The following is a 56,046-nucleotide window of genomic DNA, read 5'->3' on the forward strand; positions in this document are numbered from 1 at the left end:
GCCGCATCGAGGCGGCGTTGGCGCTCTGGGTGGTGAGCACCACCGGCTCGCCGGGAAGCGCCTCGGCGAGCCAGCCGAGCGCCGCCGCGCACGCCTCGGCGGCGTACCCGGCCCCCCAGGCGCGCGGCAGGAACAGGTAGCCGAGGTCGAGCTTCCCCGTGGCGGCCGGGCGGCGGTGCCCCGTCGCCCTCCTGAGCAGAACGTGGCCGATCATCGACCCGTCGAGCTCGACGACGAAGCTCCCGGGCCACGGCTCGGGCGTGCCGGGCAGCTCGCGCTCAAGCTCCTCCTCGGGCCGGGGCCCGCCGAGGTAGACGTGCACCTCCGGCGAGGCGAGCAACTCGACGAACGCCGCACGGTCCCGCGCCTCGGGCGCGCGGAGCACGAGCCGCTCGGTGCTGATGGGCGCGGGCGGCCAGGACACCGGTCCAAGATCTTCCATGCGAACACGCTAACAGGCCGTCAAATCACGCTGGAAACCGGTCTTCCCACGAACCGCCGAGCCCGGTGAGGCCCGGAGGAACCGGAGATATCAGGATTCGTGATCCTGCCCACCCGCCCAGCGGCGCCCGGTCCACCCGCCGGGCGCCGCCGCCGCGCCGGCGCCGTCACCAGGGGCAGCCCGTGATCAGGTCGATCTCGTCCCCGTCGGCGGTCCAAGCGGTCATCGTGCCCGACAGCGCGGGGCAGGCCGAGAGGTAGTCCGACCGCTGCTCGACCGAGCCGCTGCTACCGGGTGGCGACTTGAACCTGACCGTCAGGTATTCGCCGGCGGGCACCTCGTACTCGCTGCCCATCGGCTCGAAGACCACCGCCAACGGCTCGCCGCCGTCGGCCCCCACCACGACGAACTCCTCCACCAGCGCGGCCTCCCGCGCCTCCGCCCTGCGCCGACGCCGCTCGCGCACCCAACCGATCACGGGACCCATTGTGGGGCACGGACCCGTCGGCGAAAGGGGTCCTTGGACTGCCCCGCAGGAAGCCCCCGGTGAGGAGGGCGCGGACCGGTGCGGAGCAGGAAGTCGGGCCGGCCGACTTCCTGCGGACCATGCGGGCGCCCGTCAGCCGCAGGGCGCCGCCGGACGGCATCACCCCTCGGGCGGGACGGCGAACGGGTCGTACTCCTCAGGCATGAAGCAGCCGTAGTCCTGCAGTGGTTGTGGATCGTTCAGCACGATGCGCTTGAACTCGCCCGCCGGGGAAAGCCCGTCCGGGCGTCCCAGAATCCGTCGGCCGGGCAGCCCACCGGACTCCGGCGCGTCGGCGGCGAGGCGACCGAAGCGGTCCACCAGCGCCCACACGGCGTCGTACACATCACGGACGACCTCGGCCGCCTGCTCCTCGGTGGCATCAGGGCACTCCTCGCGGTACGCCGCCCGGGCCGAGGCAAGGAATCGCTCCGGATCGACGACCACCACGTCCTGCCGCGTCCGAACACTGATCGTCATACCCGCCACCGGCGTTGGCGCCTCGTCCATCACCCCACGCTACCGCGATGGACCACCCGTTCCGCCCTTTCCCGTAGTGGAAAGCCGATGCCCTTGCCTTCCAGGTGGACCAGCCTGAAGTATCGACCTCGACGACAGAACGAGGAGGAACAGTGGCTCTGCGCAAACTGTCCGGAGACTCGAACTGCAAGGTCGGCACGTGCCCGACGCTGTGGGGAACGGAGGACGAAACCGCCTTCCTCGTTCAGGGCTACGTGGTCACCGATCCCGAACAGCTCGCCCAGATCGGCCTCCCCGAAGGCGAGACCGTCGTCCGTGTGCCCGTGAACATCCTGGAGGACTACTTCCGTGCTCGACGGAACTGAATTCGGTCGGCTCTTCGAAAACTTCCAGCGCACCGCCTTCCGGCTGGAGACGCTGGACCTCTACGACGTGGAGGAGGAGCGGGAGGAGTTCGCGGCCTTCCTCGCCGGCGGACCCATGCCGCCCGAGTGGAGCGACAACCCGTGGGTCCGCTCCATGACGGATCTCGGCAAGACGGTGGCCCGCGTCCACGTCGTCACCTCACCGCTGACCGACTACCTGCGGTACGAGCTCTCCGCCTACCCCGGCAACATCACGGCGGGCGAGACCATCGGCATCATCGACCGGGCCGACCGGCAGGTGGCCGGACTGCCGGATCACGACTTCTGGCTGTTCGACGACACCGACGTCTACCGCATGCACTACACGACGGACGGCAAGTTCATCGGAGCCGACGAGCTTCCCGCAGAGGCCACCCCCCGGTACCGCCGCTACCAGGAGATCGCCGTGGCCCATGCGGTTCCCTTCGCTGAGTACTGGCAGCAGCTCCAGTCTTGAGCGCTGCTGCCGAAGCCATCGGGAAGGCCCTGCGAGCCCTGCGCAATGCCTCGGGACTGACCGGGGACACCGTGGCTCGTAGGGCCTCCATGTCTGCGGGCAAGCTCAGCAAGATCGAGCATGGCAAGGTGCTCCCGAGTGTCGTGGACGTCGACCTCATCCTCACGGCGCTCGGCGTCTCGGAAGGGGCGAAGGAGCAGTTCCTGGAACAGGCTCGTGTCGCCGCAACGGAGGAGACGGCCTGGCGGCTCATCCATCGCACAGGGTTCTGGAAACACCAGCAGGCGATCCAGGCCATCGAACATCGCACCAGTGAACTCCGCCTCTTCCAGGGCCAGTTGGTTCCAGGTCTGCTTCAGACGCCTGAGTACATCTCGGCTGTCTTCGATCTTTTGCCCGATCTGTCCGAGGAATCCCGGACCAAGGCCATCGCCGCCAGAGTGGCCCGGCAGCAGGCACTCCACGACCGCAGCCGCACTTTCCACTTTCTCATCTGCGAACACGTGCTCCGGTGGAGAATCTGCGAATCGACGGTCATGGCCGTGCAGTTGGACCGACTCGTCTCCCTTTCCAGGCTTCCCAACGTGGCTCTGGGTTTGCTTCCGCAGCGTGCCCGGATGCCCGACTTCCCGATGACCTGCTTCAGCCTGCACGACGATCGTCTGGTTATCGTGGAGACATTCCATTCGGAGATCAAAACCCGGGACCCGAAGGATCTCAGGATCTATCGGGAAACCTTTGATCGATTCGCCGCTGTCGCCGTTTACGGCGACGAGGTGCGAGCCGCCATCGAAGGCGCTCGGGACGACTACCTGCATGATCGGGACAGCGGGTGAGAGCGGGCTATGCCTGCTTCCGTCGTCGCGCCTGGCTCGGCGACTCCCGCCGGGCCGGGCGAGGGCTTCGGGGTGCTCCACTGCGCCGGCGGGGAGCTCTCCCATGCCCATCTCTCCCGATATCTTCGGAGTTCTGTTCGATATGTTCGCAGGACTGCGGTGCGCGAGAATAGTGGACGCTCGGAGCGATCCGCGAGGAGTTCTTGCGGCAACGAGAAACCGACTGACTCTCCCTCTGATCCGCCCCTACATTGAATCTCGCTCATCGGCTTGAGGTGAGCGGAAGGTGAGGGAAAATCATGTCCATCGCGACGTTGCCGGTGCTGGACGACCTGGGCGGGCCGGGGAGTCCGTTCGCGTTTCGGTTCCTGAGGCCGGTCACGGGGGCCGGAGGAATCTTGGCCTGCGACCTCGTGTACGACGAGGAGGCGCAGACCTGCAGCTACGCCGGTATGCCGCCCGGCGTCTACATGACCAGCAACCCGCCCAAGACGTACGGGCCGACGCAGCCGTCCGGGCAGATGGACGCGCCGGACGACCCGGGAAGCAGCAACGACTGAGATGCCTGACTCCGACTCCGGCTGCGGCACCGTTCTCGTGATCACGGGGACGTTCGATCCGACCGCCGATCTGGTGGTCGAGGAGCTCAACCGGCGTGCGGTGCCGGTGTTCCGGGCGGACACGGCGTGGTTCCCGTCGTCCGAGTTCCCGCCCGAACTGCCGTCGGAGGCAAGGGCGGTGGCGGCCGCCGAAGCCCGGGGCGGGTTCGGCGGCCTGCTGTCGGCACTGCCGCCCCGGTGGCTCCCGCCGCCGGGGCGGGCCGCGGAGGCCGAGTCCAAGCCCCTCCAGCTCCGGGTGGCGGCGGAGTGCGGGCTGCGGGTGCCGCGGACGCTGATCACCAACCGGCCCGAAGCCGCACGGGAGTTCGCCGCGAGGGCCGGTGGGCCCGTCGTCTACAAGCCGTTCACCCCGATCCGGGGGACGGCCGGCGGGCGGACGGTGGCGGTCTACGCGAGTGTGCTCGGGCCGGAGGACCTCGGGCACCCGGCCGTCGCCTCCACGGCCCACCTGTTCCAGGAGTGGGTGCCCAAGGCCTACGAGGTGCGGCTCACCGTGGTCGGGCGGCGGGTGTTCGCCGCCGAGATCCACGCGGAGTCGGAGGCGGCCCGGACGGACTGGCGCAGCGACTACGACAGCCTCCGCTACCGCGTCTGCGAGCCGCCGCCCGAGGTGGCCGCCGGGGTGCGCCGTGTGCTCGGTCAACTCGGCCTGCCGTACGGTGCGTTCGACTTCGTCGTGACGCCGTCCGGGGAGTGGGTGTTCCTGGAGGTGAACCCCAACGGGCAGTACGGGTTCGTGGAGCAGGCGACGGGGCTGCCCATCACCGCCGCCATCTGTGACTATCTGGAAGGGGCCATGGGATGACCGCCGATCTCGACGCGAGGATCCGGCTGGCGAGGGAGGTCGAGCGGGGGGCGTCGGTGCTGTCCTCGCGGGTGGTGGAGGCGTTCCTGAACGTGCCGAGGCATGCGTTCGTGCCGGCGTTCTTCCGGCGGGAGGGCAGGGTGTACCGGCCCGTGCGAAGCGAGGACGGCGGGTGGCTGCGGGCGGTGTACGCGGACGAGGTGCTGGTCACCGAGGTGGACGGGGTGCACGCGGAGGACGCGCCGGGCGCGGGGGTGGGCGGGGCGGCGACGTCCTCGTCCACGGCGCCCGGGCTGATGGCGGAGATGCTGGACGCGCTCGACGTCCGGCCCGGGGACCGGGTGTGGGAGGTGGGCACGGGGACCGGGTACAACGCCGCGCTGCTCTGTCACCTCGCGGGAGCGGGGAACGTCACCACGGTCGACCGCACCGGGCGCCTGGTGGACGCGGCGCGGGAGCGGCTGGGCGGGGCGGGGTTCGAGGCCGCGACCGTGCGCGTGGCGGACGGCGCGAACGGCTGCCCGGGCGGCGGGCCGTTCGACCGGATCATTGCGACCTGTTCGGTCCGCCGCGTCCCGCAGGCCTGGCTGGACCAGTGCGCGACCGGCGGGGTGATCGTCGCGCCGATCGGCAACGCCCTGGGCGGGGGCGCCGTCGCCTGCCTCACCAAGCTGCCCGACGGCGGCGCGGCGGGCCGGTTCCTGTACCGGCCGGCCGCGTTCATGCCCCTGCGGGCAGACGGGTGCACGGAGGCGGCCGGTGTCGTGCCGGGGGCGGGCGGGCGGCGGACGAGCGTCGTCGGCGCACGGGTGCTGGACGACCACGCCTTCTCGTTCTGGGCCGGCCTGCGGCTGCCCCCGGCCGTCGTCCGGGACGGCGGCGTGCTCCACGACCCGACGGACGGCTCGACGGTCCACGTCGAGGACCACCCCGGCCGGCCGTCCACCGTGACCGCCGGCGGGCCGCGTGACCTCTGGCGGCTGGTCGAGTCCGCCCACACCGACTGGCGCCGCCGCCACCGCCCCCGGCGCGAGTGGTGCAGCATCGCTGTCGGCGTCGACGGCCCGCAACTGGTCGGCTATACGGCGCCGGGCGGAGAGGCAATGTCCTGGGCGCTCTGAATGCCGGATTCGCGCGACCGGTGATCCGATATCCGGTATCCCGTATCCGATGTCCCGGATGTGCGGCGCGGGTGGGCTATTGAACAGGGGCGATGGGTGTTCGGGAGGTTCGCACGGAAAGATGACCGAATTCTTTCCGTGCGAGGACGGTCCGGGATCCGCCCGCGTTCCGACGCCACTGCACCGTGCCCGAAGGCTGCCGGGATTCCCGTGCGGGAGAGTCCCGGCAGCCTTCGGGTTCTGCGGTGGGCGGTTCTGCGGCGGGCGCCGGGCAACCGTCAGAGGTAGCGGATGCCGCCGTGGTGCAGCGAGGAGCCCACGCTGCTGCAGTACGCGTAGCTCCAGACGCCGTCGCCCGCCTGGCGCCAGACCCCGTACACGGTCTGGCCGTTGTTGCACTGGGCCCAGGCCTGGTAGTAGGTGGACGTCGTCGTCTGGGAACAGTAGACGCCGAACGTGTTGCTGTCGTTCCACGTGGTGCAGTCGTTGCCCGTCGTGGTCGCCGACGCCGGCGAGGCGCTGAACACGCCGAGCGTGAGCGAAGCGGCGGCGATGGCCGATGCCGCCAGGGTGCGCATCTTGAGCATGACGTCTCCTCATGGGTCTCGAAACAGGCCCGGTCGCGGGCCCGTACCGGCGGTCGGCAACGGCGCTTTCGGGCGATACCGACCGGAATCGCAGCCGCCCCCGCATTTCTCGCGCTTCGGGTGAAGGCCGCTGAATTCATGAATGAGGCTAGGACGGCTGCGAAGCGATCGGCAGAGTGAAAGCGGATGATCAGACGCCGTGCACAGATCCCGCGACGCAGTGCCGAATTACCCGGACAGCGAGCGGTGGCGGTGTTCGCGCGGGGTGAGCCCGTAGGCGGCCTTGAAGGCGCGGCCGAACTCGGAGGCGCGGGGGAGGCCGCAGCGTGCGGCGACGCTGTGGATCGGCAGGGCGCGCAGGGCCGGGTCGGCGAGGTCGCGGTGGGCCTTCCGGAGCCGCCGGCCGCGGATGAACGCGGCGACGGTCTCGCCGTGGGAGTACCGGGTGAACAGGCGGTGCAGGTGGCTGACGGAGATGTGGTGGGCGGCGGCGATCACGGGCGGGGTCAGGTCGGGGTCGTGGAGGTTGTGCCGGATGAACTCCCGGATGCCCTCCACCACGGCCAACTGCCGGGCCTCCTGCGACAGCGCCGTCCCCGTGGCGAGTTCCCGGGCGATCCAGACGGCGACCAGGTCGACCACGACCGTCCCGAGGGAGGACGCCTCGGCCGGCCCCAGGGCCGCCGCCTCGCGGTCCAGGGCGCGCAGGAACTCCGCCAGCAGCGCGCCCGTGCCCTCCCGCCCGGACAGCCGCCGCCCGAGCAGGCCGCGCAGCCGGTGCGGCGGCACCGGCAGCAGCGAGGCCGGCAGGTCGACGCCCAGGTCGGCGATCCGGAGCTCCTCCCGGGCGGGCCGGCCGACGCCGAAGCACCACAGGTCGAAGGCGTGCGGGCTGTCGACGAGGAGGTCCCCGGCGCCCGACGCCCCGCTCCGGCCGTCGGCGGTCAGCAGGGTCAGGTGGTACGACTGCTCGCCCGACTGCCGCGCCGCCGCCGCCTCGTACCGTGCACGCGGCGCCGGGGACGGCGGGGGTGGGGCGTCGGGCACCGGGGACGGCGGGGACGGCGGGTACGACGTTCCCGACAGCGCCACCGGGCCCAGCTCCAGCCGCCGTATGCGCGCCGGCAGACCGCCGACCCCGGCCGCGCACACCATCCTCACGGACATCTCCGCCCCCTCCTGGTCGCTTCCCTCGCCGAGCCGGCAAGCCGTCGCTCCAGCATCACCGCGTTCCCGGGTGGTTCGCCGACGGACCGCTTCGAAATGGCCACGCGCCACGCCCAACACCCAGCGCCCGGGGCCCAACTGGCCACCGCGGCACGGCCGTCTCCCCACCGGCCCTTCGGCCGCCAATCGGCGGACGGTCGGCGTGTGCCCGGGTGTCCTCCCGCTCCCGTCCGGGGCGCCCTGGTAGCTCTACCGCCATGTCCCATCACCTCAGCGGACCGAACCTCCGCTCACCGCGCGGCGACGCCCGGCTCGACCTCACCGACCTGTTCGCCTTCCCGGCCCCCGACGCCCTCGGCCGAACCGTCCTCCTCATGAACGTGAACCCGTACGCCCCCACCGGCGGCGCGGAGTTCCACCCGGACGCCGTCTACCGCATCAACATCGACAACGACGGCGACAACCGCGCCGACGTCGCGTACTCGTTCACCTTCTCGGCCCCGGTCGCCGGGGCCCAGACCGTCACCGTCCGCCGCGCCACCGGGGAGGCGGCGCAGCGGCACGAGGCCTCGGGCGACGTCGTCTTCGCCGACGCGCCGGTGTCCTTCGGTGACGCGCCGCACGTCGTCGCGTCCCCCTACGGCGGCTACCGGCTCTCGGTCGGGCTGCGCAGCGACCCCTTCTTCGCGGACCTCGAAGGGATCGTCGACAACTTCACCTGGACCGGCAAGGACGCGATGGCGCAGGCCAACATCTTCGGCATCGCCCTCGAAGTGCCGGACACCGACCTGGGCCCGGAGCCGGCGATCGGCGTGTGGGCGCGGGTCAGCCTCCACCAGGACGGGCAGCTCGTCTCCGTCGACCGCGGCGCCCACCCGTCCCTCACCGCGTACTTCAACGCGGAGGAGGTCAAGGACCTGTACAACACGGGGGAGCCGGCCGACGACTGGGACAAGTACCGCGAGCCGTGGACGGCCGTCCTGCAGCACACCGGCGACTACACCACCGACGCCGCCACCGAGACGCTGAAGCTCGTCCTCCCCGACGTCCTGCGCTACGACCGTTCCCGCCCCGCCACCTACCCCAACGGCCGCACCCTCACCGACGACGTGACCTCCGCGCGCCTCACCATGATCTCCGGCGGCAAGGTCACCACCGACCACATCCCCCCGCACACCGACCTGCTCCCCACCTTCCCCCACCTCGGCCACCCCCACCCGTACCCCCCGGCCGGGTAACCGCCGCACACGCGCGGGAGTGGGAAGTCGGCGGGAGCGACTTCCCACTCCCGGTCGGACTTCTCCGCGATCACTCGGGGATGAGGCACTGGTTCTGCGGGTCGTAGCAGTTGAGGCCCATCGAGGAGGCGAGCTGTGCGGCGTAGACGGCCGTCTCCATCACCATGCTCCAGCGGATCGGGAAGTAGATCAGGGGGCCGCTGGCCTCGGCGATCAGGGGGCAGGCCGACCACGGGGAGGTGTCGTGCTCGTCCTCGGTGAGGTCGGGCCAGCGTTCGAGGAGGGCGGCGACGTAGGCGGCGATGCGCTCGGTCGGGGGGATGTCGGGGCCGTCCGCGTCGACGTAGCGGTCGTACAGGTCGTTGAAGCACTGGCTGGCGGCGGCGTCGTCGGCGGGCCGCTCGCCCTCCCACACGGCAAGGTCGTAACTCATGGGCGCAGCTTGCCAGCCCGCACTGACAACCGGCGGAGGGCGGAGCGGCGGTGCGGACGGGACTACACGTGGGCCAGGGGGCGGCGCTCGCCGTAGCGGGCCTCGAACTCGGCGTCGCTGAGGGCGTTGAGCTCCCGGCCGGTGATGCGGCCGGTCATCATGTCGAGGAGGAAGGACGGCAGGGGGGTGGCGCGCATGGCGTCGGTCATCGGGCCGGGGACGGTGTGGACCTCGGTGTCGACGCGGCCGTCGGCGTGGAGGCGGTAGGTGCGGTAGCCGGGGCCCTCGAAGGCGCGGGCGGACATGTCGAGGCTCATGAAGCTGGACGGGGCGACGTAGACCGGTCGGCCCTCGAACTCGCCGGAGAGGTCGCCGTGCAGATGGCCGGCGCCGATCGCCCGGATCTTGGGGAAGTCGCGGACCAGCTGGGTGAGTTCGCGGTAGCGCTCGGTGTCCGGGGCGGTGTGGGGCAGCGGCGGCTGGTGGAGCCAGAGGAACACGTGCTCCGCCGCGGTGGCGGTCAGGATCGCGCGGGCGCGCTGCTCCTCGACCGGGGTGAGGCCGGGCTGGCCGGCCCGGTGGACCCGGTCGTCGAGGTCGCGGAAGGTGCCGTCGCCCGCGGCCTCGCGTCCGTGGGCGTTGGCGTCCACGAACAGCATCAGCCAGTTGCCGACCCGGACGGCGGGTTCGAGGTGCACGTTGGGGCGGGGGAGGCAGGCCTGCATCGGCTCCTGGCGGTCGTGGTTGCCGCCGAGGCAGTAGACGGGGGTGGGCAGCCGGTCCAGCATCCCGCCCAGGCGCTCGTAGGCGCCGGGCTCGCCGAGGTCCGCCAGGTCGCCGGTGGCGACCACCAGCGCGGCGTCCCCGATCGTGCCCGCCGCTTCGGCGAGCACCGCCGCGAGGCCGTCCTCGGGCTCGTGGGCGACGAACGAGCGCGCACCGGGGGCGGTGCGGAAGTGGGTGTCGGAGATCTGGACGATGCCGATGGTGTCGTCGTGGTTCATGCGCGGCCTCACTCTGGGGGGCCCGGCCCCGGGTCCGTGGTCGGGCCCCACCGACGCTAGAGAAGTGGCAGAACTGCCAAATGGCAGTTGTGTGAATTTCTGCGGATCACTTCCTTGCGGTACGGGGAGTTGCCGCCGGGTCAGCCGTTCGCCGCCGGCGTCTCCCACGGCACCTCGGCGTCGAAGCTCGTGCCGAGCAGTCGCACGAGGTTCCAGTAGTCGTCGTCCTCCGCCTCCAGTCCGTCGAGGAGCAGCCGGGCGGGCGGGAACGGGCGGCCGGGCCGCAGCCGCGACAGCTCGATCAGCCGGGCCCGGTCCGCCGCCGGATCCGTCCCGCCGTCGCGGACACCGTCGAGCCCGCCGTCGAGGCCGCCGTCGAGCCCGGCCAGCGCGGCGCGGAGGGTGGGCTGGAACGCGCCCTCCTCCTCCCACACGCCTTCGATCTCCTCCAACTCGATCGTCACGAAGGCGCCCGGCGCCTTCTCGACCGCGCGCCGCAGCAGGGCGGCGTGGGCGTCGAGCGGGCCCTCGGCGGCGAACAGCGCGTTCAGCGCCGGAAGCGCGGCGTCGAGCTGGGCGAGCGCGCGGTCCTTGGCCACCAGCGGCGCGGTGGCCTCCACCTCGCCGTCCTCGTCCTCGTCCTCGTCCAGGTCGTCCTCGTCGATCGCGAAGACGCCCGTCACGAGGTCGGCGGGGCGGAACAGGGCGAGCCAGAGCAGCGGAACGCCGGAGACGTCATGGGCGACGACCCCGCCCCGCGGGTCGAAGCCCGGCACCTGGCTGGAGGGGTAGAGGGAGGCCACGTCGGTGGCACACAGATAGGAAGAGTTCGCCATTCCCGGAGGCTAGCGGGCTCCACCGACGGCACCGCCGATGAAACGCAGCAGATGGTCGTTGACGACATCGGGGCGTTCCAGGTTGAGGCCGTGGCCGGCGTGTTCCACGATCTCGGCCCGGACGCCCGGGATCAGCGCGGTGACCCGGGCGAGGGCCGGGCCCGGGCGGAGGAGGGCGCTGCGCCGGCCGAGGAGGACGAGGGCGGGCAGGCGGATGGAGCGCAGTTCCTCGTCGGTGAAGGGGCGGGCCGGCGGGCGGGTGGTGGGCTTGTAGGTCCGCATCGCCAGCATCAGGGGGGCGATCATCTCGGGCGGCGAGCTGAGCGCGGGGTTGGCGAGCAGGCGGCCCAGGGCGGGGCGCCAGCGCCGGGGGGCGAGCATGCCGAACAGGCCGCCGATCATATGGGCGTAGAACCGTGCGGGGACCTTCCCGATGCCGCCGGGGTCCAGCGGGGCGACGGAGGCGAGGCGTCCGGGCGCGTGGACGGCCTGGTTGAGGGCCAGCCAGCCGCCGTAGGAGAGGCCGACCAGGTGGACGCGGTCCAGTCCGAGGCCGGCGAGGACCTCGTCGAGCCAGGCGGCGTTCTCCTCGGGGCCGGCCGCGACGGCGCGTTGGACGCTGCGGCCGGGGTCGTCGAGGGTGTCGACCGCGTAGACCGGGTGGTGCTCGCCCAGGGCGGCGACCTGCGGGTACCAGTTGGACGCGTGCCCGGCGTGGCCGTGCAGCAGGACGACCGGTTCGCCGGTCCGGAGGCCATGGCGGTGGACGTGGATGGTGCCGTAGGAGGTCTCGACGTCCAGTTCCTCGCGCGGGGCGGGCCACAGCTCCATCGCGCGGTCGTACGCGGCGAGGAACCGGGTGCGGGCCTCGTCGCTGGTGAAGTGTCCGATGGCTGTCCTGGTCATGGGTCCCCTCCCGGAACGCAGAGCAAGCAGGCGGCAAAGCAGCAGCTCTTGATGGTATGTTTGTACCATAAAAGAATCCGAGAGGAACCGGAACCCGATGCCCAAACTGGTGGACCACGAGGAACGGCGCGCCCACATCATCGACGCCCTGCTGCGGGTGGCGGCGAGCGACGGCCTGCACGCCGTCACCATGCGGTCCGTCGCGACCGGGGCGGGCGTCTCGGTGCGGCTGGTGCAGTACTACTTCGACACCAAGGAGCAGCTGCTGCTCGCCGCCCTCGGCCGCCTCGCCGTCCGCATGGGCGAGCGGGTGCGCGACCGCGTGCGGGCGGCCGGATCCTCGACGGCTCCGCGCGGCATCGTCGAGGCGGTGCTGCTCGAAGCCGTCCCGACGGACGACGAGAGCCGCACCTTCCACCTCGTCTACACCGAGTACGCGGTGCTCTCCGTCACCGATCCGGCGCTCGCGGGCCAGGCCTTCCTCGCCGCGCCCAACGAGATGGAGGGCTTCCTGGTGGCCCAGTTGACCGCCGCCCAGCGGGCCGGCGACACCGACCCGCAGCTGGACGCCCGTCAGGAGGCCGTCGTCCTGCTCGCGGTCTCCGCGGGCCTCGGCCTGAGTGTTCTGCTGGGCCAGCGCACCGCCGACGACGCGGCGGCCGTCCTGCGCTACCACCTCGGCAGGCTGTTCCCCGGAGGCGTCAAGTCCGCGTCCACCACGGTCCGTTGATCGGGTGAACGCCGTGGGAATGTCCGGCCGCCGGGTGACGGGGGTCGGGAAGCTGGGGGCATGACCGAGCCGACGAAGCCCTTCCGGCCGCCGCGCGGAGCCGCGATGACCACGATGGCCCTGTCCGTCCTCACCGCCGCGGCGACCGCGGCCTCCTCGGCCACCGCGGCGGCGGCCGACGTCCCGGAGCAGGGCCACCGGGTGTTCACCGAGGGCCGGTCGTGGGACCTCGGGGACGCGGTCACGTCGTTCACCGTGTACCTGTGGGGCGCCTGATCAGGCGGCGCGCAACGGCTTGGCCATCAGGATCTCGCGGCTCACGCCGTCGGGGAGGAGGTCGCCCGGCTCGCCGGTGTCGGTGAAGCCGGTGCGCGCGTAGAGGGCGAGGGCGTGGGCGTTGTGCGGCATCACGGCGAGGCGCAGGGCCGGGAAGCCCTGGCGGGCGGCCCACTGCTCGATCGCGCCGATCAGCCGGGCGCCGACGCCCCGGCCGCGGGCGTTCGGGCCGACCCACATCGAGATCAGCTCGGCGTGCCCGCCCTCCGGCACGCCGGTCGCCATCGCGGCCGGCTCGCCGTCCACGAAGGCGACCAGGTCGAGGGCGCCGGGGATCTCCAGCCGGGAGCGCCAGCGCTCCTCGCGGTCGCCCTCGCCCTGCCAGGCGGCGAGCGTGGAGCCGAAGGCGTACGGCGCCTCGGCCAGGGCGGCCAGGCGCAGCTCGCGCCAGAGCGGCCAGTCGCCGGAGGTCAGTTCGCGCAGTTCGATCACGGTGTTTTCGATCACGGTGTTGACGATGCCCCGCCATCGGCCCCGGTGACAAGCGGTTTACGCCCCCGGCGGGGCTCCGGGGGCGTGAACCGCTCACCCCGCGAGCGGCGGGTTGAGGCGGGCGAAGGCCTCCTGGCGGCGGTACGGGAAGTAGGGGTACGGCGCGGTGCGCAGGCTCGCGGCGTCCAGCCGGGCCACCTGGTCCGCCGTCAGCTCCCAGCCGACGGCGCCGAGGTTCTGGCGCAGCTGCTCCTCGTTGCGGGCGCCGATGATCACCGAGGAGACGGTGGGGCGGCGCAGCAGCCAGTTGATCGCGACCTGGGGGACGGTGCGGCCGGTCTCCTCGGCGATCGCGTCCAGCGCGTCCACCACGTCGTACAGCAGCTCGTCGTCGACCGGCGGGCCGTAGTCGGCGGTGTCGTGCAGGCGGCTGCCGGCCGGGACCGGGGCGCCGCGGCGGATCCTGCCGGTGAGCCGGCCCCAGCCGAGCGGGCTCCAGACCAGGGCGCCGACACCCTGGTTCTGGGCGAGCGGCATCAGCTCCCACTCGTAGTCGCGGCCGACGAGGGAGTAGTAGACCTGGTGGGCGGCGTAGCGGGGGCGGCCGTCGCGGTCGGCGGCGGCGAGGGACTTCATCAGCTGCCAGCCGGAGAAGTTGGAGACGCCGGTGTAGCGGACCTTCCCGGCGCGGACCAGGTCGTCGAGGGTGGCGAGCACCTCCTCGACGGGGGTGGCGGCGTCGAAGGCGTGCAGCTGGAAGAGGTCGAGGTGGTCGGTGCCGAGGCGGCGCAGGGCGGCATCGACGGCGGTGACGAGGCGGGCGCGGGAGGTGCCGGCGTCGTTGGGGCCGTCGCCGACGGGCAGGCCGGCCTTGGTGGAGATCAGCACCTGGTCGCGGCGGCCCTTGATCGCCTGGCCGAGGACCTCCTCGGAGGCGCCGTCGGAGTAGACGTCGGCGGTGTCGAAGAGGGTGAGGCCGGCGTCGATGGCGATGTCGAGCAGGCGTCGGGCGTCGGCGGCGTCGGTGTTGCCCCAGGCGCCGAAGAGCGGGCCGCGGCCGCCGAAGGTGCCGGTGCCGAGGGAGAGGGCGGGGACGGTGAGGCCGGACGCGCCGAGGCGGCGGTACTCCATGGGAGGTTCCCTTCGCTAACGGGACTGCTGTGCCGTTAAGATGGCTCCGACCCTAGCACCGTCGGCGACACTAATGGAACAGGAGTCCCGTTAATGACTTCATCGGGCACGCAGGGCGCCAGCGGCACGCAGGGCACGCAGGGCATGCAGGGCATGCAGCGGCCGGGCGGCCGGACGGCGCGTGTGCGGACCGCCGTGCTGAAGGCCGCCGAGGACGCCCTCGTCGAGGTCGGCTTCGCCGGACTCGACCTCGGCGACATCGCCCGGCGGGCGGAGGTCGGGCGCACCACCGTCTACCGGCGGTGGGGCTCGGTCGGCGCGCTGCTCGCCGACGTCCTCACCGACATGGCCGAGCAGTCCCTCCCGCGCAGCCGCACCGGCTCCCTGCGCGAGGACCTGCGGGCCAACGCCCGCCTCGTCCAGCGCACCCTGGCCGACCCCCGGCAGGGCGCCCTGTTCCGCGCCGTCCTGGTCGCCGCCACCTGCGACGCCTCCGCCGCCGAGGCCCTCCACCGCTTCTACCGCGCCCGCGTCGAGGAGTGGTCCCCCTGCGTGACGGAGGCCGTCGACCGCGGCGACCTCCCACCGGGCACCGACCCCGCCGAAGTCGTCCGCGCCGTCTCCGCCCCCCTCTACTACCGCATGCTCACCGCCCCCGAGCCCCTCGACGAGGCCGCCGCCCACCGCGCCGCCGACGCCGCCGAGGCGGCGGCGAGGGCGGGCGCCTTCCGGCCGGCCGGGCCGGAGGCTATATAGATTTCTGTATAGTCGCTGCCGTGCGAGAACTGTGGCGGCTCGAAATCGAGCCGGAGGTCCGGCAGTGGCTGGAGCTGCTTCCCGATGCCCAGTACGACAAGGTCGAGCGGGCTGCCGACATGCTCGCGAGTCGGCCGAGCACGAGTACGACCGGATCAAGGAGGAGAGTCCGTGAACCACGGCGAGTGGAAGACCCGGCGGACCAGGAAGCTCCTGGGGGAGACGGTCGAGGAATCCGCGGCCTATGTGGAGGCGGGGTACGCATTCGCGCTCGGGCAGGCGGTGTACGACCGGCGCACCGCGCTCGGGCTGTCCCAGACCGAACTGGCCCGTCGTGCCGGTATGACGCAGCCGCAGATCTCGACGATCGAGGGCGGTGATTCGTTGCCGACACTGCCGCTGCTCCGGCGGCTCGCGCGGGCGCTGGACGCTGCGCTCACCATCGACCTCGACGGGGATGCCTCGTCCTTCGTGTTCTCGCCCCACGACGACCGGACGCCACGGGACGGCGGCACGTCCGGGGCCGGGCGGTCGGCTGCCTAGCCGCCGGGCTCCAGGGGGGTGGTGTGCTGGGTGATGAAGGACTGGGCCTGCTCGGCGGTGAGGGGGTGGGCGAAGAGGTAGCCCTGGCCGAGGGGGCAGCCCATGGCGGCGAGGAGGTCGCGCTGTTCGGGGTGTTCGATGCCCTCGGCGATGACCTGGACGTCCAGGGTCTCGGCGATCCGGGTGATGCCTTCGACGAGGGCGTACTGCTGCCGGGAGAGGCCGAGGCCGTCGATGAAGGACTTGTCGATCTTCAGCACGGAGATCGGGAACTCGCGCAGGTAGGAGAGCGAGGAGTAGCCGGTGCCGAAGTCGTCGATGGCGATGCCGACGCCGAGTTCGCCGAGGGTGCCCATGTCGGTGTGGACGCGGTCGTCGCGGCGCATCAGGACGGACTCGGTCAGCTCCAGGACCAGGGACTCCGGGGGGATGCCGGAGGAGCGCAGGGCGCCGCGGACCACGTCGACGAAGCCGGCGTCGCGGAACTGGCGGGCGGAGACGTTGACGTTGACGCGCAGCGGGGGCAGGCCGGCGGCGGCGCGGGCGCGGGTGCTGAGGGCGTGCCAGGCGGCCGCCTCCTGGGCGGCGCGCTCCAGGACCCAGGCGCCGAGCGGGACGATCTGGCCGCTCTCCTCGGCGAGGGCGATGAACTCGTCGGGCAGCACCATGCCGCGCCGGTCGTGCGGCCACCGCACCAGGGCCTCGAAGGCGACCAGCTCCCCCGTCCGCAGATCGACGATCGGCTGGTAGTACAGGCGGAACGCGGACTCGGCGATCGCGGTGTCCAGGTTCTCGTTCAGCTCGTGCCGCGCCATCAGCCCGGCCTGCAGCGCCGGCTGGTAGAGGCACCACTGCCGCTTGCCCGCCGCCTTGGCCGAGTACAGCGCCAGGTCGGCGTGGCTGAGCAGCTCGGTGGCGTCCACGCTGTCCTCCGTCGTCGCCACCCCGACCGACGCCGACACCCGCACCGCGCCCGCGCGCAGCTTGAACGGCTCCGCGAACGCCGTCAGCAGGCCCTGCGCGATCACCCCGACGTCGGCCGGCTCCAGCGCGTCCTCCACCAGCACCGCGAACTCGTCGCCGCCGAGCCGGGCCGCCGTGTCGGAGGCGCGCAGCGCGGTGGAGATCCGCAGCGAGACGGCGACCAGCAGCTCGTCCCCCACCGCGTGGCCCTGGGTGTCGTTGACCACCTTGAAGTCGTCCAGGTCGACGAAGAGCACCCCGGTGACGGCGCCGCTGCGCTCGCTGCGGGAGAGCGCGTGGCCGACCCGGTCCAGGAAGAGCACCCGGTTGGCCAGGCCGGTGAGCGAGTCGTGGAAGGCCCGGTGGGTGAGTTCGCGCTCCATCTGCCGCTGCTCGGTGACGTCGCGCAGGGTGAGCACCAGGCCGCCGACCGTCGGATCGCCGCGCAGGTCGTTGCACCGCACCTCGGCCTCGATCGGCGAGCCGTCGGCGCGCAGCAGCCGCCAGTGCTCGCGCTGGGTGTCCAGGCCGGAGCGGGCGCCGCCGGCCACGGCGGGGCTGCGCATCCGGGCCAGCGCCTTGCCGACCGAGCGGCTGTCCTCGGGCGGGACGAGGTCGGTGAGCAGCGTGCCGTCGAGGCTCGGGTAGCCGAGGACGCGTTCGGCGGAGGACGCCGAGGCGTAGCGCACGGAGTCGTCGTTGTTGAGGATGAGGATGACGTCGCTGGCGCTCTGCACCAGGGTGCGGAAGTAGGCCTCGCTGTCGCGCCGGGTGATCTCCTGGCTGAGCATGACCCGCTCGACGGCGAGGGCGGCCTGGGCGGCGAGGATCTCCAGCGAGCCCCAGAGGCTGGCCAGCTCCTGTTCGGTGCCGGTGACGATGAGCGCGCCGATCAGCGGGTCGCCGGAGGGGCGCTCGGCGAGGGTGAGCGGGCACAGCAGGGCGCTCGGCATGCCGTCGAGCCGGCCGGCGAGGCCGCTGCCGATGGCTTCGACGGGCAGCAGCCTGGTCTCCCGGTAGGCGGCGAGGGCGAGCACCTCGTCGGAGCCGCCGCCGGCGCCGAGGTGGTGGCGGCCCGCGCCGCGCTCGGCGTGCCGCACGTGCAGCACGCCGCCCTCGGTGACGGCGAGCAGCGCGACGTGGCCGGGCTCGGTGGGCATCAGGGTGGAGGCGGCGGCCTGGACGGCGTCGGCGACCTCCTCGACGGTGACGGCCGCGGTGAGCACGGAGCCGGCCTCGCGCAGCGCCCGCTCCCGGGCGACGGCCTGGCGGCGGGCGCGCACCACGACCGCGAGCCGGGCCAGTACCAGCAGGTAGAGGACGGCGGAGAAGGCGCCGATGACCCCGGCGTTGCTGGTGTTCCCGTTGCTCGCCTCGACCATCAGGATGGTCGGCGCGATCAGCGAGGCGGCGGCGAGCAGGGCGAGCCGCCCGGGGCCGATGTCCGGCTGCTGGCTGGGGATGGGCCTGGTCAGCTCGACCATCGAGGGGTGCAGCGCCGCCGCGCCCCAGGCGGTGTAGAAGGCGGCCCAGCCGAGGTCGACGGGGGTGCCGATGCGCCAGTCGCCGTGCAGCAGGATCAGCCCGTACAGGATGTCGGAGACCAGCAGGCCGACGGTTCCGGCGGCGAGCAGCTGCAGTGAGCGGCTGACCCCGCCGCGCGGCACGATCAGGCGCAGCAGCAGGGCGAGCACGACGACGTCGCCGAGCGGGTAGGCGATCGAGACGGCCTTCTGGAACCAGTCCAGGTCCGGATTGCGGGCGTAGGGCAGGATCAGGTAGATCCAGGCGAGCAGCGCCAGGCCCATGGTGAGGATGAGCGCGTCCAGCAGGCTGGCCCGGTCCTGATGCGCCGTCCGCCAGCGGATGAAGCCCAACACGCCCGCCGCGTACAGCAGGTACTCGGCGAGGTAGAAGCCGTCCGCGATGGACGGGAAGGGGCTGCCCAGGTGCAGGAACTGCATCTGGACGACCTGCACCACCTCGCCCGCGGTGAAGCTGAGGTTGGCGAGCGCCAGCAGGCACCAGTAGACGGCGTGGGAGGGGCGGTTGAGCCGGACGCCGACCACGATGGCGGCGACGCCGCCCAGGCCGATGCCCGTCCACCAGATGATCCGCTGGGAGGGGTTGGTGTAGTAGATGCCGGTGAACAGCACCATCCACACCAGGTAACAGACCATCAGGCGTTGGCGCCGACGTGTCAACGAGCTACCTCCTCCTCGGCATCACCACGCCCGCCCGGGGGCACGGGCGGTGGGGTCCGGGCAGGGGCTCGCGAGCGTCCGGCCCGGCCCCGGAGGGTCCGGTCGGACGTTCGAAATGGGCCTTGAGTGCGTATAGTCGGAAATGTCGCACCTCCCAGCATTCTGCCGCCACAGCACGAGGTCAAGCCGGTGGACGATGCAGCAGAGAGCGCACGGGGAGCACGTCCCGGAGCGCGTTCCGGACGTCACGCCGTGCTGGTCAACGAGGACGGTCAGTACGCGATCTGGCCGGGGGACCTCCCGGTGCCGGCCGGCTGGCGCGCCGTGTTCGGGCCGGCCCCGCGCGAGGAGTGCCGCCGGTACGTGGAGCGCGCCTGGCATCCCCCCGGACTCGGACTCGGCGGCGGACTCGGCCACGGACTCGGCCTCGGCCACGGGACGGCTCCCGGCCGGCCGCCGGGACGGCCCGCCCGGGCGGGCCTCACCGACACCGTGCACGGACTGGTCCGGGCGCGCGCCGCGCACGACCCGCGCGCCCTCGCCGTGCTCGCGGACGGCGAGGCGCTCGACTACGGCGGGCTGGACGCGCGCAGCGACCGGCTGGCCGCCGCGCTGCGCGGCCTGGGCGTGGGGCCCGAGCGGATCGTCCCGGTCTGCCTGGAGCGCGGCGCGGACCTGGTGACCGCCTGGCTCGCCGTGCTCAAGGCGGGCGGGGCGTTCCTGCCGCTGGACCCGGCCCACCCGCACCGGCGGCTGGCCGCCCTGGTGGCGGACTGCGGCGCGCACCTGGTCGTCGCGGGGGAGGGGACGCGGTTCCCGGGGGTGCGGACGGTGACGCCCGGCGAGGGCCCCGAGGCCGCGGGACCGGTGCCGGACGCCGGCGCGCCGGACGACCTGGCGTACCTGATCTACACCTCGGGGACCACCGGCACCCCCAAGGGCGTGCCGGTCACCCACCGCGCCCTGGTCTTCACCCTGGACCGGGTCGTCGACGCCTACGGGCTCACCCCGCGTGACCGGGTGCTGCAACTCGCCGCGCTCGGCTTCGACACCGCGCTGGAGCAGGTCTTCGCGACCCTGGCCGCCGGAGCCACGCTCGTCCTCGGCGGCGCCCGCACCTGGGCGCCCACCGAGCTCGCCCACCGGATGCACGAGCTGCGGCTGACCGTCGCCGACCTCACGCCCGCCTACTGGCACCACCTGCTCGGCCTCTTCCCGCCCGGCGGGCCCGCCCCCGAGGGACTGCGGCTGATCGTGGTCGGCGGGGACACCGTGCACGAGGACGACTGCCGCGCCTGCCTGGAGCGGCTGCCGGGCGTGCGGCTGGTCAACGCCTACGGGGTCAGCGAGGCGGCCGTCACCTCCACCCTCGGCGACCTCACCCCGGAGGTGCTCACCGGACCCGGCGCGCACGGGCCCGGCGCCCCGGTGCCGATCGGGCGGCCGCTGCCGGGGGTGCGGGTGCACGTCCTGGACGCCCGGCTCGGCCCCGTGCGGCCCGGGGAGAAGGGCGAGATCCACCTCGGCGGTCCCGGCCTGGCCCGCGGCTACTGGAAGGCGCCCGGGCCGACCGCCGAATCGTTCGTGCCCGACCCCTACGCCCCCGCCCCCGGCGCGCGCATGTACCGCACCGGCGACGCCGGACGCTGGCGGGCGGACGGCACCCTGGAGATCCTCGGCCGCTTCGACGACCAGCTGAAGATCCGCGGCCACCGCGTCGACCCCGCCGAGGTCGAATCCGTGCTCGCCGCCCACCCCGACGTCCGGCAGGCCCGGGTCGCCGTCGCCGACGGCCGCGACCACACCCGCGTCCTCACCGCCTACTACACGCTCACCGACCGGGCCGCCTCCGGCCCCCGCGCCCGGCGCGGCCGGATCCGCGCCCACCTCGCCGAACGACTGCCGGACTACATGGTCCCGGCCGAGTTCGTGCTGCTCGACAGCATGCCGCTCACCCCGGCCGGCAAGATCGACCGCCGCCGGCTGCCGGACGCCCCGCGGCGGGTGCGACCGCGCGAGCGCGAACGGCCCGACGGCGGCCGGCCCGAGGCGTCCCCGAACGGCCCGCCGGCCACCGAGCCGACCGGCGGCGCCGGTGCCGCTGCCGGCACCGCCGTCGAGGCGGGCGTGGCCCAGCTGTGGTCCGAACTGCTCGGCGTCGAGGAGGTGGGCCCCGGCGACGACTTCTTCGACCTCGGCGGCAACTCCCTGCTCGCCATGGAGATGCTCGCCCGCGCCCGGATCGTGTTCGGCATCGACGTCACCCGGATCCGCCTCCTCACCCGCGCCCTGCTGCGCGACGCCACCCTGCGCGCCTTCGCCGCCGCCACCCTCGCCGCCGGTGAGGCCCCCGTCGGCGAGGCCCCCGTCGACTGGGCCGCCGAGGCCCGCCTCGACACCCCCCTGCGGCAGTCCTGGAGCCCCGCGCCCTCCCGCGCCGAACCGGCCGAGATCCTGCTCACCGGCGCCACCGGCTTCTGCGGCGCCCACCTCCTGGACGCCCTGCTGCACACCACCGACGCCCGCGTCCACTGCCTGGTCCGCGCCCCCGACGAGGAACACGCCCTGGAACGCCTGCGCGCCGCCCAGCAGCGCTACCTGCGCCACGACCTCGCCGACCGCCGCGTCGTCCCCCTCGTCGGAGACCTCGCCGAACCGCGGCTCGGCCTGACGGAGCAGCGCTTCGACCGGCTGGCCGGCAGCCTCGACGCCATCCACCACCTCGGCGGCCAGGTCAACTTCCTCTACCCCTACCACCAACTGCGCGCCGCCAACGTCGCCGGCACCCGCGAGGTGGTCCGCCTCGCCGGGCACTCGCGCGGCATCCCCGTCCACTACCTCTCCACCCTCGCCGTGCTGGCCGGCTTCGGCCCGGCGGGCGTGCGCGAGGTCGCCGAACGCACCCCGCTCGCCCACCCCGACCGGCTCGCCGTCGGCTACGTCGAGAGCAAGTGGGTCGCCGAGCAACTGCTCCACCACGCCGCCGCCGGCGGACTGCCGGTCACCGTGCTGCGCACCAACGACGTCACCGGGGACCTGCGCACCGGCGTGACGAACACCGGCACCGAGATCTGCGCGCTGATCAAGTACATCGCGGAGAGCGGGAGTTGCCCCGACGTCCGGCTGCCGCTCGACTTCGTCCCGGCCGACCGGTTCAGCCGGGCGGTCTGCCACGTCGTCGCCCACGCCCCCGCCATCGGCGAGGTCTACCACCTGACCTCGCCGCACCCGGCCGACCTCGCCGACCTCGCCGGGCGGCTGCGCGCCCGCGGCCACCCCGTCGAGTCCGTCCCCTACCCGCGCTGGGTGCGGGACCTGGTCCGCTTCGCCGCCGGGCACCCCACCCACCCGATGACCCCGTTCGTGCCGCTCTTCGTCGACCGCGTGCCCGGCACCGAACTGTCCATCAGCGAGCTGTACTTCCGCCCCACCTTCCCGCGCTTCGACCGGGCCGACGCCGACCGGGCGCTGGCCGGCAGCGGCGTGGAACTGCCCGCCGTCGACGACGCCCTGCTCGACTTCTACCTCGACCGGCTGACCGCGGAGGGCTTCCTCGCCCCGCCGCGGGAGGCCTCGCCGCTGGAGGCCCTGCGATGACCGCCACCGCCCCCGAGGAGCTGTTCGCGGCGCTCGACGTCGCCCGGGCGCCCGCCGACGGACCGGCCGCGTTCGGCGCCGACCTCGCGCCCGGCACCCTGCTCGCCGCCTACCGGCGCGGGCTGTTCCCGCTGCCCGCCGCCGACGCCTACGCGAGCGCCTTCAACGAGGCCCGCGCCGAGCAGGCGGTCGCGGCCGGCGAGGTCGCCCTGCTGCCGGGCCCCGAGCACGGCGCGGACCCGTACGCGCTCGCCTGGTGGTCGCCCGACCCGCGGCCGCTGCTCGCCGCCGACGGCGTCCGGCTCGGGCGCAAGCTCTCCCGGCTGCTGCGCAACCGCCTGGACTGGTGGACCACCGCCGACCAGGCCTTCGGGGACGTCCTCGCCGCCTGCGCCGAGGGGCGCGAACCGCCCTGGCTCACCCCGGAGTTGCAGCAGGCGCTGATCGGACTGCACCGGCTCGGCGCGGCCCACAGCGCGGAGGTGTGGGAGGGCGGGGAACTGGTCGGCGGGGTGTTCGGGATCGCCTCCGGGGCGGTGCTCAGCCTGGACTCGATGTTCCACCGCCGCCCGGACGCCGCCCGGGTCGCGGTCGCCGACCTCGCCGCCCGCTTCGCCGCCGCCGGGGGCCGGCTGCTGGACGCCCAGTGGGACTCCCCGCACGTGCGCTCGCTCGGCGCCGCCCCGCAGCCCAGGGCCCGCTACCTCGCGGCGCTCGCCGAGGACGCCGGGCCGGTCGGGCCGCTGGACACCGCCCGCCTCCCGGCCGCCCGGCTGGCCCCCGAGCGGCCACGCGGGCCGCGCCCGCACGGCCACCCGCGCGCCCACCGGCACCCGTACCGCAACGCGCGCCGCGTCTGACGCGCCCGGGGCCCCGGGCCGGGGAACGCCGCCGGGGCGGTGCTCGGTCGAGCGCCGCCCGTGTGCCCTCACCTCTGCCTTCCGGACTCGCCCACCGGCACTCGTACCGCGACGCCCACCCGTGCCCGGGGCCGGGGAACGCCGCCGGGGCGGTGCTCGGTCGAGCGCCGCCCGTGTACCCTCACCCCTGCCCTCCCGACCCGCCCACCGGCACCCGTACCGCGACGCCCACCCGCGCCCGGGGCCCGGGCCGGGAACGCCGCCGGGGCGGTGCTCGGTCGAGCGCCGCCCCGGGGGTCGTGGGTGGGGGTGTCAGTTGTAGTTGTTGTAGATGGTGTAGACGTTGTCGGGGCGTCCGGCGTAGGCGTTGTTGAGGGTGAACTGGTGGTTGCCGGGGCGGAAGATGCCGTAGGAGGTGCGGCCGGTGCCGGACCAGTCGCCGACGACGGGGAGGTCGCCCTGCATGCCGTAGGTGACGGTGGAGTAGCTGCCGTCGTCGTGGCGGAAGATGAAGAGGTTGGACTCCCAGGGGTTGGCGGCGGGGCGGAAGACGCCGAACTGGGAGTGGTGGACGCCGTCCCAGTCGCCGACTATGGGGACGTCGCCGGGGTTGCCGAAGTGGAGCGGGGTGTAGCTGCCGTCGTCGTGGCGGATCCAGAGGGTGGCGGTGCTGGGTCGGTAGACGGCGACCTGGTCGTGGCCGTTGCGGTCCCAGGAGCCGACGGCGGGCAGGTCGCCAGGGTTGCCGAACGGCACGTGCGAGATGGAGCCGTCACGGCGGCTCAGGTCGAAGGCTGCGGTGCTGGGGCGGTAGATGGCGTGCTGGCACTGGCAGGTGTAGTCCCAGTTGCCGACCACCGGGATGTCGCCCGGGTTGCCGAAGCCCCAGCTGCTGTTGAGCCGTGAGTCGGACTTGTTGTAGGACAGGGCCCAGGTGCCGTTGTCGAAGAGGCCGTTGTGGCTGGTCGGGCCGCCGAAGTAGCCGGTGAACGGAACCCCGGCCTGCGGGCCGGCGACGCCGGCCGTCTTGGTCTGGCTCGCGGTGCGGCCGTGGTTGTCGACGACGGTCGAGGTGATCGTGTAGCTGCCGCCGACGCCGTACTCGTGGCTGATGCTCGGATTGGCGTTGGGGCCCTCGCTGACGGTCGGCGCGGTGCCGTCGCCGAAGTCGACGACGTGCCTGACGATCGGCCAGGGGCTGACGCTCTGGGCGTTCAGCGTGATCTGGGCGCGGGAGCGGTCACCGGCGCTCCACCAGAACTGCGTCCAGGGCTGCGCGACCGGGTTGAGGAGCACCGTGGCGGTGGCCTTGCGGACCCCGCCGGCCTGGCCGGTGGCGGTGAGCGTCGCGGTGTAGCTTCCGGCGGCGGGGTAGTCGTGGTCGACGAACCGCTGTCCGGGGGTGACCACGAGGGGCGTACTGCCGTCACCGAAGTCCAGCGTGGCGGTGCCCGGTGCCCAGCTCGCGGTGTAGTCGACGGTGAACCGCGCGTTGAGCGGGTGGTTCTCCTGGGAGTACGGGAGGCCGCTCAGGGAGGCGCGCAGCGAGTCCTGCAGCTCAAGGGCACCGCGGTCCCGGTAGCCGCTGGGGCCGGTGTTGGCGATGCCCGGGTGGTCGGCCGGCTCCCTGTCGAAGAGGTCGGTGGCCGGCACGCCGGGTGCGGTCGGGTCGGCCGCGTCCGTCAGGCCCTCGGCGGCCACGGGCTCGTAGTCGTAGTCGTCGCCGAAACCGGGATCGACGGCGTTGTCGTGCGCGCCCTGGCCGGTGGCCCGGAACGCCTCGGGGGTGGCGTAGGAGGTGCCGCCCCAGGAGTAGGAGGCCGAGGCCTGGCCCGGTCCGACGACCGTGTTGTAGTCGGCCTTGGTTCCCTGGACCGAGTCGGCCGACACCACCAGCGGGACGGCGGTGGTGGGCGTGCTGCCGCAGCGGGGGGCGGGGCGCTTGGTGAGGATGTTGTTCTCGACCACCGCTCCGGCGGAGTTCCCGGCGAGCTCCAGGTCGTTGCCGCAGTTTGCGGCGATGGTGTTGCCCACGACGACCGTGCCGGGGGCGTCGGTGACCAGCACACCGCGGCCGGGGCCGTCGGTGACGATACTGGTGGTGACGACGGCGCCGGTCACCCCGGCGTCGATCGAGACGCCCGCGACGGGCGGGGAGAAGACCCGGACACGGCTGACCGTGACGTTGGAGCTGGTCCCGGTGACCCGGACGTTCGCGGTCGCCCCGGGGTCGGCGACGGCCCCACCGCCGCTCACGTAGGCGCGGTCCAGGACGATCCGGGTGGAGTCCTTGACGAGCACGGCCTCCTGCGGGGCCCCGAGGCTCAGGCCGGACACGGTGACGTCGTGGACACCGTCCAGCACGAAGGCGTGGACGCCGGTCGAGCCCTCGCCCGCGGCGTTCACCGTCGTGTTCGGCGCGCCGTAGGTGGTGTCGCCCTGGAAGACGATCGGCTTGCCCGGCTGGCCGGAGCGCTTGACCGTGACCTGGCCGGTGAACCGGCGCTTCGCCGGGAGGCGGACGGTCTGGCCGGGTTCGACCACGTCGGCGGCGGCCTGGATGGTGCAGAACGGCTGCGCCTGGGTGCCGGTGCCCTTGTCGGAGCAGGTGGTGGCGCGCTGGTCGACGTAGAGCACGGTGCTCTCGGCGTGGGCGGTGAACGGAAGCACGGTCGTGGCGACCGCGGAGCCGGCTATCGCGACGGCGAGGCCGACACGACGGGAGAGTGGCATGGGTGGGATCCCCCTGGAGTGACACGGTGTGAGGCCGACGCCGAGAAGTGAACTGGCACGCCGACAGCAGCCCTTCGCAGACGGACCGTCGGCGCGAGCGGCACAAGTATCCACGAGCCCTTCACGCGTGCTCAACCGGGTATCCCCCGAGGCCGCCGGGGCGGCGCTCGGTTCGAGCGCCGCCCCGGGGCTGTGAGTGGGTGGGGGTGTCAGTTGTAGTTGTTGTAGATGGTGTAGACGTTGTCGGCGCGGCCCGCGTAGCTGTTGTTCAGGGTGAACTGGTGGTTGGCGGGGCGGAAGATGCCGTAGGAGGTGCGGCCGGTGCCGGACCAGTCGCCGACGACGGGCAGGTCACCCTGGTTTCCGTAGGTGACGGTGGAGTAGCTGCCGTCGTCGTGGCGGAAGATGAAGAGGTTGGGCTCCCAGGGGTTGGCGGCGGGGCGGAAGACGCCGAACTGCGAGTGGTGGACGCCGTCCCAGTCGCCGACGATGGGGACGTCGCCGGGGTTGCCGAAGTGGAGCGGGGTGTAGCTGCCGTCGTCGTGGCGGACCCAGAACTCCGCGGTGCTGGGCCGGTAGATGCCGACCTGGTCGTGTCCGTTGCGGTCCCAGGAGCCGACCGCGGGGAGGTCGCCGGGGTTGCCGAAGGGGACGTGGGAGATGGATCCGTCGGTGCGGCTGAGGTCGAAGGCTGCCGTGCTGGGGCGGTAGATGGCGTGCTGGCACTGGCAGGTGTAGTCCCAGTTGCCGACCACGGGGATGTCACCGGGGTTGCCGAAGCCCCAGACGCTGTTGGGCCGCCAGTCCGTCTTGTGGTAGGACAGGGCCCAGGTGCCGTTGTCGAAGAGGCCGTTGTGGCTGGTCGGGCCGCCGAAGTAGCCGGTGAACGGCACGCCGGCCTGCGGGCCGGGAACGCCGGCGGTCTGGGTCTGGCTCGCGGTGCGGCCGTGGTTGTCGACGACGGTCGAGGTGATGGTGTAGCTGCCGCCGACGCCGTACTCGTGGGTGATGCTCGCGGTGCTGCTCGGGCCCTCGCTGACCGCGGGTGCGGTGCCGTCGCCGAAGTCGACGATGTGCCGGGCGATCGGCCAGGGGCTGACGCTCGCAGGGCGCACTGTGATCTGGGCCCGGGACTGGTCGTCCCGGCTCCACCAGAACTGCGTCCGGATCTCCGGGACCGGGGCGATGGTCACCTGGGCGGTGTCCGTGCGGGACGGGCCGGTCAGGCTGGTGCCGGTGAGCGTCGCGGTGTAGCTGCCGGGGGCGGGGTAGTCATGGTCGATGAACTGATGTCCGGGCTCGATCGTGAGGGACGGGCTGCCGTCTCCGAAGTCCAGCTTGGCACTGCCGGGCGTCCAGCCCGCGGAGTAGTCGACGGTGAACTGCGCGTTGAGCGGGCGGCCCTCCTGGGAGTACGGGACGCCTCTCACGGAGACGCGCATCCAGTCCTGGAGTTCGACAGCGCCGCGGTCCCGGTAGCCGGTGGGGGCGGTGTTGGCGATGTTCGGGTGGTCGACCGGCTCGTTGCCGAGGAGGTCGGTGTCCAGCAGGCCGGGCGCGGTCGGGTCGGCGGCGTCGGTGAGGCCCTCGGCGGCGATGGGGGTGTAGCCGTTGGCCAACCGGGGGGCGACGGCGTTGTCGTGCGCGCCCTGGCCGGTGGCCCGGAACTCCCCGGGGGTGGCGTAGGAGGTGCCGCCCCAGGAGTATGAGGCCGAGGCCTGGCTCAGCGGGACGACCGTGTTGTAGTCGACCTTGGTGCCCTGGACCGAGCCGGCCGACACCACCAGCGGGACTGCGGTGGCGTTCGTGGGGCAGCCGTGCTGCTTGGTCAGGATGTTGTTCTCGACGGTCGCTCCGGCGGAGTTCCCGGCGAGTTCCAGGTCGGCCCCGTCGCAGTTGTGGTTGAAGGTGTTGCCCACGATGACCGTGCCGGGGGCGTCGGTCACCAGCAGGCCTCGGCCGTCGGTGCCGGCGATGTAGTTGGTGGTGACGACGGCGCCGGTCACCCCGGCGTCGATCGCGACGCCCGCGACCGGCGACGCGCCGATCCGGCTGCGGCTGACCGTGACGTTCGCGCTGGTCCCGGTGACCCGGATGTTCGGGCTTTCCTGCGGGGCGGTACTGCTCTGGCCGCCGGTGATGCTGGTGCGGTCCACAGAGATCCGCGTGGAGTCCTTGACGAGCACGGCCTCCTGCGGTGCGTTGAGGTTCAGGCCGGAGACGGTGACGTCGTGGACGCCGTCGAGCACGAAGGCATGGGCGTCGGCCGAACCCTGGCCCTCGGCGTTCACAAATGTGTTCGGCCAACTGATGGTGATGCCGCCCCGGAAGACGATCGGCTTGCCCGGCTGGCCGGAGCGCTTGACCGTGACCTGGCCGAAGAAGTAGCGGTTCGGCACGATGTCGACGGTCTGGCCGGGCTCGACCACGTCGGCGGCGGCCTGGATGGTGCAGAACGGCTGCGCCTGGGTGCCCGTGCCCTTGTCGGAGCAGTTGGCGGCGTTGTCCACGTAGAGCACGGTGCTCTCCGCGTGGGCGGTGAACGGCAGCACGGTCGAGGCGACCGCGGAGCCGGCTATCGCGACGGCGAGGCCGACACGACGGGAGAGTGGCATGGCTGGGATCCCCCTGAAATGACACGGTGTGAGTCCGGCGCCGCCAGAACTGGCACGCCGACAGAAGCGCTTCGCAGACGGACCGCCCGGGAGAGCGGCACAAGTATCCACGAGCCCTTCACGCTTCCTCAACGGGGTATCCGTTTGAGCGGTCCGGAGACCTGCGGAGCCGTATCGCCGCAGCCCAGGTGATGACGCGGGGGCGGTGCTCGGTTGAGCACCGCCCCCGCGTTATGGACGGGTGTCAGCCGATGTTGTTGTAGATGGTGTAGACGTTGTCGGGGCGGCCCGCGTAGGCGTTGTTCAGGGTGAACTGGTGGTTGCCGGGGCGGAAGATGCCGTAGGAGGTGCGGCCGGTGCCGGACCAGTCGCCGACGACGGGGAGGTCGCCCTGGTTTCCGTAGGTGACGGTGGAGTAGCTGCCGTCGTCGTGGCGGAAGATGAAGAGGTTCGGCTCCCAAGGGTTGGCGGCGGGGCGGAAGACGCCGAACTGGGAGTGGTGGACGCCGTCCCAGTCGCCGACGATGGGGACGTCGCCGGGGTTGCCGAAGTGCAGTGAGCTGTAGCTGCCGTCGTCGTGGCGGACCCAGAACTCTGCGGTGCTGGGTCGGTAGACGGCGACCTGGTCGTGTCCGTTGCGGTCCCAGGATCCGACGGCGGGCAGGTCGCCGGGGTTGCCGAACGGCACGTGCGAGATGGAGCCGTCACGGCGGCTCAGGTCGAAGGCTGCGGTGCTGGGGCGGTAGATGGCGTGCTGGCACTGGCAGGTGTAGTCCCAGTTGCCGACGACGGGGATGTCGCCCGGGTTGCCGAAGCCCCAGCTGCTGTTGAGCCGCGAGTCGGACTTGTTGTAGGAGAGCGCCCAGGTGCCGTTGTCGTACAGGCCGTTGTGGCTGGTCGGGCCGCCGAAGTAGCCGGTGAACGGCACGCCGGCCTGCGGACCGGCGACGCCGACGGTCTGCGAGTAGCTCGCGTTGCGGCCGTGGTCGTCGATCACGGTCTCGGTGATGGTGTAGCTGCCGCCGACCCCGTACTCGTGCGTGATGCTCGGGTTGGCGTTGGAGCCCTCGCTGACCGTGGGCGCGGTGCCGTCGCCGAAGTCGACGACGTGCCGGACGATCGGCCAGGGGCTGACGCTCTGGGCGTTCAGCGTGATCTGGGCGCGGGAGCGGTCACTGGAGCTCCACCAGAACTGCGTCCTCGGCTGCGCGACCGGATTGAGGTACACGCCGGCGGTGGCCTTGTGGACCCCACTGGCCTGGCTGGTGACGGTGAGCGTCGCGGTGTAGAACCCGGCGGCGGGGTAGTCGTGGTCGATGACCCGGTCCCCGGACGCGATCGTGAGGGGCGTGCTGCCGTCCCCGAAGTCCAGCTTGGCGCTCTCGCGCCCCCAACCCGGGTAGTAGTTGACGGTGAACCGCGTGTTGAGCGGGTGGTTCTCCTGGGAGTACGCGACGCCGCCCAGGTAGATGGCCAGCGGGTCCTGGAGCTCGATGGCGCCGCGGTCCCGGTAGCCGCTGGGGGCGGTGTTGGCGATGCTCGGGTGGTCGGCCGGCTCCTTGCCGTAGAAGTCGGTGGACAGCATGCCGAGCGCGTCCGGGTCGGCCGCGTCGGTGAGGCCCTCGGTGGCGACCGGCCTGTCGCTATTGTCGAACCTGAGGTCGGCGGCGTTGTCGTGCGCGCCCTGGCCGGTGGCCCGGAACCCCTCCGGTGTGGCGTAGGCGGTCCCGCCCCAGGAGTAGGAAGTCATGCTCCTGGCCAACGGTACGACGGTGTTGTAGTCGGCCTTGGTGCCCTGGACCGAGTCGGCCGACACCGCCAGCGGAACCGTGCTGGGGACCAGGACGCCGCACCCGCGCGGAGCGGGGTCCTTGGACAGGATGTTGTTCTCGACCGTCGCTCGGGCGGAGTTCCCGGCGAGTTCCAGGTCGTTCCCGCAGTTGCGGGCGATGGTGTTGCTCACCACGACGGTGCCGGGGGCGTCGGTGACGAGCACACCGCGGCCGGTGCCGTCGGCGATGATGTTGGTGGTGACGACGGCGCCGGTCACCCCGGCGTCGATCGCGACGCCCGCGACGGGCGGTGCGTAGACCCGGTTGCGGCTGACCGTGACGTTGGCGCTGGTCCCGGTGACCCGGATGTTCGCGGTCGCCCCCGGGCCGGTGGCGGTCCCGTCGGCGTTCACGTGGGTGCGGTCGAGGGCGATCCGGGTGGAGTCCTTGACGAGCACGGCCTCCTGCGGAGCCTCGATGGACATGTCGGAGACGGTGACGTCGTGGACGCCGTCCAGCACGAAGGCGTGGACGGCGGTCGAGCCCTGGCCCGAGGCGTCGACCGTCGTGTTCGGCGAACCGTAGGTGGTGTCGCCCTGGAAGACGATCGGCTTGCCAGGCTGACCGGAGCGCTTGACCGTGACCTGGCCGGTGAAGGTGCGGAACGCCGCGAGGCGGACGGTCTGGCCGGGTTCGGCCATGTCGGCCGCGGCCTGGACGGTGCAGAACGGCAGGGTCTGGGCCCCGGTGCCCTTGTCGTCGCACTTGACGGCGTTGTCCACGTAGAGCACGGTGCTCTCCGCGTGGGCGGTGAACGGCAGCACGGTCGAGGCGACCGCGGAGCCGGCGATCGCGACGGCGAGGCCGACACGACGGGAGAGTGGCATGGGTGGTTTCCCCCTGGAGTGACACGGTGTGAGGTCGGCGCCGTCCGAACTGGCACGCCGACAGCAGCCCTTCGCAGACGGACCGCCCGGAGGAGCGGCACAAGTATCCACGAGCCCTTTACGCGTCCTCAACAGGGCATCCCCGGAAGGGAGCCGGAGCGGTTTCGGGCGCTCCCGGGCCGGGAACGCCGCCGGGGCGGTGCTCGGTCGAGCGCCGCCCCGGGGGTCGTGGGTGGGTGTCAGCCGATGTTGTTGTAGATGGTGTAGACGTTGTCGGCGCGCCCGGCGTAGGAGTTGTCCAGGGTGAACTGGTGATTGCCGGGGCGGAAGATGCCGTAGGAGGTGCGGCCGGTGCCGGACCAGTCACCGACCACCGGCAGGTCGCCCGGCATGCCGTAGGTGACGGTGGAGTAGCTGCCGTCGTCGTGGCGGAAGATGAAGAGGTTCGGCTCCCAGGGGTTGGCGGCGGGGCGGAAGACGCCGAACTGGGAGTGGTGGACGCCGTCCCAGTCGCCGACGATGGGGACGTCTCCGGGGTTGCCGAAGTGGAGCGGGGTGTAGCTGCCGTCGTCGTGGCGGACCCAGAACTCCGCGGTGCTGGGCCGGTAGATGCCGACCTGGTCGTGTCCGTTGCGGTCCCAGGAGCCGACCGCGGGGAGGTCGCCGGGGTTGCCGAAGGGGACGTGGGAGATGGATCCGTCGGTGCGGCTGAGGTCAAAAGCGGCGGTGCTGGGGCGGTAGATGGCGTGCTGGCACTGGCAGGTGTAGTCCCAGTTGCCGACCACCGGGATGTCGCCCGGGTTGCCGAAGTACCAGGTGGTGCCGGGCTGCGAGTCGGTCTTGTTGTAGGAGAGCGTCCACAGACCGTTGTCGAAGACGCCGTTGTGGCTGCTGGGGCCGCCGAAGTAGCCGGTGAACGGCACACCGGCCTGCGGGCCGGGGACCCCGACCGTCTTGGTCTGGCTCGCGGTGCGGCCGTGCTTGTCGACGACGGTCTCGGTGATGGTGTAGCTGCCGCCGACGCCGTACTCGTGGGTGAGGCTCAGGTTCGCGCCGTGGCCCTCACTGACCGCGGGTGCGGTGCCGTCGCCGAAGTCGACGACGTGCCGGACGATCGGGAAGGGGCTGGTGCCCTGGGCCGTCACAGTGATCCGGGCGCGGGAGCGGTCGTCGAGCTTCCACGAGAACTGCGCCGTGAGGTCCGGGACCGGTTCGACGGTCACCTGGGCGGTGGACGTGCGGGACGGGCCGGTCAGGCTGGTGCCGGTGAGCGTCGCGGTGTAGGTGCCGAATGCGGGGTAGTCGTGGTTGACGACCTGGGAGCCGGGCTCGAGGACGACGGGCGCGCTGCCGTCCCCGAAGTCCAGCGTGGCGGTGCCCGGCGTCCAGCTCGCGGCGTAGGTGAGCAGGAACTGCGCGTTGAGCGGGTGGCCGTCCATGGCCCACGGGGAGCCGTTCACGTGGACCCCCAGCGGGTCCTGCACCTCGATGGCGCCGCGGTCCCGGTAGCCGCTGGGGGCGGTGTTGGCGATACCCGGGTGGTCGGCCGGCTCCTTCTCGAAGAAGTCGGTGGCCAGCGTGCCGAACGCGTTCGGGTCGGCCGCGTCGGTGAGGCCCTCGGCGGCGACCGGCCGGTAGTAGTCGTCGAACCGGGGGACGACGGCGTTTTCGTGCGCGCCCTGACCGGTGCCCCGGAACTCCCCGGGGGTGGCGTAGGAGATGTCGCCCCAGGAGTAGGAGGCCGAGGTCTCGCTCAGCGGCACGACCGTGTTGTAGTCGACCGTGGTGCCCTGGATCGAGCCGGCCGAGGCCACCAGCGGGGCCGCCGTGGAGGGCGTGCTGCCGCAGCGGGGGGCGGGGAGCTTGGCCAGGATGTTGTTCTCGACCACCGTCCCGGCGGAGTTCCCGGCGAGTTCCAGGTCCGCCCCGCAGTTGCGGGCGAAGGTGTTGCCCACCACGATCGTGCGGGGGGCGTCGGTGACGAGCACACCCCGGCCGGCGCCGTCGGCGATGACGTTGGTGGTGACGACGGCGCCGGTCACCCCGGCGTCGATCGCGACGCCCGCGACGGGCGGGGAGAAGACCCGGTTACGGCTGACCGTGACGTTGGTGCTGGTCCCGGTGACCCGGATGTTCGCGGTCGCCGGGCCGGCGCCGTTGCGGCCGCCGCGCACCTCGGTGCGGTCCAGGGCGATCCGGGTGGAGTCCTTGACGAGCACGGCTTCCTGCGGAGCCTCGAGGCTCAGGCCGGACACGGTGACGTCGTGGACGCCGTCCAGCACGAAGGCGTGGGCCGACGAGCTCACATTCGCTGTCGGTATGCCGTCGGAGACGGTGCTCTTGAAGACGATCGGCTTGCCCGGCTCGCCCGAGCGCTTGACCGTGACCTGGCCGCTGTAGGAGCGGTACGGCGCGATGTCGACGGTCTGGCCGGGTTCGGCCACGTCGGCGGCGGCCTGGATGGTGCAGAACGGCTGGGCCTGGGTGCCGGTGCCCTCGTCGGAGCACTTGGCCTGGTTGTCCACGTGGAGCACGGTGCTCTCGGCGTGGGCGGTGAAGGGCAGCACGGTCGAGGCGACCGCGGAGCCGGCGATCGCGACGGCGAGGCCGACACGACGGGAGAGTGGCACGGTTGGGACCCCCCTGGAATGACGCGGTGTGAGGTCGGCGCCGTCCGAACTGGCACGCCGACAGCAGCCCTTCGCAGACGGACCGTCCGGGAGAGCGGCACAAGTATCCACGAGTCCTTCACACATCCTCAACGGGGTATCCCTCCAAGGGGGTCGGGCTTTTTCGGACGGCCCGCGGGCGGGGGACGGTGGTGGACATGCCGCCGGGGCGGCGCTCGGTCGAGCGCCGCCCCGGGGGTCGTGGGTGGGTGTCAGCCGATGTTGTTGTAGATGGTGTAGACGTTGTCGGGGCGTCCGGCGTAGGCGTTGTTCAGGGTGAACTGGTGGTTGCCGGGGCGGAAGATGCCGTAGGAGGTGCGGCCGGTGCCGGACCAGTCACCGACCACCGGCAGGTCGCCCTGCATGCCGTAGGTGACGGTGGAGTAGCTGCCGTCGTCGTGGCGGAAGATGAAGAGGTTGGGCTCCCAGGGGTTGGCGGCGGGGCGGAAGACGCCGAACTGCGAGTGGTGGACGCCGTCCCAGTCGCCGACGATGGGGACGTCCCCGGGGTTGCCGAAGTGGAGCGGGGTGTAGCTGCCGTCGTCGTGGCGGATCCAGAGGGTGGCGGTGCTGGGTCGGTAGACGGCGACCTGGTCGTGTCCGTTGCGGTCCCAGGAGCCGACCGCGGGCAGGTCACCCGGGTTGCCGAACGGGACGTGGGAGATGGATCCGTCGGTGCGGCTGAGGTCGAAGGCTGCCGTGCTGGGCCGGTAGATGGCGTGCTGGCACTGGCAGGTGTAGTCCCAGTTGCCCACCACCGGGATGTCACCGGGGTTGCCGAAGCCCCAGATGTAGCCGGGCCGGGAGTCGGACTTGTTGTAGGAGAGCGTCCAAACACCGTTGTCGAAGAGGCCGTTGTGGCTGGTCGGGCCGCCGAAGTAGCCGGTGAACGGCACGCCGGCCTGCGGGCCGGAGACCTCGACCGGCAGGGTGCTGCTCGCGGTGCGGCCGTGGTCGTCGGTCACCGTCTCGGTGACGGTGTACGTGCCGCCGACGCCGTACTCGTGGCTGACGCTCGCGGTCCTGCTCGGGCCCTCGCTGACCGTGGGCGCGGTGCCGTCGCCGAAGTCGACGACGTACCGGGCGATCGGCCAGGGGCTGGTGCTCTCGGCGTTCACCGTGATCCGGGCGCGGGAGCGGTCGTCGAGCTTCCACGAGAACTGCGTCCTGAGCTCGAGGACCGGGGCGATGGTCACCTGGGCGGTGGACGTGCGGGACGGGCCGGTCAGGCTGGTGCCGGTGAGCGTCGCGGTGTAGGTGCCGACTGCGGGGTAGTCGTGGTCGACGATCTGGTCGGACTCGATCGTGAGGGGTGCGCTGCCGTCCCCGAAGTCCAGCGTGGCGGTACCCGGCGTCCAGCTCCGCACGTAGTCGACCTTGAACCGCGCGTTGAGCGGGTGGCCTATCAGGTCGAACGGGAAGCCCCACAGGGAGACCAGGAGCGGGTCCTGCACCTCGATGGCGCCGCGGTCCCGGTAACCGGTGGGGGCGGTGTTGGCGACATTCGGATGGTCGGTCGGCGCCTCGCCGAAGAAGTCGGTGGCCGGCATGCCGGGCACGTCCGGGTCGGCCGCATCCGTCAGGCCCTCGGCGGCGACGGTGTTGTAGTCGTCGACGAACCCGGGGCCGACGGCGTTGTCGTGCGCGCCCTGGCCGGTGGCCCGGAACGCCTGGGGGGTGGCGTAGGCGGTGCCGCCCCAGGAGTAGGAGGTCGAGGCCTGGCTCAGCGGGACGACGGTGTTGTAGTCGGCCTTGGTGCCCTGGACCGAGTCGGCCGAAACCACCAGCGGAACCGCGGTGGAGGCCGTGCTGCAGCGGTCGGCCTGCTTGAACAGGACGTTGTTCTCGACCACCGCTGCGGCGGAGTTCCCGGCGAGTTCCAGGTCGTTCCCGCAGTTGCGGGCGATGGTGTTGCTCACCACGACGGTGCCGGGGGCGTCGGTGACGAGGACACCGCGGCCGGTGCCGTCGGCGATGATGTTGGTGGTGACGACGGCGCCGGTCACTCCGGCGTCGATGGCCACGCCCGCGACGGGCGGTGCGTAGACCCGGTTGCGGCTGACCGTGACGTCGGAGCTGCTCCCGGTGACCCGGATGTTCGCGGTCGTTCCCCCGTTGGCGGCGGAGGTGGCATCGTTCACGTGGGTGCGGTCCAGGACGATCCGCGTGGAGTCCTTGACGAGCACGGCCTCCTGCGGGGCGTAGAGCCTCAGGCTGGACACGGTGACGTCGTGGACGCCGTCCAGCACGAACGCGTGGACGGCGGTCGAGCCCTGGCCGGAGGCCAGCACACTCGGAGTCCGCGCATCGATGGGGAAACTGCCCCGGAAGACGATCGGCTTGCCCGGCTGACCGGAGCGCTTGACCGTGACCTGGCCGGTGTAAGAGCGGTCCGGCGCGATGTCGACGGTCTGGCCGGGCTCGACCACGTCGGCGGCGGCCTGGATGGTGCAGAACGGCTGCGCCTGGGTGCCGGTGCCCTTGTCGGAGCATGTGGTGGCGCGGTTGTCCACGTGGAGCACGGTGCGTTCCGCCTGGGCGGTGAACGGCAGCACGGTCGTGGCGACCGCGGAGCCGGCTATCGCGACGGCGAGGCCGGCACGACGGGAGAGTGGCATGGCTGGGGTCCCCCTGGAATGACACGGTGTGAGGTCGGGGCCGTCCGAACTGGCACGCCGACAGCAGCCCTTCGCAGACGGACAGTCCGCGCGAGCGGCACAAGTATCCACGAGCCCTTCACGCCTCCTCAACGGGGTATCCCCTCCGAGAGCGCAGCAGCGGTTTCGGACGCCCCCCGGGCGGGGACGGTGGCGGACATGCTGTCCGTGGTGGTGGCCCCGTGGGGCGGAGAACCGGTGTTCGAGCGGAACGGGGACGAGCCGCACGACGCCGCGAGCACGATGAAGGTGGCCGTGCTGGCCGCGCTGCACCGGGCCGGGGCCGACCCCGGGGAGCCGGTGCCGGTGGTGAACGGCTTCGCCTCGCGGGCGGGCGGGCGGTTCACCAACGATCCGGACTGGGACAGCGATCCGGTGCCCTGGACGCTGCTCGGCGCCACCGTGCCGCTGGGGCTGCTCACCGAGCGGATGATCACCCACTCCTCCAACCTCGCCACCAACCTCTGCCTGGCCCGGGCCGGCCACGGGGCCGTCGCCGAGGTGTGGCGGCGCGCCGGGGCCACCCGCAGCGCCAGCCCGCGCGGGATCGAGGACTACCCGGCGCGCGAGGCCGGCCTGCACAACCGGGTGACCGCGCGCGACCTGGTCCGGCTGCTGCAGTCCCTGGACGGTGAACCGGAGTTGCTCGCGCTGCTGGAGCGCAACGCCTTCCGGGTCGACCTCGCGGCCGGGCTGCCGCCGGGGACCAGGGTCGCCTTCAAGAACGGCTGGTTCCCCGGCGTGCGGCACTGCGTCGGCCTGGTGCAGCCGGACGACTGCCCGCCGTACCTGCTGGCCGTCTGCTACACCGGCCCGCTCGCCTCGGGCGCCGACGGGGCCGGGGCCGACCCGGCCGCCCGTCTGGTGGCCCGGGTCTCGGCGGCGGTCTGGGCGCGGCGGCACGCGATCACCCGGGCCGGTGGCGGGCCAGTTCCTCCAGACCGGTCAGGGCCGGCTCGTTGAGCAGGTTGATCCGTACGTAGCCGGGGTGGCCGGGGAGTTCGAAGTACCGGCCGTCCAGGGCGAGCAGGCGCTCCGGCGGGGCGGTGGGGCGGGCGAACAGGAAGTAGCCGGTGTCGATCGGCGCCTGGGCGGCCAGCGCGCCGGCGGCGGTGAGGCGCTGGTGGTTGGCGCGGACGTGGTCCAGCAGGCGGTGGTTGCCCTCGATCAGCATGAGGTCGGCGGCCCGGTGGGCGAACAGCCGGTCGGCCAGGGTGACGTCGCCGTGCAGGTTGAGGTGCAGCTCGGCGAACGGCTCCCGCAGCGGCTGCGGGACCAGCAGGTGGGCGCAGCGGTAGCCGTGGATGGACAGGTACTTGGTGGGGCAGACCATCCGCAGCGTGAGGTCGGCGGGCAGCGCGGCGGAGTCCTCGCGGCGCCCGCCGTCCCAGCGCATGTACTGGAAGGTGCCGTCGACGAACACCAGGGAGCCGGTGGCGCGCTGCCACTCGGCGAGCTGCTTCAGCACCAGCTTGGGCACCCGCCGGCCGGTGTACCAGACCGGGTCGGTGAGCAGCAGGACGGTCCGCTCCTCGGGCAGGCGCAGCTCGAACCCGGGCTGGTGGGCGTGCGCCTCGGCGACCGGGACCGGCTCGATGCCGAACTGCCGGAAGAAGTAGGCGAACTTGTAGTAGACCGGCGGCAGGTAGTGGATCCGGGTGCGGCCGGTGGTGCGCAGCCAGGTGCAGAAGGTGCCGAGCAGCGCGCTGGCGCCGCCGGCCGGCACCACCTGGTCGGGGGAGCACGGCTCGGCGTCGTAACTCTCGTGCAGGCGGGCGATCTTGGCGCGCAGCGCGGTGTCCTCGTCGAGCGCCGAGTAGCGGCCGACGTCGCCGAGCCGGTACGGCGGGGTGTGCGCGAGGTCGCCGAGGTAGTCGGCCACGAAGGGGTGGCCGCCGTTGTAGTCGGAGACGAACAGCCGCCCGTCGGGTCGCTGCCGGGCCCGTTCCACGGCTTCGTGCAGGTCGAGCATGCGGAACAACGACGGCGTCATCCGTCACCCCTCGGGCGGCTGGCCACTTTGTCGGACGGGCGTCAAGTCTGTCCGGGGCCCGGCGCGGACACAAGTCCGCACCGGGCCGGGGTGGTTCGCGTGCGAGGGGGCCGGGCGGGTCAGTAGGGCTTGACGAGCACGTGCGCCGCGCCCGGGATGCCGACCTTGAGCAGTTCGTCCTCCTCCGGGGTGGTCGGCGTGCCGGTCTCCTGCTTGAGGACCGCCCGGGACAGCGCCTGCACCCACAGGGCGCGCGGCCGGCGGCGCTCCTCCCAGGCCGCCAGCGCGGCGGGCACCGTTTCGGCGGCGTCCAGGCTCTGCGCGAGCACCAGGGCGTCCTCGACGGCCATCGCGGCGCCCTGCGCCAGGTGCGGGGTGGAGGCGTGCGCGGCGTCGCCGGCGAGCACCACCCGGCCGACGTACCACGGCTCCTCGACGGTGACCTGAGAGATCCGCGAGTACACCACCGCCGCCGGGTCGGTGACCTGGGCCAGTGCCTCGGCGATCGGCCCGCCGAAGCCGGCCAGGCGCTCGCGCAGCTGCTCGTGGGCGCGCTCCGGGTCCGGGCGGAAGTCCTCGGCCTCGGCGAACACCGAGCCCAGGTACATCAGGTCGTCGCTGATCGGGGTCAGCAGCGCCTTGGCCGCGAGGTTGCCGGTGGACATCACCACGCCCTGCACCTCGGGCGAACGCGGCAGGGTGACCCGCCAGTTGGCGAAGCCGGTGTACTCGGGCGCGTACTTCTCGCCGTAGAGCCGCTTGCGCAGCGGCGAGCCGATGCCGTCGAAGCCGACCACCAGGTCGTAGCGGGCGCTGCTGCCGTCGGACAGGGTGACCGCCACCTCCTCGCCCTCGTCGGTGAGTTCGGCGATCGTGGTGCCGAAGCGCAGGGTCGCGCCGGCGGCGGTGGCGGCCTCGCCCAGCACCCGGGCCAGCGCGGGGCGGGGGATGCCGTTGTTGGACGGCGCGTCGCCCATCCGGGGCTGCGGGATCTTCGCGAGGACGCCGCCGGCCGGGTCGCAGATGGTGAGCACCTCCCACGCGAAGCCGACCGTCAGGCACTGCTCCAGCACGCCGATCTCGCGCATCACGTGCAGCGCGTTGGAGGGCTGGATGATGCCGACGCCGAGCGCCTCCAGGGCGTCGCGCAGCTCGACGACGTCGACCCGGTGGCCGCGGCCGGCGAGGGCGGTGGCGGCGGTCAGGCCGCCGATGCCGGCGCCGTGGACGAGGACGCGCAGGGGTGGGGTCATGATGGCGGTACTCCAAGGGGAGGAAGAAGGGGTAGGGCGTTCAGCGGACCGGGGGGCCGGCCGACAGCTCCATCAGGTGGTCGACCAGCGCGAGCAGCAGGTCCCGTCCGAAGGTCCGCACCCGCACGTCGCCGACCAGCATCGGCACCTGCGGGTCGAGGTCCAGCGCGGCCCGGACCTCCGCCACGCTGCGGGTGTTCTCGCCGTGGAAGCAGTTGATCGCCACCACGAACGGGATGCCCCGGCTCTCGAAGAAGTCGATCGAGGCGAAGCTGCTGTCCAGGCGGCGGGTGTCGGCGATCACGACGCCGCCGAGCGCGCCGTTCACCAGGTCGTTCCACATGAACCAGAAGCGCTCCTGGCCGGGCGTGCCGAACAGGTAGACCACCAGCTCCGGGCTGACCGTGATCCGCCCGAAGTCCAGGGCGACGGTGGTGGTCTCCTTGTTGTCCACGCCGGACAGGTCGTCGATGCCCTCGCTGGCGCGGGTCAGGTACTCCTCGGTGCGCAGCGGAGCGACCTCGCTGACCGAGCCGACCAGGGTGGTCTTGCCGACCCCGAAGCCGCCGGCGATGAGGATCTTCACGGCCGAGGGGGCGGCGGGGGCGGCGGCGGAGCCGGTGGAGGAGAGGGACGAGGGGGACGAGGGGGAGGAGGGGAGAGGTGCGGGTCGTGCCATGGTTCAGAGCCTCCGGAGTCCTTCGCGTACGGCCGTCAGCAGCCCGAGGTCCAGGCCGCCGTCCCCCGAGGCCCGGGCCACCGAGATCGGCGCCCGGGCCCGCAGCAACCCCTGGGCGATGAGGTCGCCCAGGAGGATCTTGGTCACCGAGACCGGCAGGTTGAGCCCGGCCGCCACCTCGGCGACGGCGGCCGGCCGGCGGCACCGCTCCAGGATCAGGCGGTGCTCCGGCTGCAACCCGCGGGTGCCGGACGACCGGGCGGCCAGCACCGGGTCCGCGAGCTCCTCCACCGTGGTCAGCAGCGTGATCAGGGTGAGGTGGTCGTGCTCGGGCGCCGTCCGGCCGCGGGTGATGGTGTACGGGCGCACCATCGTGCCCGCGCCGTAGTCGTCGTCCTCGTCCTCGTCGGGCAGCTCGCTCCAGTGCGGCCTCACCGCGTGCTCACCCCCGGTTCCTGGAGGCGAAGGCGTCGAACTCGCTGCGGACCGGCGTGCTGAGCTTCTGGCCGACCTGCTGGACGAGCTGGTGCATGGCCACCGACATCACCTCGGCGTCCACCTCCTGGTCGGCGACCACCGCCAGGTGGGTGCCCTGGGCGGCGGCGATGACGAACAGCCAGAGCTCGGCCAGCTCGATGATCACCTGGTGCACCGGTCCGCCGTCGAAGAGCTGGCCGATGCCCCGGGCGAGGCTCTGCTGGCCGGTGGCGACGGCCGCCAGGCGCTCGGCGTCGGCGCGGTCGATCGAGCGCGAGTGGCTGACGACCAGGCCGTCGTCGGAGAGCAGCACGGCGCTTCTCGTCCCGGGCACCGTGTCGACGAGTCCGTCCAGCAGCCAGTCGAGGTCCTGGTGGGTGGCGATGGTGCGGTTCATGACTGCTCTTCCGTCCTCGTGGTTCGGGGGTCCGCGGCCGGGAGGGCCCAGGGGGAGGGACCCGGCGCGGGAGTCGGGTGGCCGGTGACGGCCGTGGGGACGGCCGGGCCGGGCGGCAGGCCGCGGTGCGCCGCGGCGTGCTCCGCGGCGGTGCGGTCGGGGCCGGCGGGGCCGGTGGGGTCGGTGGCGGCCGTGGGCTCGGCGCCGTCGAGGCCGCGGGCGGCCCGGGACTGGCGCTGGAAGGCGCCGACCGTGGCGCCCGAGCGGCGCGGCGCGCGCTGGAACGGGCCCGCGGCGGCCGGGTCGGCGCCGCCGCGTTCGGCGCGGGGGCCCGGGGCGGCGGGACGTCGCGCAGCTCGGCGGCCAGGCTGGCCTGGCGGACCCGCTGCGGCAGCGGGGGCAGGGACGCCGACGGCGCGGGCGCGCCGTCCTCGCGGCGCCGCTCGGCCAGCCGGTAGTGGTCGGCCGGCCGGTACTGCTCGTCGGCGTACGGGGCCTCGGCGGGCGTCACCGTCGCGTAGGCGATGTCCGGGTAGGCGGGGTCGTCGTAGCCGGTCGGCGGGCCGACCGGGCCGGGCTGCCCGGGCTGCGCGGGCACGCCGGGCGCCGGGGCGCCGTACGGGGCGCCGGTGCCGGGTCCGCCGACGTAGCCGGTGCCGTAGGCGCCGGCGGGCGAGCCGTGCTCGACCGGCCGCCCCTGCTCGGAGAGCGGGTACAGGTAGCCGTCGGTGTCCCGGTGCGCGAAGCCGCCCTCGAAGCCGTCCCCGAAGTCGCTGTCGAATCCGCCGCCGGCCGGGGCGCCGAGCACCTCGTCGTCCGAGGGCGGCACGTACTCGACGTGGGCGAAGGCCTGGGCCTGCGCCGGGTGGGCGCCGGGGGTGAACCAGTCGCCGCCCGCCGGGTCCGGGTCGGGCCCGGGGGCCTCCAGGGCCGCGCGCTCCTCCGCCTCGTCCACCGCGACGACCGGCGAGGACGCCGGGGCGGCCGCGGCCGAGGGCATCTCGGTCACCGAGGCGAGGGGCGCGGTCTCCTCGCGCTGCTCGGGACGCTGGCGCCGGGCGAGCGGGATCGGGGTGACCGCCGCGTCGTCCGACAGCCCGGTGTCCCCGTCCAGCACGTACTCGCCGGGGACGAGCACGACCACCCTGGTCCCGCCGAAGGCCGACGGGCGGAACTCGATCTGCAGGCCGATCGCGGCCGCCAGCCGGCCCACCACGTGGAAGCCGAGGCGGATGTCGTCGCCGCGCGCGAGCATGTCGGTGCGCGGCGGGTCGTCGGCGAGCGCGGCGGCCATCAGCGCGTTGGCTGCGTCGTACTGCTCCAGGTCCATGCCCAGACCGCGGTCCTCGATCTCGATCGCGAGCCCGCGCCCGACGACGGCTGCCCGCACGTCGACCGGCGTGGGCGGCTTCGAGAAGCTCGCCGCGTTCTCCATCAGCTCGGCGACCACGTGGGCGACCGGTCCGACCGCCCGCTCGGAGAGCCACGGGTGGCCCTCGACGTCCAGCACGATCCGGCGGTACTCCTGCACCTCGCCCTGCGCCGAGCGCAGCACGTCCAGCAGCGGCACCGGCTTGCGCCACTTCCGCTGCGGCTGGCCGCCGGCCATGATGACCAGGTTCTCCTCGTAGCGGCGCAGGCGGGCGGTCAGGTGGTCGAGGTCGAACAGGCCCTCCAGGACCTCCGGGTCCTCGTGCCGGCGCTCCAGGGCGTCCAGCTTGCGCAGCTGCTGGCCGATCAGCAGCTGGGTGCGGCGGGCGATCCGCTGGAGCAGCCGCTCGAAGCCGCGGTGCTGCTCGGCCTGGCGCACGGCGGTCTCCAGCGCGGAGGTGCGGGCCAGGTTCATCGCCTGGCCGAGCTCGGCCAGCTCGTCGCCGCCGCGGGCGCGAGTCCCGGCGGTGATCGCCCGGCTCTGCGCCTCGACGTCGACCTGCTCGCCGCGGGCGAGGCGCTCGACCACCTCGGGCAGGGTGCGCTCCAGCTCCTGCGCCTGGTCGTGCAGCTCCTTGATCCGGCGGCGCAGCGAGCGCGTCAGCCGCCAGCTGGCGAGGACCACCGCGATCACCGCGAGCAGGCCGACCACCGCGGTCAGCGCGACCCGGGTGAGCAGCGAGAGGAACGAGTCCTTGCCGACCTCGACCACGCCCGCGGTGCGGGTCTCGAGGACCTTCACCAGCTGCGGGTTGACCTGGTCGAGGGCCTGGCGCCACTGGTCCTGCAACTGCGGGAGCCGGACGGTGCCGGCCGCGTCGGCGGCGGCCGGGCGGGTGAGCGCCTGCTCCACGGCGGCCTTGGACTGCCAGGCGGGGCCGGTCAGCAGCTCCGACCAGGCGCCCCGCTCGTCCTCCGGGACGTAGGGGACGACCTGGACGGTGAACAGGTGGTCCTGGGTGCCGATCGCCTGCTGGACGAGCTGGTAGTCCGAGGCGCTGAGCTTGCCGGACGGCCAGCCGCGGGCCAGGATCGCGTCCTCGCGGGCCAGCATCTCCTTCGCCCAGAAGGCGTTGACCAGGGTCTTGGAGATCCAGGTGACCTCGCCGGTGTCGACGTGGCTGAGCGCGGTGAACAGCCGCAGGTCCACGGCGATCAGGTCGGTGTAGTACGTGTAGACGCCCTGCTGGTCGGCGGAGCCCTTGTCGACGGCGGCCCGCTGGTCGCCCAGCTTGTCCATCGCGCGCCGGGCCTCGGCGACGGCCGTGAGCACCTCGGCGGGCGCGCTGTCGGCGGTCTCCCGGGAGAGGACCTGGAACTTCTGCACGGCCTCGTCGGTGAGCTGGCGCTGGCGCTTCAGCTGGTCGGTGACGGCGGCGGTGCCGGGCCGGGCGAGCGCCTCGGCACTGAGCCGGCGCTCCTCCTGGAGGTTGTAGTAGACGATGTTGGACGGCTGTCCCGCCTTCTGCGCCAGCAGGCCCTGGTCCGCCAGGCGCTGGAAGTCGAAGAAGGTCACACCGCTGGTGACCGCCCACAGGACGGCCAGGGCGATGCTGGGGACGAGGGCGAGGACGAGCAGTGCCGTCCGCAGCGACAGGCGCGGACGACGCCTGCGGGGGGCCTTCGGCGTCGGGGGCCGCCGATTCGCACGCGCGCGCAGAGCTGACTCCTTGGGGCTGGCGGCCGGCCCGGTGAGGGCTGCACCGACCGGGGCACGGGCTTTATGACGAGGCGATACTAGTCATACGGTGTGTTAGCAGTGAAAGCGCGTTCGATCTTCGGGCGGTGTGGACACACATCCTTGACATCGCCGAAGCACGGGATTCACGGCCCCACCAGGGCTCCGCCCGGCTCCACCGGGTCCCTGCCCGGGCCGCCCCGCTCCGGACGGGCGCCCGGTCCGCGCCCGCTCGCGCCGCACCGGGCGGCAAGTCCCGATGGGTGGAACGAGGTTGTCCAGGCCGACGGTTCACGGCTACGGTACCCGGCATCATGCAGACGTGGAGCCTTCTTCTCGGTGGCCGCCGCGGGGCCTGACAGACCGGCACCCCGCTACGGGGTCGCCGTGCTGCCGGTCGTCCTCCCCTCGCCACCGAACCAGGGAAGGACGCCGCACCCCGTGCGCTCCACCGAATCCGCACAGAACGTCAAACCCTTCGCCACCGTGCCGCCCCCCGCCGTCGGGCGGGCGGACGCCGCTCCCGTGGTGCGGCAGGATGGGGCGATGACCGACGACACGTCCCTGCCCAGCCGCAGCCGGGCGGTGGCCGACGCCCTCGCCGAGGCCGGCCTGCCCGGGGAGATCCGGGTCCTGCCCGACTCCGCCCGCACCGCCGCCGAGGCGGCCGCCGCCCTCGGCTGCGAGGTCGGCGCCATCGCCAGCAGCCTGGTCTTCGTCTGCGACGGCGCTCCCCTGCTCGTCATGACCAGCGGCGCCCACCGCGTCGACACCGCGTACCTCGCCCGCGTCCTGGGCACCGGCCCGATCACCCGGGCGAGCGCCGCCCAGGTCCGCGAGGCCACCGGCCAGGCCATCGGCGGGGTCGCCCCCGTCGGCCACCCGGCCCCGCTGCGCACCGTCGTCGACACCGACCTCGCCGGTCACGACCTGCTGTGGGCCGCCGCCGGGCACCCGCACACCGTCGTGCCGATGACGTACGAGGAGCTGCTGAAGCTGACCGGCGGTACGCCGTCGGCGGTGACGGCGCCCGGGGCGTAGGGGGCGGGGCGGGTGCTCCCGGCCTCCGGCGGTCGGGGGCCGGGGCGGGGCGGTCGGGGGCCGGGGCGCTCAGGAGCGGTGGCGGGTGGCACGGGCGACCACGAGGAGGAACAGGCCGCAGGCCGTGACCGCCAGCCAGCCCGGGCGGGAGGCGGCGGCCAGGCCGGCTGCGCCCGCTCCGGCGCCGGCCCCGGCTCCGGCTCCGGCTTCCGCGCCCGCTGCCGCGACCAGGCCGCCGGCCAGGGCGATGCCGACGGCCGAGCCGAGCTGGCGGGCCGTCGAGGTGATCGCCCCGGCCACGCCGGCGCGGTCCGCCGGCAGGCCGCCCACGGCGGTGTTGGTGATCGGCGCGTTGGCGAAGCCGAAGCCGGTGCCGAGCAGGAGGTTGGCGGCCAGCAGCAGCGGCACGTCCGCCGCCCCGCCACCGGCCGGGAAGGTGCGCAGCAGCAGGAGCACCCCGCCCGCCGCCGTGAACCAGGCGGCGAGCAGCAGCGGCCGGCGCGGTCCGCCCCTGCTCACCAGCACCCCCGACAGCGGCGCGCACACCGTCGCCCCCAGCGCCATCGGCAGCGTGGCCAGCCCGGCGGCCGTCGGCGTCCAGCCGCGCGTGTGCTGCAACTGGAACGTGGTGAGCAGCAGACTCACCGTCAGCGCGACGAACACCGCCACCGCGCCCAGGACGGCCGTGCCGAACACCGGCCGCCGGAACAGCGCGAGGTCCATCAGCGGCTCGGCCCGGTGGCGCTCGGCGCGCACGAACCCGGCCGTGGCCGCCGCCGCCACCGCGTACCCGGCGAGCGCCCACGGCGAGGCCCAGCCCAGCCGCGGCCCCTCGATCAGCACGGCCACCGTCGCGGACACGGCCGCGGTGAGCAGGAGCTGGCCCGGCAGGTCGAGCCGGCGGGCGCGCGGCGCGCGGGACTCGGGCACGAACAGCACGCTCAGCACCACGGCCGCCACCACCACCGGCACGTTCACCCAGAACACCGACCGCCAGCCGAACGCCGTGACCAGCGCCCCGCCGGTCACCGGCCCGGCCGCCATGCTCAGCCCGAACACCGACGCCCACACGCCGATCGCCCGGGCCCGCTCCCGGGGGTCGGGCATCGCGTTCACCACGATCGCCAGCGCCACCGGGCTGAGCATCGACGCGCCCACGCCCTGGACGGCGCGCGCCGCGACCAGCGCGCCCGTCGAGGGCGCGAGCGCGCAGCCGAGGGAGGCGAGGCCGAACAGCAGCAGGCCGCACTGGAAGACCCGGCGGCGCCCGAAACGGTCGGCGAGCGCGCCGGCCGTGATCAGCAGGCTGGCGAGGACGACGGTGTAGGCGTCCACGATCCACTCCAGGTCGCGGGTGCCCACCCCGAGGCCGCGCCCGATCGCGGGCAGGCCGACGTTGACGATCGTGGTGTCCAGGCCGACCAGGAACAGGCTCAGCGCGCAGACGGCGAGCACGGTCCGGCGCCGGCGGGCGGTGAGGAGGGGAGGTGGTGGTGCTGCGGCCGTGGTGGTGGTCATGAGGTGGGCAGCCTTCCGGTCGGATCGTCGTAACGGCGCGCCCATGCTGAGGCCGGGGGAGGGCCGCGGCGCAGCGTTCTTGCTAAAACCGCAAAGAGGCGGCCCCGGGTCCGGGGCAGAATCGCCCCCATGGACGCCGACCCCACCACGACCGACGACGTCACGCGGACCATCGCCGCCATCGGACCCCGGCTGCGCGCACTGCGCCTCGGCCGCGGCCTCACCCTGGACGCCCTCGCCGCCGCCACCGGCATCTCCGTGAGCACCCTCTCCCGCCTGGAGACCGGCCACCGCCGCCCCACCCTCGACCTGCTCATCCCGCTCGCCCGCGCCCACCGCGTCGCCCTGGACCACCTGATCGCCGCCCCCGCCACCGGCGACCCCCGCGTCCACCTCCGGCCCCACCGGCGCGACGTGGGCAGCGTCCTCGTCCCGCTCACCCAGTACCCGGGCCGGGTGCGGGTCTTCAAACAGGTCCTCGCCCCGCGCGAACCCGGACTCGTCAGCCACGCCGGCTACGAGTGGCTCTACGTCCTCGCCGGCGAGCTGCGGCTCCTCGTCGGCGACCGCGCGTTCACCCTCCACCCGGGCGAGGCCGCCGAGTTCGACACCGCCGAACCCCACTGGTTCGGCCCGGCCGGCTCCGAGGTCGTGGAGATCCTCCACCTCCACGGCCCCCACGGCGACCAGGCCGTGCTGCGCACCGGCACCGCCCCCGGGTAGGACCGGCCTCCCGTGCGGGGTTCAGCGGACGGCCCGGCCGGTGGACCGGCGGGCGGGATGGTGGGCGGGGCGGTGGGCGAGGGCCGGGGAGACGGCTTCGAGGGCGCCGGTGAAGGAGCCCTCGCCCAGGACACCCGGGGCGGCGACCTGGACGCCGACGAGGTGGACGCCGTCGCCGTGCCATGGGCCCGTCCTCCATCCGTCCTCCGTCCGTCCTTCACCGGTCGTCCGTGTCCGGCCGGCCCGGATCGGCCCCGCTGCGGCCGCTGTCGGGAGGGAGACGGCGCGCAGCGCCCGGATGTGAGGGCCCGTCGCGCGCGCGGGGGAGCGGCGCCGCCCGCGCGTAGGGGGCGGCCGGGGCGGCGCGCGTCCGGCGGGAAGGCGCCGGGCGGGTTCCCGTCAAGTCGGCGCGGGGGCCTTCCCGCAGGTCGGCGCAGGTGCGGGGCGGTGGGGGCGGCGCGGACGGCGAGGAGCGGGGGCGGTGGGAGTGGCCGGTTTCCGGCGCTCCGATGGTGCGCGTACCGAACAACGGCCCGCCGCTGTCGGCCGCCGCTGCTACACCAAAGGCTGCTACACCGAAGGCTGTTGCGGGGAAGGCTGTCGCGAAGAAGGAGGCAGGCATGGCAGGTGGCGGCGAGTGGGTGCGGGTGCGCGCCCACCTACGGCGCAAACCCGGCTCGGGCGGTGGCGGCGGCGGGGGCGGCGGTGCCGGGCGGCGGACCAGCGGATGGGTGATCGCCGGGGCGGTCGCGGTCTTCTATCTCTACGGGCACTTCGTCGGCTACCGCGACGACGCCGCCGCGCCGCCGTCCCCCGCGCCCGCCGCCACGGCGGCGCCGACGTCCGTGGACCGGGCCGACGCGGGCCCGGCCGAAGCGGAGGCGCCCTGATGGCGGCCCGCTTCCGCAAGCCGCGCGGCCCGGTCGAACGGCTCGCCGCGGCGCTCGTCGCCGCGGCGGTCGCCGTCGCGGTGCTCGGCATCACCCAGGCGCTGCTGCGGTCCTGGGTGTTCCTCGCGGCGGTCGCGCTGCTCACGCTCGCGGGCGCCGTGTGCGGCCCGATGCTGGAGCGCACCCGCACCGAGCGGCTGGCCGGCCTGCGCCTCAGCCTCGCCGAGGTGGACGCGATGGGCGACCAGGACTTCGAGTACGCGCTGCGCGACCTGCTGGTCCGCGACGGCTGGACGGCGGACCAGGTCGGCCGGCAGGGCGACCAGGCCGCCGATGTGATCGGCCACCACCCCCGGCACGGCCGGATCGTCCTCCAGGCCAAGCACACCACCGTCGGCGTCAAGGTCGGCGTGCAGGTGATGTACCAGGTCAAGGGGACCGCCGGCCCGGTGCACGGCGCCGACGTCGCCGTGGTCGTCACCAACGGCGGCCTCACCCGCGACGCGATGGCCTGGGGCGACCAGTACGGGGTCCACTGGGTCGACCGGGACCGCCTGGAGAGCTGGGCCGCCGCCGGCCGGCCGCTGCACCACCTGCTGCCGCTGCCGCGCCGACCGCTCGGGTAGCGGCGCTCTCGCTCCGGCCCGCCCGGTCGGCGGCCGCGGCGCGCCCGCCCGCCGGTTCCCGGGACGCCGCGTTGCCGCAACCGGGACGGCCTGGTTCGATCGTCCGCATGGACCAGGACGCCAACCCCGAGATCGCCGCCACGCTGCGCCAGATCGGCCCCCGGCTGCGCCGGCTGCGCGAGCGCAAGGGCCTGTCGCTGGCCGACCTCGGCCAGGCCACCGGCATCTCCAAGAGCACGCTGTCCCGGCTGGAGTCCGAGCAGCGCAAGCCCAGCCTGGAACTCCTGCTGCCGATCGCCGCCGCCCTCGCCGTCCCGCTGGACGAGATCGTCGCCGCCCCGCGCGTCGAGGACCCGCGCGTCCACCAGCACCCGGGGCGGGCCGACGGGCGGACCTTCGTCCCGCTCTCCCGCCACCGCACCGAGCCCCGGGCGTTCAAGATCACCATCCCGGCGGCCCAGCAGACCCCCTCGCTCGCCACCCACGCCGGCCACGAATGGCTCTACGTGCTCTCCGGCCGGCTGCGGCTGCTGCTCGGCGAGCACGACGTCGTCCTCGCCCCCGGCGAGGCGGCCGAGTTCGACTGCCAGAACCCGCACTGGTTCGGCTCCACCGGCGCGGGGGACGTCGAAGTCCTCAGCCTCTTCGGCAAGCAGGGCGAACGCCTCCACCTGCGCGCCCGCACCCGCCCGAAGGAGGGGAGGGAGGCGAGGGAGGTGTGAGCGAGCCGCCGCGCCGCCGCTGCTGGGCGATCCGAGTGGCGAGTCGCAGCGGTCCTCGCCGTCAGGAGGCGGCGTGGAGGGGGGTCGGGAGCGGGGTGGGGAGGCCGGCGCGGTGGGCGAGGGCGGCGGCCTCGCCGCGGGAGGCGACGTCGAGTTTGGCCAGGATGTTGGCGACGTGGAACTTCACCGTGGACTCGCTGATGTGCAGCGCGTGGGCGATCTCGCGGTTGCGGCGGCCCCGGGCGAGCTGGTCCAGGACCTCCAACTCCCGTGGGTGCAGGCCCTCCAGCGGGTCGGCCGAGGTCCCGGTGCAGGCCTCGGGGGCGTGCAGGGGAAGGTCGACGGTCACCGTGGTGCCCCAGCCCGGGACGGCGTCGACGGTCAGGCGGCCCGCCAGGGCGGCGATCCGGTCGGGGGTGCGGTGGACGGCCAGCGCGTCGGCGGTCAGCAGGCCCGGGCCGTCGTCCCGGACGACCGCGCGCAGGCCGTTGTCGACGAACTGCCACCGCACGTGCAGTCGGCCCAGGCCGTCCTGCTCCAGCATGGCGAGCACGGTGGAGCGGACCGCGGCGCGGGCGGTGTGCGCGGTGTCGGCGGGGACCGAGCGGTCGCCCTCGGCCGGGGCCAGCAGGTCCAGCCGGACCGGGCTGTGTCGTAGCAACGGCCGTACCTCGTCGGCGAGTCGGGCGAACGCGGTGGCGGCCGGCTCCTCGCTGAGCTCCCGGTCGAGGTCGGCGGCGCCGCGCAGGTCCAACAGCGCGGTGACGGCCAGGTCGGTGGCGTTGCGCCGGGCGGTGGCGTCGTCCAGGGCGGCCGAGCGCAGCGGCGCGAGGATCGCGGAGAGGGCGGAGGCGTGGGCGCCGCCGAGTTCGGCGATGGTGCGCGCCCGCGCGCTCGCCGAGGCGCGCGAGGCGGCGGCGTGCGTCGGTGCGGCGTCGACGGCCCGGTGGTGGGAGTGCGTGGTCAGCAGCTCCCACAGTTGCTGCAGCACCCGCAGCGGCCGCTCGGGCAGCGGTGCCGGGGGAAGGCCGGCCCCGGCCCCGGATCCCGCCCGGACCAGGACCAGCAGCGCGCCGTTGCTGCCGGCCGGAGCCGCCGCCACGGCGACCGCCGGGCGCGGGCGCCCGCCGAGCACCGCCTCGCCCTGCCAGGGGCGACCGGGCGTCACCTCCTCGCCGAGCCGGGCCAGTTCCGCGCCGGTGATCCGCGCCGACAGCTCCTCGGGGCCGGAGACGCTCGCGGGGGAGTGCGTGCAGATCCCGCTCAGCTGGGCCAGCGCGAGGTGCGGGACGAGCCCGGCGAGCACCTCGGAGATCTTCGGCATCAGCCTCGTCCTGGGCGTGCGCAGCACCTCGGCGGTGAGGGCCAGCGCACCCTCGGGGTCCTCCCAGGACCACCCGCCGGGACCCGCCGCCCCGTCGTCGCCGTATCCGTCCCCGCCGCGCGGCTGCTCCGTCATGCCGACCAGCGTAGTTCGCGCCCGCTCCCCGCCGGCCTGGCCGAAGGGACAGGTGGAACCCTCCGAACGACGGGGCCGGCGGGAGGGCCGCCCGCACCAGGCTGGAGACGTCACCGGGACTCGGGCGACCACCCGGTCTCCCGAGTCCCCTGCAGCGAACGAACGGTGGGCCTTCCCATGAGCAACCCTTCCGGCACCCGCACCCTTCCGACCAAGGCGATCGGCTTCGCCGAGCACGGCGGCGTGGACGTCCTGCGGCCGATCGGGATCGAGCTGCCCGCGCCCGGCCCCGGCCAGGTGCGGATCGCCGTGCGCGCCGTCGGCGTCAACCCGCTCGACCACAAGGTGCGCTCCGGCGCGCTGACCGCGCTGTTCCCGGTCACCTTTCCCGCCGTCGTCGGGTACGAGGTGGCGGGCGTGGTGGAGTCGGTCGGCGAGGGCGTCACCGAGTGGCGGACCGGCGACGAGGTGCTCGGCGCGGTGCACGGCGGCGGCTACGCGGAGCACGTGCTGGCGGAGGCGGGCCGGCTGGTCCGCAAGCCGGCGGCGCTCGGCTGGGCGCAGGCCGCGGCGATCCCGGTGGCGGCCGAGACCTCGTGGCGCTCCCTCGACCTGCTGGGCGCGGAGTCCGGCCACACCCTGCTGGTGCACGGCGCGGCCGGCGGCGTCGGCACCGTGCTGCTGCAGTTCGCCCGGGCCCGGGGGATCCGGGTGATCGGCACCGCGAGCGAGGCCAACCACGCGTTCCTGCGCGAGCTGGGCGCCGTCCCGGTGGCGTACGGGGAGGGGCTGGCCGAGCGGGTCCGGGCCGCCGCGCCCGGGGGTGTGGACCGGGTGCTGGACGCGGCCGGGACGGGCGTGCTGGCGCTGTCGGTCGAGCTGGCGGGCGGCGCGGAGCGTGTGCTGACCATCGCCGACTGGCAGGGCGCCGAGCAGCACGGGGTGCGCTTCACCGGCGGCGAGGCGACCGCCACCTACGACCGTCCGGCGCTGAACGGTGCGCTCGGCCTGTTCGCGGCGGGCGCCCTGGCCCTGCCGCTGCACCGGGTGCGGCCGCTGGCGGAGGCGGCCGAGGCACAGGCCGAGAGCGCGCGCGGCCACCTGCGGGGGAAGATCGTCCTGATGGTGAGCTAAGTCCGGATTGGTCTGATTTTCACTCGTTTGGAATAATCCGACGCTCGGAATCCCCGTGAGCACGGGGATCAGCCGGTCGGCCGACCTGCGCTCGCCCCTTGCGAGTGCAGTGGGCCGGCCGGGAGCGACGGGCGGCGCCAGGCCGTCCGCGCGGACGAGGTCAGGAGGACCCGGATGGACAGGCGCGCGGTGGTCGGCGAATTCCTCGGAACGCTGTTGTTGGTACTGCTGGCGGTGGGCGCGGCGGTGCTGGCCGGGGAGGCCATCGGCTCGGTGGGCATCGCGCTCGCGTTCGGCCTCGTGCTGCTCGCCCTCGCGTACGCGATCGGGCCGATCTCGGGCTGCCACGTGAACCCGGCGGTGACGCTCGGGTTCCTGCTGGCCCGCCGGATCGACGGCCGCACGGCCGTGTCGTACTGGGTCGCGCAGGTGCTCGGCGGCATCGCGGGCGCGGCGCTGGTGCTGCTGCTCGCCAAGCAGGTCCCCGGCCTGGAGACCCACGGCAAGCTCGGCACCAATGGCTGGGGCGAGCGCTCCGCGGTCCACATCAACGCCGGCGGCGCCTTCCTGACCGAGGTCGTGCTGACCTTCCTGCTGGTCTACGTGGTCCTCGCGGTCACCCACCGGCTCGCCGCCACCGGCTTCGACGGGCTGCCGATCGGCATGGCCCTGGTGGTCGTGCACCTGGTCGGCATCCCGCTCACCGGCACCTCGGTGAACCCGGCGCGCAGCCTCGGCCCGGCCCTGTTCGCGGGCGGCCCGGCGCTCTCGCAGCTGTGGCTGTTCCTCCTCGCGCCCCTGGTCGGCGGCGCGCTGGCGGCCGGTGTGCACCTGCTCACCCACCCGCAGCCCAACCTCCCCGCCGCCGAGGCCCTCGCCACGGACGCCCGCGCGGCGGCGTAGCGGGCCTTTGGCGCCGCGGTCTTCACCGGGCGAAACCGAGCCGTTACAGTTCGGTGCCATGGAGGATCTGAAGACCGCGGCGGCCCCGGGGAACGGTGGGCGGCTGGCCGGGAAGTCCTGTGTGGTCACCGGAGCCGCGAACGGGATCGGCCGCGCCGTCGCCGAACTCTTCGCCCGCGAGGGGGCGTCGGTGGTGGCCACCGACCTCGACGGCGACGGCCTGCGGCGGCTGGCGGAACAGCTGCCGCAGGCCGTCAGCACGGTGGTCGGCGACGTCTCGCGGGACGAGGACGCCCGTCGGATGATCGCCGCCGCCGTCGAACGGCACGGCCGGCTGGACGTCCTGGTGGCCAACGCGGGGGTGATCCCGCTGATGGAGATCACCGAGGCGGGCGCCGAGGACTGGGACCACGTGATGGCCGTCGACGGGCGGGGGATGTTCCTCACCTGCAAGTACGCCATCGAGGCGATGGCCGGCCCCGGTGGGGCGATCGTCTGCGTCTCCTCCATCTCCGGTGTCGCCGGGCAGCGCGGCCAGGCCGTGTACGGCCCCGCCAAGTTCGTCGCCTCCGGCCTCGCCAAGCACCTCGCCGTGGAGTGGGCCGACCGGGGCATCCGGGTCAACGCCGTCGCCCCCGGCACCATCACCACCGAGCGGGTCGCCCGCCTGCGGGACGAGCCCGGCGGACCCGAGTACCTCGCCGCCATCGAGCAGCTCCACCCGATGCGCCGCCTCGGCTCCCCCGGGGAAGTGGCCGCCGCCGTCCTCTTCCTGGCGTCCGACGAGGCGTCGTTCATCACCGGCGCCGTCCTCCCGGTGGACGGCGGCTACCTCGCCCAGTGACCGTCGGCGGCCCGGTGCCGCGGGCCGGTCGGCCTGCCTGCCCGGGGGCGGGCGGGGTGATCACCGTGCCGCGTGCGGCGCCGTTCCCGGCTCGCCGGGCTCCCCGGAGAAGCCGACCTCGCCCCGGTGCAGGACGTGCACGGCGGCCGCCCCGGCCAGCGTCGCCGGGAGGGTCTGCGCGGTCAGCACCGTGGTCCGGCCGGTGGTGGCGGCCGAGGACAGCAGGTGCGCGTGCAGCCGGGCGGCGGCGGCCGGGGCCAGCCCCCGGTCCGGTTCGTCGAGCAGGAGCAGCCTCGGTGCGGCGGTCAGCGCCCGTGCCACGGCGACGAGTTGCTGCTGACCGCCGGAGAGGGTCCCGGCCCGCCGGGGGAGCAGCGCGGCGAGTTCGGGGAACAGCTCCAGCGCCTCGTGGGCGGGGCCGCCCCGGGGGCGCGCGCCGAGGGCGAGGTGCTCGGCGACGGTGAGCGAGGGGAACACGGCCCGCTCCGCCGGCACCAGGGCGAGCCCGAGCCGCACCCGCTGGTGCACGCCGAGCGCGGTGACGTCCCGCCCCCGCCACACCACCCGCCCGCCGGTCGGTCGCACCAGCCCGGCCAGCGCGTGCAGCACGCTCGTGCGCCCGGACCCGTTCCGGCCGAGCAGCACCGTCACCCGCCCGGAGGGCACGGCCAGGTCCACGCCGTGCAGCGCCTCCAGCGGGCCGTACCGCACCCGCACGGCCAGCAGGGCGACTTCGACGGGCACGGGGCCTCCTCAAAGGGTCGAGCGCGGGTTGAGGGTTGGAAGTTGGAAATCTGTCATCTGTTATCTGTCATCTGAAATCTGTCAGCTGTCAGTCGTCACCCGTTCCGTCACCGGCCCCAGGCGCGGATCACCCGGGGGTCGGCCAGCACCGCCGCCGTTGGGCCGGCGGCGACCATCCGGCCGTCGGCCATCGCGTAGACGGTGTCGGCGAGTTCGGACACCAGGTCCGGGTCGTGCTCGACCAGCAGCAGGGCCATGCCGTCGTCGGCCAGGCCGCGCAGGACGGTGAGCAGTCGGGCGGTCTGCGCGGTGTCCAGGCCCGCCGCCGGCTCGTCCAGCAGCAGCACCCGCGGCTCGCCGGCCAGCGCCCGCGCCAGTTCGAGCAGCCGCAGCACGCCCGTCGGCTGCCCGCCGGCCGGCTCCGCCGCCACCGCCCCCAGACCGAACACGGCGAGCGCGCGCGCCGTCCGGTCGTCCGCCGCGCCGGACCGCTGTTCGGCGCCGACCCGCACGTTGTCCGCCACCGACAGGGTCGGGAACACGGCGATCTGCTGGAAGGTGCGGGCCAGCCCGAGCCGCACCCGCTCGTGCACCGGGAGCCGGGTGACGTCCCGGCCGCCGAGCAGCACCCGGCCCGCATCCGGGCGGGCGGTCCCGGCCAGGCAGTCGAACAGCGTGCTCTTGCCCGCGCCGTTCGGCCCGATCAGCGCCGTCACCCGCCCCGGCGCCGCGACCAGGTCCACCCCCGCCACCGCCTCGATCCCGCCGTAGCGCCGCACCACTGCGC

Annotated in this window: 48 protein-coding genes and 1 pseudogene (2 of these 49 cut by a window edge); 22 read left to right on the forward strand and 27 right to left on the reverse strand. The window is 73.6% G+C overall.

Annotated elements, in window-relative coordinates; genetic code table 11:
* The 3 genes from ACFCLZ_RS29500 to ACFCLZ_RS29510 form a co-directional block, all read right to left on the reverse strand.
* On the reverse strand, positions 1-442 hold the 5' portion of the coding sequence (locus ACFCLZ_RS29500; RefSeq protein WP_380280890.1) for a GNAT family N-acetyltransferase. 89 nt of this gene lie to the left of the window's left edge; only the first 442 of its 531 coding nucleotides appear in the window; the start codon lies at positions 440-442; its stop codon lies off the left edge, out of view.
* Positions 443-608: 166 nt separating this feature from the next.
* Positions 609-920 (reverse strand): hypothetical protein, encoded by a 312-nt coding sequence (locus ACFCLZ_RS29505; RefSeq protein WP_380280892.1) that lies wholly within the window; start codon positions 918-920, stop codon positions 609-611.
* A gap of 168 nt (positions 921-1,088) precedes the next feature.
* Positions 1,089-1,478 (reverse strand): hypothetical protein, encoded by a 390-nt coding sequence (locus ACFCLZ_RS29510; protein ID WP_380280894.1) that lies wholly within the window; start codon positions 1,476-1,478, stop codon positions 1,089-1,091.
* Between the two features lie 122 nt (positions 1,479-1,600).
* Between ACFCLZ_RS29510 and ACFCLZ_RS29515 the strand changes: the two genes are divergently transcribed.
* The 6 genes from ACFCLZ_RS29515 (at position 1,601) to ACFCLZ_RS29540 (ending at position 5,691) form a co-directional block, all read left to right on the forward strand.
* Positions 1,601-1,813, forward strand: coding sequence for a hypothetical protein (locus tag ACFCLZ_RS29515; protein ID WP_380280896.1), 213 nt, complete (start codon positions 1,601-1,603; stop codon positions 1,811-1,813).
* Positions 1,797-2,309, forward strand: coding sequence for a DUF6879 family protein (locus tag ACFCLZ_RS29520; RefSeq protein WP_380280898.1), 513 nt, complete (start codon positions 1,797-1,799; stop codon positions 2,307-2,309). Before ACFCLZ_RS29515 ends, ACFCLZ_RS29520 begins: the two co-directional genes overlap by 17 nt.
* On the forward strand, positions 2,306-3,145 hold the full coding sequence (locus ACFCLZ_RS29525; RefSeq protein WP_380280900.1) for a helix-turn-helix domain-containing protein: 840 nt from the start codon (positions 2,306-2,308) through the stop codon (positions 3,143-3,145). The genes ACFCLZ_RS29520 and ACFCLZ_RS29525 overlap by 4 nt, the downstream gene beginning before the upstream one ends.
* A gap of 299 nt (positions 3,146-3,444) precedes the next feature.
* The gene (locus ACFCLZ_RS29530; protein ID WP_380280902.1) at positions 3,445-3,705 is read left to right on the forward strand and encodes a hypothetical protein; all 261 of its coding nucleotides are present in this window, start codon (positions 3,445-3,447) and stop codon (positions 3,703-3,705) included.
* 1 nt (position 3,706) lies between these two features.
* Positions 3,707-4,570 (forward strand): ATP-dependent carboxylate-amine ligase, encoded by an 864-nt coding sequence (locus ACFCLZ_RS29535; RefSeq protein ID WP_380280903.1) that lies wholly within the window; start codon positions 3,707-3,709, stop codon positions 4,568-4,570.
* Complete coding sequence (locus tag ACFCLZ_RS29540) at positions 4,567-5,691, forward strand: methyltransferase domain-containing protein (RefSeq protein WP_380280905.1); 1,125 nt, start codon at positions 4,567-4,569, stop codon at positions 5,689-5,691. The genes ACFCLZ_RS29535 and ACFCLZ_RS29540 overlap by 4 nt, the downstream gene beginning before the upstream one ends.
* A gap of 278 nt (positions 5,692-5,969) precedes the next feature.
* Here the strand turns inward: ACFCLZ_RS29540 and ACFCLZ_RS29545 are convergent, their stop codons facing one another.
* Together ACFCLZ_RS29545 and ACFCLZ_RS29550 are read right to left on the reverse strand one after the other, a co-directional pair.
* Positions 5,970-6,278 (reverse strand): hypothetical protein, encoded by a 309-nt coding sequence (locus ACFCLZ_RS29545; protein WP_380280907.1) that lies wholly within the window; start codon positions 6,276-6,278, stop codon positions 5,970-5,972.
* Positions 6,279-6,506: 228 nt separating this feature from the next.
* Positions 6,507-7,445, reverse strand: coding sequence for a helix-turn-helix transcriptional regulator (locus tag ACFCLZ_RS29550; protein WP_380280909.1), 939 nt, complete (start codon positions 7,443-7,445; stop codon positions 6,507-6,509).
* Between the two features lie 257 nt (positions 7,446-7,702).
* Between ACFCLZ_RS29550 and ACFCLZ_RS29555 the strand changes: the two genes are divergently transcribed.
* Complete coding sequence (locus ACFCLZ_RS29555) at positions 7,703-8,683, forward strand: DUF4331 family protein (protein WP_380280911.1); 981 nt, start codon at positions 7,703-7,705, stop codon at positions 8,681-8,683.
* Between the two features lie 70 nt (positions 8,684-8,753).
* On the opposite strand, the gene ACFCLZ_RS29560 is transcribed toward ACFCLZ_RS29555, so the two are convergent.
* The 4 genes from ACFCLZ_RS29560 to ACFCLZ_RS29575 all read right to left on the reverse strand — a co-directional run bounded on the left by ACFCLZ_RS29560 (position 8,754) and on the right by ACFCLZ_RS29575 (position 11,862).
* Positions 8,754-9,116 carry a hypothetical protein gene (locus tag ACFCLZ_RS29560; protein WP_380280913.1) on the reverse strand — a complete coding sequence of 121 codons (363 nt, stop codon included), beginning with the start codon at positions 9,114-9,116 and terminating at the stop codon, positions 8,754-8,756.
* A gap of 62 nt (positions 9,117-9,178) precedes the next feature.
* Positions 9,179-10,120: a metallophosphoesterase gene (locus ACFCLZ_RS29565; protein ID WP_380280915.1), complete on the reverse strand. Its 942-nt coding sequence runs from the start codon at positions 10,118-10,120 to the stop codon at positions 9,179-9,181.
* Between the two features lie 140 nt (positions 10,121-10,260).
* Positions 10,261-10,956, reverse strand: coding sequence for a hypothetical protein (locus ACFCLZ_RS29570; RefSeq protein ID WP_380280917.1), 696 nt, complete (start codon positions 10,954-10,956; stop codon positions 10,261-10,263).
* 9 nt (positions 10,957-10,965) lie between these two features.
* The gene (locus tag ACFCLZ_RS29575; RefSeq protein WP_380280919.1) at positions 10,966-11,862 is read right to left on the reverse strand and encodes an alpha/beta fold hydrolase; all 897 of its coding nucleotides are present in this window, start codon (positions 11,860-11,862) and stop codon (positions 10,966-10,968) included.
* 97 nt (positions 11,863-11,959) lie between these two features.
* Between ACFCLZ_RS29575 and ACFCLZ_RS29580 the strand changes: the two genes are divergently transcribed.
* On the forward strand, positions 11,960-12,592 hold the full coding sequence (locus tag ACFCLZ_RS29580; protein ID WP_380280921.1) for a TetR/AcrR family transcriptional regulator: 633 nt from the start codon (positions 11,960-11,962) through the stop codon (positions 12,590-12,592).
* Positions 12,593-12,652: 60 nt separating this feature from the next.
* On the forward strand, positions 12,653-12,868 hold the full coding sequence (locus ACFCLZ_RS29585; protein ID WP_380280923.1) for a hypothetical protein: 216 nt from the start codon (positions 12,653-12,655) through the stop codon (positions 12,866-12,868).
* On the opposite strand, the gene ACFCLZ_RS29590 is transcribed toward ACFCLZ_RS29585, so the two are convergent.
* Entirely contained in the window at positions 12,869-13,360 is a 492-nt protein-coding gene (locus ACFCLZ_RS29590; RefSeq protein WP_380286319.1) for a GNAT family N-acetyltransferase, read from the reverse strand. It lies immediately after the preceding gene.
* Between the two features lie 93 nt (positions 13,361-13,453).
* The gene (locus tag ACFCLZ_RS29595) at positions 13,454-14,491 is read right to left on the reverse strand and encodes an aldo/keto reductase (RefSeq protein WP_380280925.1); all 1,038 of its coding nucleotides are present in this window, start codon (positions 14,489-14,491) and stop codon (positions 13,454-13,456) included.
* Positions 14,492-14,584: 93 nt separating this feature from the next.
* On the opposite strand from ACFCLZ_RS29595, the gene ACFCLZ_RS29600 reads away from it, so the two are divergent.
* Both ACFCLZ_RS29600 and ACFCLZ_RS29605 read left to right on the forward strand, forming a co-directional pair.
* On the forward strand, positions 14,585-15,247 hold the full coding sequence (locus ACFCLZ_RS29600; RefSeq protein WP_380280926.1) for a TetR/AcrR family transcriptional regulator: 663 nt from the start codon (positions 14,585-14,587) through the stop codon (positions 15,245-15,247).
* A gap of 171 nt (positions 15,248-15,418) precedes the next feature.
* Entirely contained in the window at positions 15,419-15,790 is a 372-nt protein-coding gene (locus ACFCLZ_RS29605; RefSeq protein WP_380280928.1) for a helix-turn-helix domain-containing protein, read from the forward strand.
* Here ACFCLZ_RS29605 and ACFCLZ_RS29610 read toward each other — a convergent pair.
* Positions 15,787-18,957: a putative bifunctional diguanylate cyclase/phosphodiesterase gene (locus tag ACFCLZ_RS29610; RefSeq protein WP_380280930.1), complete on the reverse strand. Its 3,171-nt coding sequence runs from the start codon at positions 18,955-18,957 to the stop codon at positions 15,787-15,789. The two genes, ACFCLZ_RS29605 and ACFCLZ_RS29610, sit on opposite strands and share 4 nt — an antisense overlap.
* A 189-nt stretch (positions 18,958-19,146) precedes the next feature.
* On the opposite strand from ACFCLZ_RS29610, the gene ACFCLZ_RS29615 reads away from it, so the two are divergent.
* Both ACFCLZ_RS29615 and ACFCLZ_RS29620 read left to right on the forward strand, forming a co-directional pair.
* The gene (locus ACFCLZ_RS29615; protein ID WP_380280932.1) at positions 19,147-22,554 is read left to right on the forward strand and encodes an amino acid adenylation domain-containing protein; all 3,408 of its coding nucleotides are present in this window, start codon (positions 19,147-19,149) and stop codon (positions 22,552-22,554) included.
* Positions 22,551-23,414, forward strand: a complete 864-nt coding sequence (locus ACFCLZ_RS29620) for a leucyl/phenylalanyl-tRNA--protein transferase (RefSeq protein WP_380280934.1) — start codon at positions 22,551-22,553, stop codon at positions 23,412-23,414. Before ACFCLZ_RS29615 ends, ACFCLZ_RS29620 begins: the two co-directional genes overlap by 4 nt.
* A 312-nt stretch (positions 23,415-23,726) precedes the next feature.
* On the opposite strand, the gene ACFCLZ_RS29625 is transcribed toward ACFCLZ_RS29620, so the two are convergent.
* The 5 genes from ACFCLZ_RS29625 to ACFCLZ_RS29645 form a co-directional block, all read right to left on the reverse strand.
* Positions 23,727-26,147 (reverse strand): PKD domain-containing protein, encoded by a 2,421-nt coding sequence (locus ACFCLZ_RS29625; RefSeq protein WP_380280936.1) that lies wholly within the window; start codon positions 26,145-26,147, stop codon positions 23,727-23,729.
* A gap of 209 nt (positions 26,148-26,356) precedes the next feature.
* Positions 26,357-28,762: a PKD domain-containing protein gene (locus ACFCLZ_RS29630; protein ID WP_380280938.1), complete on the reverse strand. Its 2,406-nt coding sequence runs from the start codon at positions 28,760-28,762 to the stop codon at positions 26,357-26,359.
* A 244-nt stretch (positions 28,763-29,006) separates the two neighbouring features.
* On the reverse strand, positions 29,007-31,421 hold the full coding sequence (locus ACFCLZ_RS29635) for a PKD domain-containing protein (protein WP_380280940.1): 2,415 nt from the start codon (positions 31,419-31,421) through the stop codon (positions 29,007-29,009).
* A 239-nt stretch (positions 31,422-31,660) separates the two neighbouring features.
* Entirely contained in the window at positions 31,661-34,051 is a 2,391-nt protein-coding gene (locus tag ACFCLZ_RS29640) for a PKD domain-containing protein (RefSeq protein WP_380280942.1), read from the reverse strand.
* A gap of 251 nt (positions 34,052-34,302) precedes the next feature.
* On the reverse strand, positions 34,303-36,708 hold the full coding sequence (locus ACFCLZ_RS29645) for a PKD domain-containing protein (protein WP_380280944.1): 2,406 nt from the start codon (positions 36,706-36,708) through the stop codon (positions 34,303-34,305).
* Positions 36,709-36,906: 198 nt separating this feature from the next.
* Between ACFCLZ_RS29645 and ACFCLZ_RS29650 the strand changes: the two genes are divergently transcribed.
* Entirely contained in the window at positions 36,907-37,710 is an 804-nt protein-coding gene (locus ACFCLZ_RS29650) for a serine hydrolase (RefSeq protein ID WP_380280946.1), read from the forward strand.
* Here the strand turns inward: ACFCLZ_RS29650 and ACFCLZ_RS29655 are convergent.
* The 6 genes and pseudogenes from ACFCLZ_RS29655 to ACFCLZ_RS29680 form a co-directional block, all read right to left on the reverse strand.
* Positions 37,655-38,740: an aminotransferase class I/II-fold pyridoxal phosphate-dependent enzyme gene (locus ACFCLZ_RS29655; RefSeq protein WP_380280948.1), complete on the reverse strand. Its 1,086-nt coding sequence runs from the start codon at positions 38,738-38,740 to the stop codon at positions 37,655-37,657. The genes ACFCLZ_RS29650 and ACFCLZ_RS29655 overlap by 56 nt on opposite strands.
* 119 nt (positions 38,741-38,859) lie before the next feature.
* Positions 38,860-39,993, reverse strand: a complete 1,134-nt coding sequence (locus ACFCLZ_RS29660) for an FAD-dependent monooxygenase (protein WP_380280949.1) — start codon at positions 39,991-39,993, stop codon at positions 38,860-38,862.
* A 40-nt stretch (positions 39,994-40,033) separates the two neighbouring features.
* Positions 40,034-40,672, reverse strand: a complete 639-nt coding sequence (locus tag ACFCLZ_RS29665; RefSeq protein WP_380280951.1) for an ATP/GTP-binding protein — start codon at positions 40,670-40,672, stop codon at positions 40,034-40,036.
* Between the two features lie 3 nt (positions 40,673-40,675).
* Positions 40,676-41,107 carry a DUF742 domain-containing protein gene (locus ACFCLZ_RS29670; RefSeq protein ID WP_380280953.1) on the reverse strand — a complete coding sequence of 144 codons (432 nt, stop codon included), beginning with the start codon at positions 41,105-41,107 and terminating at the stop codon, positions 40,676-40,678.
* A 7-nt stretch (positions 41,108-41,114) separates the two neighbouring features.
* Positions 41,115-41,546 carry a roadblock/LC7 domain-containing protein gene (locus tag ACFCLZ_RS29675; protein WP_380286320.1) on the reverse strand — a complete coding sequence of 144 codons (432 nt, stop codon included), beginning with the start codon at positions 41,544-41,546 and terminating at the stop codon, positions 41,115-41,117.
* Between the two features lie 1,186 nt (positions 41,547-42,732).
* Positions 42,733-44,493, reverse strand: a pseudogene (locus tag ACFCLZ_RS29680) (nitrate- and nitrite sensing domain-containing protein); the annotation flags it as partial.
* 708 nt (positions 44,494-45,201) lie between these two features.
* Here ACFCLZ_RS29680 and ACFCLZ_RS29685 point away from each other — a divergent pair.
* The gene (locus ACFCLZ_RS29685) at positions 45,202-45,696 is read left to right on the forward strand and encodes a YbaK/EbsC family protein (RefSeq protein ID WP_380280955.1); all 495 of its coding nucleotides are present in this window, start codon (positions 45,202-45,204) and stop codon (positions 45,694-45,696) included.
* 69 nt (positions 45,697-45,765) lie between these two features.
* Here the strand turns inward: ACFCLZ_RS29685 and ACFCLZ_RS29690 are convergent, their stop codons facing one another.
* Positions 45,766-47,214, reverse strand: coding sequence for an MFS transporter (locus ACFCLZ_RS29690; protein WP_380280957.1), 1,449 nt, complete (start codon positions 47,212-47,214; stop codon positions 45,766-45,768).
* Between the two features lie 129 nt (positions 47,215-47,343).
* Between ACFCLZ_RS29690 and ACFCLZ_RS29695 the strand changes: the two genes are divergently transcribed.
* From ACFCLZ_RS29695 to ACFCLZ_RS29710, 4 genes are all read left to right on the forward strand, one after another.
* Positions 47,344-47,937, forward strand: coding sequence for a helix-turn-helix domain-containing protein (locus ACFCLZ_RS29695; protein WP_380280959.1), 594 nt, complete (start codon positions 47,344-47,346; stop codon positions 47,935-47,937).
* Between the two features lie 620 nt (positions 47,938-48,557).
* Positions 48,558-48,827 (forward strand): hypothetical protein, encoded by a 270-nt coding sequence (locus tag ACFCLZ_RS29700; protein ID WP_380280961.1) that lies wholly within the window; start codon positions 48,558-48,560, stop codon positions 48,825-48,827.
* The gene (locus tag ACFCLZ_RS29705) at positions 48,827-49,453 is read left to right on the forward strand and encodes a restriction endonuclease (RefSeq protein ID WP_380280963.1); all 627 of its coding nucleotides are present in this window, start codon (positions 48,827-48,829) and stop codon (positions 49,451-49,453) included. The genes ACFCLZ_RS29700 and ACFCLZ_RS29705 overlap by 1 nt, the downstream gene beginning before the upstream one ends.
* Positions 49,454-49,560: 107 nt before the next feature.
* Positions 49,561-50,175, forward strand: a complete 615-nt coding sequence (locus ACFCLZ_RS29710) for a helix-turn-helix domain-containing protein (protein ID WP_380280965.1) — start codon at positions 49,561-49,563, stop codon at positions 50,173-50,175.
* A gap of 61 nt (positions 50,176-50,236) precedes the next feature.
* On the opposite strand, the gene ACFCLZ_RS29715 is transcribed toward ACFCLZ_RS29710, so the two are convergent.
* Positions 50,237-51,634, reverse strand: coding sequence for a LuxR C-terminal-related transcriptional regulator (locus ACFCLZ_RS29715; RefSeq protein ID WP_380280967.1), 1,398 nt, complete (start codon positions 51,632-51,634; stop codon positions 50,237-50,239).
* 177 nt (positions 51,635-51,811) lie between these two features.
* Here ACFCLZ_RS29715 and ACFCLZ_RS29720 point away from each other — a divergent pair, with 177 nt between their 5' ends.
* From ACFCLZ_RS29720 to ACFCLZ_RS29730, 3 genes are all read left to right on the forward strand, one after another.
* Positions 51,812-52,768 (forward strand): NADP-dependent oxidoreductase, encoded by a 957-nt coding sequence (locus tag ACFCLZ_RS29720; RefSeq protein ID WP_380280969.1) that lies wholly within the window; start codon positions 51,812-51,814, stop codon positions 52,766-52,768.
* Positions 52,769-52,942: 174 nt separating this feature from the next.
* Complete coding sequence (locus tag ACFCLZ_RS29725; protein WP_380280971.1) at positions 52,943-53,671, forward strand: MIP family channel protein; 729 nt, start codon at positions 52,943-52,945, stop codon at positions 53,669-53,671.
* 58 nt (positions 53,672-53,729) lie between these two features.
* Positions 53,730-54,515 (forward strand): SDR family NAD(P)-dependent oxidoreductase, encoded by a 786-nt coding sequence (locus tag ACFCLZ_RS29730; protein ID WP_380280973.1) that lies wholly within the window; start codon positions 53,730-53,732, stop codon positions 54,513-54,515.
* 60 nt (positions 54,516-54,575) lie between these two features.
* Here ACFCLZ_RS29730 and ACFCLZ_RS29735 read toward each other — a convergent pair whose 3' ends face one another.
* Together ACFCLZ_RS29735 and ACFCLZ_RS29740 are read right to left on the reverse strand one after the other, a co-directional pair.
* Positions 54,576-55,259 (reverse strand): ATP-binding cassette domain-containing protein, encoded by a 684-nt coding sequence (locus ACFCLZ_RS29735; RefSeq protein ID WP_380280974.1) that lies wholly within the window; start codon positions 55,257-55,259, stop codon positions 54,576-54,578.
* Positions 55,260-55,366: 107 nt separating this feature from the next.
* On the reverse strand, positions 55,367-56,046 hold the 3' portion of the coding sequence (locus ACFCLZ_RS29740; protein ID WP_380280975.1) for an ABC transporter ATP-binding protein. The gene runs 61 nt beyond the window's last position; only the last 680 of its 741 coding nucleotides appear in the window; its start codon lies beyond the right edge, outside the window — the gene reads right to left on this strand; its stop codon occupies positions 55,367-55,369.

It is taken from the genome of Kitasatospora purpeofusca (assembly GCF_042691725.1).
In the GTDB taxonomy this organism is placed as follows: domain Bacteria; phylum Actinomycetota; class Actinomycetes; order Streptomycetales; family Streptomycetaceae; genus Kitasatospora; species Kitasatospora purpeofusca_B.

Bases quoted from the DNA above. Each gene is read 5' to 3' on its own strand.
- ACFCLZ_RS29720 (WP_380280969.1), top strand. From the start codon at position 51,812: ATGAGCAACCCTTCCGGCACCCGCACCCTTCCGACCAAGGCGATCGGC.
- ACFCLZ_RS29655 (WP_380280948.1), bottom strand. From the start codon at position 38,740: ATGACGCCGTCGTTGTTCCGCATGCTCGACCTGCACGAAGCCGTGGAA.
- ACFCLZ_RS29705 (WP_380280963.1), top strand. From the start codon at position 48,827: ATGGCGGCCCGCTTCCGCAAGCCGCGCGGCCCGGTCGAACGGCTCGCC.
- ACFCLZ_RS29620 (WP_380280934.1), top strand. From the start codon at position 22,551: ATGACCGCCACCGCCCCCGAGGAGCTGTTCGCGGCGCTCGACGTCGCC.
- ACFCLZ_RS29690 (WP_380280957.1), bottom strand. From the start codon at position 47,214: ATGACCACCACCACGGCCGCAGCACCACCACCTCCCCTCCTCACCGCC.
- ACFCLZ_RS29555 (WP_380280911.1), top strand. From the start codon at position 7,703: ATGTCCCATCACCTCAGCGGACCGAACCTCCGCTCACCGCGCGGCGAC.
- ACFCLZ_RS29715 (WP_380280967.1), bottom strand. From the start codon at position 51,634: ATGACGGAGCAGCCGCGCGGCGGGGACGGATACGGCGACGACGGGGCG.
- ACFCLZ_RS29550 (WP_380280909.1), bottom strand. From the start codon at position 7,445: ATGTCCGTGAGGATGGTGTGCGCGGCCGGGGTCGGCGGTCTGCCGGCG.
- ACFCLZ_RS29570 (WP_380280917.1), bottom strand. From the start codon at position 10,956: ATGGCGAACTCTTCCTATCTGTGTGCCACCGACGTGGCCTCCCTCTAC.
- ACFCLZ_RS29545 (WP_380280907.1), bottom strand. From the start codon at position 6,278: ATGCTCAAGATGCGCACCCTGGCGGCATCGGCCATCGCCGCCGCTTCG.
- ACFCLZ_RS29730 (WP_380280973.1), top strand. From the start codon at position 53,730: ATGGAGGATCTGAAGACCGCGGCGGCCCCGGGGAACGGTGGGCGGCTG.
- ACFCLZ_RS29635 (WP_380280940.1), bottom strand. From the start codon at position 31,421: ATGCCACTCTCCCGTCGTGTCGGCCTCGCCGTCGCGATCGCCGGCTCC.
- ACFCLZ_RS29540 (WP_380280905.1), top strand. From the start codon at position 4,567: ATGACCGCCGATCTCGACGCGAGGATCCGGCTGGCGAGGGAGGTCGAG.
- ACFCLZ_RS29585 (WP_380280923.1), top strand. From the start codon at position 12,653: ATGACCGAGCCGACGAAGCCCTTCCGGCCGCCGCGCGGAGCCGCGATG.
- ACFCLZ_RS29725 (WP_380280971.1), top strand. From the start codon at position 52,943: ATGGACAGGCGCGCGGTGGTCGGCGAATTCCTCGGAACGCTGTTGTTG.
- ACFCLZ_RS29645 (WP_380280944.1), bottom strand. From the start codon at position 36,708: ATGCCACTCTCCCGTCGTGCCGGCCTCGCCGTCGCGATAGCCGGCTCC.
- ACFCLZ_RS29560 (WP_380280913.1), bottom strand. From the start codon at position 9,116: ATGAGTTACGACCTTGCCGTGTGGGAGGGCGAGCGGCCCGCCGACGAC.
- ACFCLZ_RS29650 (WP_380280946.1), top strand. From the start codon at position 36,907: ATGCTGTCCGTGGTGGTGGCCCCGTGGGGCGGAGAACCGGTGTTCGAG.
- ACFCLZ_RS29510 (WP_380280894.1), bottom strand. From the start codon at position 1,478: ATGGACGAGGCGCCAACGCCGGTGGCGGGTATGACGATCAGTGTTCGG.
- ACFCLZ_RS29565 (WP_380280915.1), bottom strand. From the start codon at position 10,120: ATGAACCACGACGACACCATCGGCATCGTCCAGATCTCCGACACCCAC.
- ACFCLZ_RS29665 (WP_380280951.1), bottom strand. From the start codon at position 40,672: ATGGCACGACCCGCACCTCTCCCCTCCTCCCCCTCGTCCCCCTCGTCC.
- ACFCLZ_RS29630 (WP_380280938.1), bottom strand. From the start codon at position 28,762: ATGCCACTCTCCCGTCGTGTCGGCCTCGCCGTCGCGATAGCCGGCTCC.
- ACFCLZ_RS29700 (WP_380280961.1), top strand. From the start codon at position 48,558: ATGGCAGGTGGCGGCGAGTGGGTGCGGGTGCGCGCCCACCTACGGCGC.
- ACFCLZ_RS29675 (WP_380286320.1), bottom strand. From the start codon at position 41,546: ATGAACCGCACCATCGCCACCCACCAGGACCTCGACTGGCTGCTGGAC.
- ACFCLZ_RS29530 (WP_380280902.1), top strand. From the start codon at position 3,445: ATGTCCATCGCGACGTTGCCGGTGCTGGACGACCTGGGCGGGCCGGGG.
- ACFCLZ_RS29595 (WP_380280925.1), bottom strand. From the start codon at position 14,491: ATGGAGTACCGCCGCCTCGGCGCGTCCGGCCTCACCGTCCCCGCCCTC.
- ACFCLZ_RS29710 (WP_380280965.1), top strand. From the start codon at position 49,561: ATGGACCAGGACGCCAACCCCGAGATCGCCGCCACGCTGCGCCAGATC.
- ACFCLZ_RS29695 (WP_380280959.1), top strand. From the start codon at position 47,344: ATGGACGCCGACCCCACCACGACCGACGACGTCACGCGGACCATCGCC.
- ACFCLZ_RS29625 (WP_380280936.1), bottom strand. From the start codon at position 26,147: ATGCCACTCTCCCGTCGTGTCGGCCTCGCCGTCGCGATAGCCGGCTCC.
- ACFCLZ_RS29660 (WP_380280949.1), bottom strand. From the start codon at position 39,993: ATGACCCCACCCCTGCGCGTCCTCGTCCACGGCGCCGGCATCGGCGGC.
- ACFCLZ_RS29575 (WP_380280919.1), bottom strand. From the start codon at position 11,862: ATGACCAGGACAGCCATCGGACACTTCACCAGCGACGAGGCCCGCACC.
- ACFCLZ_RS29535 (WP_380280903.1), top strand. From the start codon at position 3,707: ATGCCTGACTCCGACTCCGGCTGCGGCACCGTTCTCGTGATCACGGGG.
- ACFCLZ_RS29685 (WP_380280955.1), top strand. From the start codon at position 45,202: ATGACCGACGACACGTCCCTGCCCAGCCGCAGCCGGGCGGTGGCCGAC.
- ACFCLZ_RS29600 (WP_380280926.1), top strand. From the start codon at position 14,585: ATGACTTCATCGGGCACGCAGGGCGCCAGCGGCACGCAGGGCACGCAG.
- ACFCLZ_RS29580 (WP_380280921.1), top strand. From the start codon at position 11,960: ATGCCCAAACTGGTGGACCACGAGGAACGGCGCGCCCACATCATCGAC.